Annotated in this window: 63 protein-coding genes, 2 tRNA genes and 2 pseudogenes (1 of these 67 running past the window's edge); 48 read left to right on the top strand and 19 right to left on the bottom strand. The window is 41.7% G+C overall.

Translation table 11 applies throughout. The annotated features are described in order from the left end of the window. Positions 1-171, bottom strand: partial view of a hypothetical protein gene (locus QL898_RS12340; protein WP_021813684.1) — the 5' portion only. 45 nt of this gene lie to the left of the window's left edge; the window shows 171 of its 216 coding nt (coding positions 1-171); its start codon is at positions 169-171; the stop codon falls past the left edge of the window. 124 nt (positions 172-295) lie between these two features. Between QL898_RS12340 and QL898_RS12335 the strand changes: the two genes are divergently transcribed. From QL898_RS12335 to QL898_RS12325, 3 genes are all read left to right on the top strand, one after another. Then, entirely contained in the window at positions 296-517 is a 222-nt protein-coding gene (locus QL898_RS12335; protein ID WP_322868751.1) for a helix-turn-helix transcriptional regulator, read from the top strand. A gap of 225 nt (positions 518-742) precedes the next feature. Further along, a complete protein-coding gene (locus QL898_RS12330) occupies positions 743-1,021 on the top strand; it encodes a hypothetical protein (RefSeq protein WP_057758591.1) in 279 nt (92 codons plus the stop codon). Between the two features lie 490 nt (positions 1,022-1,511). Continuing rightward, positions 1,512-6,191, top strand: coding sequence for a hypothetical protein (locus QL898_RS12325; RefSeq protein ID WP_290177023.1), 4,680 nt, complete (start codon positions 1,512-1,514; stop codon positions 6,189-6,191). Between the two features lie 298 nt (positions 6,192-6,489). On the opposite strand, the gene QL898_RS12320 is transcribed toward QL898_RS12325, so the two are convergent. Further along, positions 6,490-6,566, bottom strand: a tRNA-Arg gene (locus QL898_RS12320). Between the two features lie 352 nt (positions 6,567-6,918). On the opposite strand from QL898_RS12320, the gene QL898_RS12315 reads away from it, so the two are divergent. The 4 genes from QL898_RS12315 to queF all read left to right on the top strand — a co-directional run bounded on the left by QL898_RS12315 (position 6,919) and on the right by queF (position 10,615). Beyond that, a complete protein-coding gene (locus QL898_RS12315) occupies positions 6,919-7,575 on the top strand; it encodes a c-type cytochrome (protein ID WP_057758606.1) in 657 nt (218 codons plus the stop codon). Positions 7,576-7,892: 317 nt separating this feature from the next. After that, positions 7,893-8,855: an ABC transporter ATP-binding protein gene (locus tag QL898_RS12310; protein ID WP_057758608.1), complete on the top strand. Its 963-nt coding sequence runs from the start codon at positions 7,893-7,895 to the stop codon at positions 8,853-8,855. A 29-nt stretch (positions 8,856-8,884) separates the two neighbouring features. Further along, on the top strand, positions 8,885-9,658 hold the full coding sequence (locus QL898_RS12305; RefSeq protein ID WP_057762348.1) for an ABC transporter permease: 774 nt from the start codon (positions 8,885-8,887) through the stop codon (positions 9,656-9,658). Between the two features lie 69 nt (positions 9,659-9,727). Continuing rightward, positions 9,728-10,615, top strand: coding sequence for an NADPH-dependent 7-cyano-7-deazaguanine reductase QueF (gene queF / locus QL898_RS12300; protein WP_201580116.1), 888 nt, complete (start codon positions 9,728-9,730; stop codon positions 10,613-10,615). Positions 10,616-10,739: 124 nt separating this feature from the next. On the opposite strand, the gene QL898_RS12295 is transcribed toward queF, so the two are convergent. Next, positions 10,740-12,458 carry a proline--tRNA ligase gene (locus tag QL898_RS12295; RefSeq protein WP_201548338.1) on the bottom strand — a complete coding sequence of 573 codons (1,719 nt, stop codon included), beginning with the start codon at positions 12,456-12,458 and terminating at the stop codon, positions 10,740-10,742. 593 nt (positions 12,459-13,051) lie between these two features. Here QL898_RS12295 and QL898_RS12290 point away from each other — a divergent pair. Continuing rightward, positions 13,052-13,792, top strand: coding sequence for a DUF4230 domain-containing protein (locus tag QL898_RS12290; protein ID WP_290177021.1), 741 nt, complete (start codon positions 13,052-13,054; stop codon positions 13,790-13,792). Positions 13,793-13,814: 22 nt separating this feature from the next. Here the strand turns inward: QL898_RS12290 and QL898_RS12285 are convergent, their stop codons facing one another. Further along, a complete protein-coding gene (locus tag QL898_RS12285; protein ID WP_290177020.1) occupies positions 13,815-15,473 on the bottom strand; it encodes an FAD-binding domain-containing protein in 1,659 nt (552 codons plus the stop codon). 171 nt (positions 15,474-15,644) lie between these two features. Here QL898_RS12285 and QL898_RS12280 point away from each other — a divergent pair, with 171 nt between their 5' ends. From QL898_RS12280 to QL898_RS12250, 7 genes are all read left to right on the top strand, one after another. Continuing rightward, positions 15,645-16,346: a phosphoribosylanthranilate isomerase gene (locus QL898_RS12280; protein WP_290177025.1), complete on the top strand. Its 702-nt coding sequence runs from the start codon at positions 15,645-15,647 to the stop codon at positions 16,344-16,346. A 160-nt stretch (positions 16,347-16,506) separates the two neighbouring features. Further along, on the top strand, positions 16,507-17,781 hold the full coding sequence (gene trpB, locus QL898_RS12275) for a tryptophan synthase subunit beta (protein WP_290177019.1): 1,275 nt from the start codon (positions 16,507-16,509) through the stop codon (positions 17,779-17,781). Between the two features lie 142 nt (positions 17,782-17,923). Then, on the top strand, positions 17,924-18,748 hold the full coding sequence (trpA, locus tag QL898_RS12270) for a tryptophan synthase subunit alpha (RefSeq protein ID WP_290177017.1): 825 nt from the start codon (positions 17,924-17,926) through the stop codon (positions 18,746-18,748). Positions 18,749-19,146: 398 nt separating this feature from the next. Continuing rightward, on the top strand, positions 19,147-20,094 hold the full coding sequence (accD, locus tag QL898_RS12265; protein WP_180952657.1) for an acetyl-CoA carboxylase, carboxyltransferase subunit beta: 948 nt from the start codon (positions 19,147-19,149) through the stop codon (positions 20,092-20,094). Between the two features lie 195 nt (positions 20,095-20,289). Next, complete coding sequence (folC, locus tag QL898_RS12260) at positions 20,290-21,663, top strand: bifunctional tetrahydrofolate synthase/dihydrofolate synthase (RefSeq protein ID WP_290177016.1); 1,374 nt, start codon at positions 20,290-20,292, stop codon at positions 21,661-21,663. Positions 21,664-21,921: 258 nt separating this feature from the next. Further along, positions 21,922-23,127 carry a LysM peptidoglycan-binding domain-containing protein gene (locus QL898_RS12255; protein ID WP_290177015.1) on the top strand — a complete coding sequence of 402 codons (1,206 nt, stop codon included), beginning with the start codon at positions 21,922-21,924 and terminating at the stop codon, positions 23,125-23,127. Between the two features lie 251 nt (positions 23,128-23,378). Next, positions 23,379-23,909 (top strand): DUF2726 domain-containing protein, encoded by a 531-nt coding sequence (locus QL898_RS12250; protein ID WP_101204933.1) that lies wholly within the window; start codon positions 23,379-23,381, stop codon positions 23,907-23,909. Between the two features lie 81 nt (positions 23,910-23,990). On the opposite strand, the gene QL898_RS12245 is transcribed toward QL898_RS12250, so the two are convergent. The 8 genes from QL898_RS12245 to QL898_RS12210 form a co-directional block, all read right to left on the bottom strand. Beyond that, positions 23,991-24,968 carry a DUF1853 family protein gene (locus QL898_RS12245; RefSeq protein WP_290177013.1) on the bottom strand — a complete coding sequence of 326 codons (978 nt, stop codon included), beginning with the start codon at positions 24,966-24,968 and terminating at the stop codon, positions 23,991-23,993. Positions 24,969-25,070: 102 nt separating this feature from the next. Then, entirely contained in the window at positions 25,071-25,250 is a 180-nt protein-coding gene (locus QL898_RS12240; protein WP_290177012.1) for a hypothetical protein, read from the bottom strand. Between the two features lie 155 nt (positions 25,251-25,405). Then, complete coding sequence (locus QL898_RS12235) at positions 25,406-26,203, bottom strand: hypothetical protein (RefSeq protein ID WP_290177011.1); 798 nt, start codon at positions 26,201-26,203, stop codon at positions 25,406-25,408. 254 nt (positions 26,204-26,457) lie between these two features. Continuing rightward, positions 26,458-26,534 (bottom strand) — tRNA-Pro (locus tag QL898_RS12230). Between the two features lie 114 nt (positions 26,535-26,648). Continuing rightward, positions 26,649-28,175 carry an Asp-tRNA(Asn)/Glu-tRNA(Gln) amidotransferase subunit GatB gene (gene gatB, locus QL898_RS12225; RefSeq protein WP_290177010.1) on the bottom strand — a complete coding sequence of 509 codons (1,527 nt, stop codon included), beginning with the start codon at positions 28,173-28,175 and terminating at the stop codon, positions 26,649-26,651. Further along, on the bottom strand, positions 28,175-29,671 hold the full coding sequence (gene gatA / locus QL898_RS12220) for an Asp-tRNA(Asn)/Glu-tRNA(Gln) amidotransferase subunit GatA (RefSeq protein WP_290177009.1): 1,497 nt from the start codon (positions 29,669-29,671) through the stop codon (positions 28,175-28,177). Before gatA ends, gatB begins: the two co-directional genes overlap by 1 nt. Positions 29,672-29,752: 81 nt before the next feature. After that, complete coding sequence (gene gatC, locus QL898_RS12215) at positions 29,753-30,067, bottom strand: Asp-tRNA(Asn)/Glu-tRNA(Gln) amidotransferase subunit GatC (RefSeq protein ID WP_290177008.1); 315 nt, start codon at positions 30,065-30,067, stop codon at positions 29,753-29,755. A gap of 528 nt (positions 30,068-30,595) precedes the next feature. After that, positions 30,596-30,724 (bottom strand): hypothetical protein, encoded by a 129-nt coding sequence (locus QL898_RS12210; RefSeq protein WP_261863515.1) that lies wholly within the window; start codon positions 30,722-30,724, stop codon positions 30,596-30,598. Between the two features lie 34 nt (positions 30,725-30,758). Between QL898_RS12210 and QL898_RS12205 the strand changes: the two genes are divergently transcribed. The 33 genes from QL898_RS12205 (at position 30,759) to rplQ (ending at position 50,616) form a co-directional block, all read left to right on the top strand. Then, positions 30,759-31,787, top strand: coding sequence for a rod shape-determining protein (locus tag QL898_RS12205; protein WP_082624553.1), 1,029 nt, complete (start codon positions 30,759-30,761; stop codon positions 31,785-31,787). A 313-nt stretch (positions 31,788-32,100) separates the two neighbouring features. Then, entirely contained in the window at positions 32,101-32,961 is an 861-nt protein-coding gene (gene mreC / locus QL898_RS12200) for a rod shape-determining protein MreC (RefSeq protein ID WP_290177007.1), read from the top strand. Between the two features lie 141 nt (positions 32,962-33,102). Continuing rightward, positions 33,103-33,588, top strand: a complete 486-nt coding sequence (mreD, locus tag QL898_RS12195) for a rod shape-determining protein MreD (protein WP_101204871.1) — start codon at positions 33,103-33,105, stop codon at positions 33,586-33,588. Positions 33,589-33,693: 105 nt separating this feature from the next. Beyond that, positions 33,694-34,377 (top strand): Maf family protein, encoded by a 684-nt coding sequence (locus tag QL898_RS12190; protein ID WP_290177005.1) that lies wholly within the window; start codon positions 33,694-33,696, stop codon positions 34,375-34,377. Between the two features lie 120 nt (positions 34,378-34,497). Then, a complete protein-coding gene (locus QL898_RS12185; protein WP_201548324.1) occupies positions 34,498-36,099 on the top strand; it encodes an Rne/Rng family ribonuclease in 1,602 nt (533 codons plus the stop codon). A gap of 410 nt (positions 36,100-36,509) precedes the next feature. Next, positions 36,510-36,821 carry a 30S ribosomal protein S10 gene (rpsJ, locus tag QL898_RS12180; RefSeq protein ID WP_010196670.1) on the top strand — a complete coding sequence of 104 codons (312 nt, stop codon included), beginning with the start codon at positions 36,510-36,512 and terminating at the stop codon, positions 36,819-36,821. 49 nt (positions 36,822-36,870) lie between these two features. Then, complete coding sequence (gene rplC / locus QL898_RS12175; protein ID WP_057758696.1) at positions 36,871-37,509, top strand: 50S ribosomal protein L3; 639 nt, start codon at positions 36,871-36,873, stop codon at positions 37,507-37,509. 14 nt (positions 37,510-37,523) lie between these two features. Continuing rightward, a complete protein-coding gene (gene rplD, locus QL898_RS12170; protein ID WP_057758698.1) occupies positions 37,524-38,126 on the top strand; it encodes a 50S ribosomal protein L4 in 603 nt (200 codons plus the stop codon). Next, positions 38,123-38,473: a 50S ribosomal protein L23 gene (rplW, locus tag QL898_RS12165; protein WP_057758700.1), complete on the top strand. Its 351-nt coding sequence runs from the start codon at positions 38,123-38,125 to the stop codon at positions 38,471-38,473. The genes rplD and rplW overlap by 4 nt, the downstream gene beginning before the upstream one ends. Positions 38,474-38,484: 11 nt before the next feature. Next, complete coding sequence (gene rplB, locus QL898_RS12160; protein ID WP_057758702.1) at positions 38,485-39,312, top strand: 50S ribosomal protein L2; 828 nt, start codon at positions 38,485-38,487, stop codon at positions 39,310-39,312. 12 nt (positions 39,313-39,324) lie between these two features. After that, positions 39,325-39,600 (top strand): 30S ribosomal protein S19, encoded by a 276-nt coding sequence (gene rpsS / locus QL898_RS12155; protein ID WP_010196682.1) that lies wholly within the window; start codon positions 39,325-39,327, stop codon positions 39,598-39,600. 10 nt (positions 39,601-39,610) lie between these two features. Then, positions 39,611-39,940, top strand: coding sequence for a 50S ribosomal protein L22 (gene rplV, locus QL898_RS12150; protein WP_021813373.1), 330 nt, complete (start codon positions 39,611-39,613; stop codon positions 39,938-39,940). A 3-nt stretch (positions 39,941-39,943) separates the two neighbouring features. Next, positions 39,944-40,666 carry a 30S ribosomal protein S3 gene (rpsC, locus tag QL898_RS12145; protein WP_057758704.1) on the top strand — a complete coding sequence of 241 codons (723 nt, stop codon included), beginning with the start codon at positions 39,944-39,946 and terminating at the stop codon, positions 40,664-40,666. A gap of 3 nt (positions 40,667-40,669) precedes the next feature. After that, positions 40,670-41,083 (top strand): 50S ribosomal protein L16, encoded by a 414-nt coding sequence (gene rplP / locus QL898_RS12140; protein WP_025644399.1) that lies wholly within the window; start codon positions 40,670-40,672, stop codon positions 41,081-41,083. Then, on the top strand, positions 41,083-41,280 hold the full coding sequence (gene rpmC, locus QL898_RS12135; protein WP_025644397.1) for a 50S ribosomal protein L29: 198 nt from the start codon (positions 41,083-41,085) through the stop codon (positions 41,278-41,280). The genes rplP and rpmC overlap by 1 nt, the downstream gene beginning before the upstream one ends. Then, complete coding sequence (gene rpsQ / locus QL898_RS12130; protein WP_021813375.1) at positions 41,277-41,552, top strand: 30S ribosomal protein S17; 276 nt, start codon at positions 41,277-41,279, stop codon at positions 41,550-41,552. Before rpmC ends, rpsQ begins: the two co-directional genes overlap by 4 nt. 183 nt (positions 41,553-41,735) lie before the next feature. Then, positions 41,736-42,104 carry a 50S ribosomal protein L14 gene (gene rplN / locus QL898_RS12125; RefSeq protein ID WP_010196702.1) on the top strand — a complete coding sequence of 123 codons (369 nt, stop codon included), beginning with the start codon at positions 41,736-41,738 and terminating at the stop codon, positions 42,102-42,104. An 8-nt stretch (positions 42,105-42,112) separates the two neighbouring features. Continuing rightward, the gene (gene rplX, locus QL898_RS12120) at positions 42,113-42,430 is read left to right on the top strand and encodes a 50S ribosomal protein L24 (RefSeq protein ID WP_011279796.1); all 318 of its coding nucleotides are present in this window, start codon (positions 42,113-42,115) and stop codon (positions 42,428-42,430) included. Between the two features lie 21 nt (positions 42,431-42,451). After that, positions 42,452-42,988 carry a 50S ribosomal protein L5 gene (rplE, locus tag QL898_RS12115; RefSeq protein WP_057758706.1) on the top strand — a complete coding sequence of 179 codons (537 nt, stop codon included), beginning with the start codon at positions 42,452-42,454 and terminating at the stop codon, positions 42,986-42,988. Between the two features lie 12 nt (positions 42,989-43,000). Continuing rightward, on the top strand, positions 43,001-43,306 hold the full coding sequence (gene rpsN, locus QL898_RS12110; protein ID WP_010196705.1) for a 30S ribosomal protein S14: 306 nt from the start codon (positions 43,001-43,003) through the stop codon (positions 43,304-43,306). Positions 43,307-43,317: 11 nt separating this feature from the next. After that, positions 43,318-43,716: a 30S ribosomal protein S8 gene (gene rpsH / locus QL898_RS12105; RefSeq protein WP_057758708.1), complete on the top strand. Its 399-nt coding sequence runs from the start codon at positions 43,318-43,320 to the stop codon at positions 43,714-43,716. A 176-nt stretch (positions 43,717-43,892) separates the two neighbouring features. Further along, on the top strand, positions 43,893-44,426 hold the full coding sequence (rplF, locus tag QL898_RS12100) for a 50S ribosomal protein L6 (RefSeq protein WP_057758710.1): 534 nt from the start codon (positions 43,893-43,895) through the stop codon (positions 44,424-44,426). 11 nt (positions 44,427-44,437) lie between these two features. Next, complete coding sequence (rplR, locus tag QL898_RS12095; protein WP_057758713.1) at positions 44,438-44,788, top strand: 50S ribosomal protein L18; 351 nt, start codon at positions 44,438-44,440, stop codon at positions 44,786-44,788. Positions 44,789-44,790: 2 nt separating this feature from the next. Further along, a complete protein-coding gene (rpsE, locus tag QL898_RS12090) occupies positions 44,791-45,306 on the top strand; it encodes a 30S ribosomal protein S5 (protein ID WP_057758716.1) in 516 nt (171 codons plus the stop codon). A 20-nt stretch (positions 45,307-45,326) separates the two neighbouring features. Next, positions 45,327-45,506, top strand: a complete 180-nt coding sequence (gene rpmD / locus QL898_RS12085) for a 50S ribosomal protein L30 (RefSeq protein WP_057758718.1) — start codon at positions 45,327-45,329, stop codon at positions 45,504-45,506. Then, positions 45,506-45,946 (top strand): 50S ribosomal protein L15, encoded by a 441-nt coding sequence (rplO, locus tag QL898_RS12080; RefSeq protein ID WP_057758719.1) that lies wholly within the window; start codon positions 45,506-45,508, stop codon positions 45,944-45,946. The genes rpmD and rplO overlap by 1 nt, the downstream gene beginning before the upstream one ends. Before the next feature lie 19 nt (positions 45,947-45,965). Further along, the gene (gene secY, locus QL898_RS12075) at positions 45,966-47,297 is read left to right on the top strand and encodes a preprotein translocase subunit SecY (RefSeq protein WP_166739245.1); all 1,332 of its coding nucleotides are present in this window, start codon (positions 45,966-45,968) and stop codon (positions 47,295-47,297) included. Positions 47,298-47,328: 31 nt separating this feature from the next. After that, entirely contained in the window at positions 47,329-47,445 is a 117-nt protein-coding gene (gene rpmJ / locus QL898_RS12070) for a 50S ribosomal protein L36 (protein ID WP_010196721.1), read from the top strand. A gap of 247 nt (positions 47,446-47,692) precedes the next feature. Next, positions 47,693-48,049: a 30S ribosomal protein S13 gene (gene rpsM, locus QL898_RS12065; protein ID WP_021813384.1), complete on the top strand. Its 357-nt coding sequence runs from the start codon at positions 47,693-47,695 to the stop codon at positions 48,047-48,049. Positions 48,050-48,069: 20 nt separating this feature from the next. Further along, positions 48,070-48,459 carry a 30S ribosomal protein S11 gene (rpsK, locus tag QL898_RS12060; RefSeq protein ID WP_045454458.1) on the top strand — a complete coding sequence of 130 codons (390 nt, stop codon included), beginning with the start codon at positions 48,070-48,072 and terminating at the stop codon, positions 48,457-48,459. 48 nt (positions 48,460-48,507) lie between these two features. After that, positions 48,508-49,149, top strand: a complete 642-nt coding sequence (rpsD, locus tag QL898_RS12055) for a 30S ribosomal protein S4 (protein WP_201548323.1) — start codon at positions 48,508-48,510, stop codon at positions 49,147-49,149. An 80-nt stretch (positions 49,150-49,229) separates the two neighbouring features. Further along, positions 49,230-50,237 (top strand): DNA-directed RNA polymerase subunit alpha, encoded by a 1,008-nt coding sequence (gene rpoA, locus QL898_RS12050; RefSeq protein ID WP_021813386.1) that lies wholly within the window; start codon positions 49,230-49,232, stop codon positions 50,235-50,237. Positions 50,238-50,256: 19 nt separating this feature from the next. Then, positions 50,257-50,616, top strand: coding sequence for a 50S ribosomal protein L17 (rplQ, locus tag QL898_RS12045; RefSeq protein ID WP_021813387.1), 360 nt, complete (start codon positions 50,257-50,259; stop codon positions 50,614-50,616). 110 nt (positions 50,617-50,726) lie between these two features. On the opposite strand, the gene QL898_RS12040 is transcribed toward rplQ, so the two are convergent. The 7 genes and pseudogenes from QL898_RS12040 to QL898_RS12010 all read right to left on the bottom strand — a co-directional run. Then, entirely contained in the window at positions 50,727-51,347 is a 621-nt protein-coding gene (locus QL898_RS12040; protein ID WP_102077934.1) for an L-threonylcarbamoyladenylate synthase, read from the bottom strand. Between the two features lie 232 nt (positions 51,348-51,579). Continuing rightward, positions 51,580-51,939: pseudogene (locus QL898_RS12035) on the bottom strand (elongation factor P hydroxylase); the annotation flags it as partial. Positions 51,940-52,345: 406 nt separating this feature from the next. After that, positions 52,346-52,843 (bottom strand): elongation factor P hydroxylase, encoded by a 498-nt coding sequence (locus tag QL898_RS12030; RefSeq protein ID WP_057758727.1) that lies wholly within the window; start codon positions 52,841-52,843, stop codon positions 52,346-52,348. A 103-nt stretch (positions 52,844-52,946) separates the two neighbouring features. Then, positions 52,947-53,366 (bottom strand): hypothetical protein, encoded by a 420-nt coding sequence (locus tag QL898_RS12025; protein ID WP_057758729.1) that lies wholly within the window; start codon positions 53,364-53,366, stop codon positions 52,947-52,949. Position 53,367: 1 nt separating this feature from the next. Then, on the bottom strand, positions 53,368-55,407 hold the full coding sequence (locus tag QL898_RS12020) for a hypothetical protein (protein ID WP_057758731.1): 2,040 nt from the start codon (positions 55,405-55,407) through the stop codon (positions 53,368-53,370). After that, on the bottom strand, positions 55,404-56,540 hold the full coding sequence (locus tag QL898_RS12015; protein WP_290177000.1) for a hypothetical protein: 1,137 nt from the start codon (positions 56,538-56,540) through the stop codon (positions 55,404-55,406). The genes QL898_RS12020 and QL898_RS12015 overlap by 4 nt, the downstream gene beginning before the upstream one ends. Beyond that, a pseudogene (locus QL898_RS12010) lies at positions 56,537-56,651 on the bottom strand (IS5/IS1182 family transposase); the annotation flags it as partial. The gene QL898_RS12015 and the pseudogene QL898_RS12010, both read right to left, overlap by 4 nt.

Genomic DNA, 56,651 nt, shown 5'->3' with positions numbered 1-56,651 from the left:
CATTAACTCTTCAATCTTTTGCCATATGAAAAGAATTTTTCTACCTCCAAATGGTTTGATGTAATGAACGCCCTCAATGAATACCGCATCCTTAAGTTGATTGCGTATTGTCTTGCTGTCATATTTAATACGTTGTGACAGCTCTTCGGTTGTTAAATAGGTATAACTCATAGTAAAATCCTTACTAAAGATTAAAGTGTTATTATCTAATAGCTTTATGACCTGCTATAGAACATAATTTACACTAAAAATCATCTTTTGCAAGACATTTTTATCTACAGTAGGTTATTTTATTATGGGGGAGGTTATGGTGAAATGTAATTTATCTAGAATTATGGGCGAAAAAAGACTTAAGATTGCCGATGTGTCTAGAGATACAGATGTCAACAGAGGCACAATCACACGTATGTATAACGAAGAAGCGACCAGAGTGGATCTAGAGGTAGTAGAAAAGCTATGCTTATATTTGGATATTGAAGTGGGCGACCTTTATGAGCTAGTTAAGGAAGAAGAATAAACTTTCCTCCTTTTAAAATTCAAGATAGTGCTGCGCTTATCAGTTATTACACCAAATAATACGCAGCAATATAGTTTCTCAAATGAGTTAAATGTTCTATTAAGTAATAAAAAGCTCTATAGAAGGTTATTTTAAGTTGCATCAGCTCAAAATGTATGTATAATTCAATCTGTAGGAAGTCATTACGACTAACAGAAAGAAATATTAATCTACAGGAGGTTATACGTGAACACATTTATTAAATCGCCGCATGCTTCAATCTGGTTAAGCGCCGAAGCGATATCGCTATCTACCAAGCTTATGGTAAACCTGCAAATACAACAGGGCTCGCAGTTAGCAAGAATGCTAGGCGTTAACCCCCTTTTCTACAATGATGAAGCGGTTAGGATATGGGTTCAACGTGAGCTCAATGAGGGGTTAGCGCTAAATCATTATGCATTAACGAATCTTGAGACCAAATTTTTGGACATTATGAATCACTACGATATTCCTTATTCGTTGTGATCAACGTTAACTATTTGGTTTGGAGATAACCATGAGCTTAAAACTTATTTTTAGCGCCAATGCAGATCAGTCCGACATACAACTATGTGAAGACTATTGGGCATACGGGCATGATGGACGGTATGTAGAGCATATAGAAACGCTCTGTAGACAGTATAGTGTTGATTATCATATTTTGTTTGGTGTATTAGCGGAGTGCCAAGCTTACTTAGATGATGTGCACTGTGAGTACTGTGGACGGCCTTATCAACTTGATGTACCAGCGGATATACCTTATATCAGAAAACAATCATCTTGGTTCTGCGAATCATGTATTAGTTTTTCTGGCGGGCAGCTTACAATGGGCAGGTAACAATTTGAAATGTACTTGATAACCAGATTGCTAATGCTCTCTGGTTTTTTCGATTAAGGATTTCTATATTTATCTTCTCTAAACATTCTTTCATGCTACTATTTTCAGTATACTGATATTAGTGAAGGTAGTTCAGCTATGGCATTAGAAGGTGGTGGGTTTGCAGATAAATTCGGTAATAGCTACGAAGAGTTTTGGGTTGCTGAGCAATTATTAAGACTAGTTGAGGAAGAGATAACCTCCGTAACTGTAGAGCCATTAGGTGAAGATGAAACAGGCGTAGATTTGATTGTTGAAAAATCAAACGGATCTAGAGAGTTTCATCAATGTAAATCTAGTCACAATAATTCGGATGTATGGACCTTATCATCACTAGAGATTTCGGGTGTATTGATAAAAGCCTTTAATCAAATACAGAGAACAGATTGTACCTTTAAAGTCGTATCTCCATTATCATTCACTCAGCTATCCCAACTAAGTTTGAGCGCTAAAAATACAACATCTAATCCTCAAGATTTTATTGAACATCAGGTTGACCAGAGCGGTAAACGTCGAAAGTTATTTGAAGATTTGTGTCATAAGTTAGGTTTAAACATTAATGTAGAGATTGATATTGCAAAAGCTATTCAGTTTTTGAAAAATTTTGAGGTTATTGCTTTTCCTGCTAACTCTGAATCTCAACGTAATATTATTGGAAAAATCGATAAGAATTTTAGTAGTAACTCTAATAACATAGTTGACTACTTAAAAAATTATCCCACTGATAACAATTTACGCTCATCAATTACATCGTTTCAGCTCCTCGAAAGTATGAAAGGCCAAGGTTTTAACCAAAGAATTTATGAAAACGACACAAGATTATTCCCTATTATAGAGCGTGTTAATCAGGCTTTTCGAGATTCAATTACACCCTTTTTAATTGAAGGTAGTTTAATTGAGCGTTCTGAAATGGCAAATTGTATTGACTCAATAGATAACTATCCAATTACCTTGATTAAAGCAGAAGCGGGTATGGGTAAAAGTGCTTTTCTATTGCAGTTGTGCGATGAGATGCAAAAGAAGGGTCATATATGTCTACCAATACGATTAGATCGAAACCGTCCTAAAAAAAATGCAGATGCTTTTGGAGATGATTTAGGTTTTAGCCATTCACCTGTATTTAGCTTAAATAAGTTTGCAGGCGCTAAAAAAGCTATTATTATTTTGGATCAATTAGACGCCATACGTTGGACAGCTAGTCACTCAAGCAGTGCTTTACAAGTCTGTCAACAAATTGCGTATCAAGTGATTCAACTAAGGAAAGATAACTATGATATTAGTCTAGTTTTAGCTTGTAGAGACTTTGATTTAAACGAAGATATTCAATTACAAAGTTGGATTTCAAGTCTAAATAATAAAGTAGCGCATATAACAATAAAAGAGCTATCTGTTGTAGAAGTTAAAAAATTACTTTCACCATACGAAAATTATGACTCGTTATCACCTGTCAAGCAGACTATTTTGAAAATTCCAATATGGTTAAGTTTTTACATACAGCTTATAAAGAATGATCAGGGCAGCCTCAATTTTAACAGCAAAAGCGACCTTATAAGTTTGTATTGGGTTGATAGATTGAAGCAACTAAACAATGCTATAAATGATTTAAGTTCGGCTAACACCATTATTGATGACTTTATAGAAAAAGCAAGCCGAGAGATGCAGTTTTCTATATCAATTAACGCTTTATGCAGTCACAATCCCAATGTTCTTGAGGCAATAATATCTGTCGGTATTTTTAATAAGACAGGTAATCAGGTTAGCTTTCAGCATCAAGCACTATTCGATTACCACTTGGGAAAACGCCTTTTTGATATTGCTCGACAGTCAAGCGACGACTTTCTTAAAGAAATTGGCTCTAAGTCTGAACAAACACTAATACGAAGAGAGCATATCAAATATGCCTTAAAACTATTATCACAATCCAGACAATCAGTGTTTTGCGAAAATATTTCAGCATTGTTTGATAGCTCCGAAATTCGTTTCCATGTCAAGTACTTAGCTATAAATATGGTTGGCGAGATCAAAGTTATTAAAACGCCTATGCGTAATTTGATTACAAGTCTTATAAATAATGAAGAGTTAAGTCAGCCTTTTATTGACCATGCTTGTTTTGGACATTCACAACTAGTTACGGTGCTTTCAGAAAAAAATATAATTTCCAGATGGCTGAATGGATCTGACTCGGAAATTGGTTTGGCTATTCGATTGTTAAGCTCTATAGCTGACAAAGCACCTGATATTGTTTTAAAAGAAATTGAGCCATTTATCGGTATATCTGAGGAGTGGAATAATAGATGCTATTCTGCTTTGAGCTGGAACATTCAAAATGATTCAGAAAAGATGTTTGAAGTACGCAAAAAGCTTTTACAACTAGGTTGTGCAGTCAATTACATTGATTGGAATGAGTTAGCAAAAAGCTATCCGAGAAAGGCGATTGATTTAATACAGTTAATTTTAGAAGGTTATAAAGAAGAATTAACAGACTCGAGTCTGGATATAAAGGAGTCTGAAGAGTCGGTTAAGCATCTACACCGAAAGGTATGGAGAGAAGGTCAAATCGAAGACTTAGAAAGTATCTCAGAAGCTCTGCCTTACGATGTTCTTAAAGAGTTAATGCTTCAGGTCTTCGAAATAATTAATAGCTCAATTAATGAAAGCTCTTATACAAGAATATGGCTCTACAGCGCAAGACATTCATTTAATGAACATAGAGATTCTTTAGTAAGAGGTGTATTAGGTATTTTTTTCGAAGCAGGTAAACAGTATACAGATAAACCAGATGAGCTATTCAATTTACTGACGTTATATTTAACGAATAAGCATCCAGTTGTAGAGCACATTATTGCAAATCTGTTGCTCAATCTACCCATTGGGTATTCTGATCAAATTATTAAATGGCTCCTAGATAATCCGACTACTAGGTTAGCTTGTGGGAATGATTATGAAGAGCCGAGATGGGTACTGGCTGGAAAATTGATTGATAAATTTTCACCATATTGTGAGGACGAGATTTTTAATTGCCTTGAAATTGTAATATCAGGTATCGGGCTTAGTAAAGATCTTGAGAGTATAGAGTATGCGTTGGAGATGAGAAGAAAATTTGGAAACTTTTGGACAAGTTATTGGGGAGAAGCTCAATATTTCTTACTTAATAAACTTGATGATAATCGTATCAGCAAAAAATCCATAGACTTATATAATGTTTTACAAAGAAGATTTAAAGGTTGTAGCGATACTTATTTTTATTCATATGATTCTTCATATGGTGGTGCAGTTGTTTCACCTATACCACAAGCGAATAAATTATCTGATAGAGCATGGACAAAGCTTATACTCACAAACGAAGAACGTTTCAGTACTTGGAAGATGAAACCTTTAGATAGGGGGAATATTACAGAATCCAGTATACGCGCATTTTCTAATAGTCTAAGTACAGCTGTAAAAAATGAGCCTGAGAGGTTCGCAAAACTATCATTAACACTGCCAAAAAATATCAATGAGAAGTTTATTGAGAATATTTACTATGGACTGGCAGATAACAATTCATCTAATTTAGCGGAAGATTTTAAAGAAAGCTGGCAACCTTGCCTATTAGACCTTCGTTACAAAGTTATTAGACATTTTGAAGGTTTTGATGAGAGTCAAGCACTGACAAGATTATTAACAGATACTCCAAAGATTATAGACCATCCTGATATGCTAGATAAGCTTATTGATATTGCTCTTCACTCATCCAATCCGAACAATAACAAGCTCAATGTATATGACCCTCAAGAGGGAGAAGGTGCTGAGCACACTACTGCTGAGAGTCTAATGCAAAATTCTATAAACTGTTATAGAGGGATTGCATACGGTGGTATTGCCAAAATATTTTGGGATAATGAAGAGTATGCACGGGATAATCTGAGTTTGATTGACTCTGCTATAAATGATCCTCATCCAGCTGTAAAAATAGTAGCAGTCAGATTATTGACTCCTTTCTTAAATTACGACATAAATTATGCATTGCAAAGGTTTCTAGATTTATGTAAATCTGACTTAAGAATGAGCTGTGCTTATGAATCTTATAATTTTTTTAATTCAGCTTTCATAGATAAATTTAAAGATCAGTATATAGATTTAGTTAGACTTATGCTTACTTCTGAGTACGAAGAGGTTCGTAGGCAGGCTGGCACACAAATTTTCGCCCGTTACTTCTTTAACGATTTATTTGCAAAAGAAATATTCTCTGTTTTAATGGCTGATGAGTCAGTTAAGCTAGGTGTTGCTCAAGTTTTAGTTCAACTTCTGACCACGGATGATTATGCAGAACAAGAACATAAACTAGTTGAAGTATATAGGTCCTTACTTAACGATGATTCACAGAAAGTAAGAGGAAATTTGCTATCTTGTATTCGAGAAAAGAATTTTTGGAATAAAGGTATTACTGAAGAACTAGTTGATATATATATGAACTCTCAAGTAGTGAACAAAAAGCTATACCATTTATTTTACGCTTTAGAAAACCATGTTTTATGTTTAAGTGATTTTAAAAGTATGTTATTACAGTTATTTATTGAAATAGCTACAGCCAGTCTATCTGATGAAACTAAACAAATTGTTTACAGTGAAATGGATAAATTAACCAAAATATTGCAGAGAATATATGATGAAGCGGTCGATGATGAGGATGATGTTACTCTGAGTCTATGCTTAGATGTTTGGGATAATTTATTAAAGTCAGATAGCTATGAGGTGAAGCGAGCAACTAGGTATATTGAAAATGGGTTGCTAAGTTAGCGATTAACTACCTCGACAATGGAGTCGATAACCATCACCGACCTTCAACAACCTTGGTCACAAAATGGTCACCGTTTGGTCACCGAGCAGGTGGTCACCAATTTTTAAAGGGTAGAGTGCATGCCCACAAACTTATCGCGATTATGTTATTAAAGAGTAGACTGCTTCTTAAGGGTTGATGAAGACACAATAGCTAGGCTTTATAGATAAAGGTTTTAAAGGAAATTATAGACACAAAAAAACCTCAAACAATATAATGTTTGAGGCGAAACTTGAATAAAACTTAAGCTATAAATAGTGGTGCGCTCGGCGGGAATCGAACCCACGACCCTCGGCTTCGGAGACCGATACTCTATCCAACTGAGCTACGAGCGCATATGATAACGATATGTCTGACTGTCACGCTTAGATGCGTATGATAATTAGCATAAGGTGTCTAGAAATAAAGACCGCTTAGTCTAACAAATAAAAAGCATAAAGCCAATAAATGACAGTCGCGATTGAGGTTTTTTAAGAAAAAACAGCCAAGTCATTAAACAAGCATGGCAATTTACCTGCCTTTTCCCTTATAATGTTGGGGAGAATTCATATTTATAATCATCGATTGCAAGTGCGCTGGCACGCGGGATGGCTGTCTGCTATTGAAGACTTAGAAGTCGTCAAAGGAGGACAGACAGAATGTCCGAGCCGTGCTAGTCCTTGTATACGTAATAAGAGAACGTGACGAATGAGAAAAGTAGTTATGTTATCGGCAGCTGCCATTCTAGGAATCGCTAGTATCGCGGTGAGCCAAGCTGAAGATGTTGTAGACACTCCTGTAACTGCGTCAGACGTAGCAGAAGGCCAAGAGGTCGTAGAAGCTGCTCCTGAAACGCTAGGTGACGATACCCAAGCTGCTGCAGATACGACAGATGGTGCTGCGTCCACTGACGAAGCCGCTCCAGCAGAAGGTGAAGAAACTGCCGCTGCAGCGCCTGCCGCTGATGAAGAGCCAATTCCACAAGATACGCCGCAAGTACAGAAGCTAATTGCTTTGTATCCTAATCTGATTGCGCGTATCCAGCCTGTTGCCAATATCTGTTTTGAAGATGGTGAAGCTTGTGATGTAACGGCACGCTCATCTGGCCCAGCTGCTGGCGACGGTCCTCGTGACGGTAAAGCGGTATATAATGCTGTATGTCATACTTGTCATACTGCAGGCTTGCTAGGCTCTCCTATCTTTGGTGATGCTGGCGCTTGGGGCCCACGTATCGCAAAAGGTAAAGATACGCTATATACCCATGCTATCAACGGTTTCAACGCGATGCCTGCTAAAGGTGGCGCGGATATTCCTGATGAAGAAGTTCAAAATGCCGTAGATTATATGGTCGCAGAAGCAAGCTAATCTTTAATGATTACCTTCCAAGCTTTTACGATAGTTATCTATAAAGCGCCTATTTCAGTGATGAGATAGGCGCTTTTTCATGATGAGTATTATTAATATGGTACTTCGAATATAAGGCAGTTGAAATTCGCCATGAGTAGCCTCATTTTATGAGATTAGTTCGTTTATTACCGTACATTGTCACCTTTAGATAGTAGAGTGTGTTGAACATTCTTATATGGCTTCTGCCTATATGATAATGATAGTCGAATGTTCAACACGGCCTATTATTCTAAAATCGCATTTTGTATAAATTGATAACAAATAAAGAGGTCTTCATGTCTGATGCACCAGCACTCTCCATAAAAAACTTATCCAAAACCTACGACAATGGGTTTTCGGCATTGAAAGGGGTTGATTTAACGGTACCACAAGGTGGTTTCTTTGCGTTACTTGGGCCAAACGGCGCAGGCAAATCTACCATGATTGGTATTATCAGCTCATTGTTTAAGCCAACCACCGGTAGCGTCCATATTTTCGGCACAGACCTATTAGAGAACCCTTCGATTGCCAAGCAATACCTTGGTGTTGTACCGCAAGAGTTTAACTTTAATATGTTCGAAAAAGTCGAAGATATCCTCATTACACAAGCGGGTTATTTCGGTATTCCGGCAAAAGAAGCCAAACCACGTGCCAAGAGACTATTAACAGCGTTGGGATTATGGGATAAACGCGACAGTAAATCACGTGAGCTATCTGGTGGTATGAAACGCCGCTTGATGATTGCCCGTGCATTAATTCATAAGCCAAAGCTATTGATTCTAGATGAGCCAACGGCGGGTGTCGATATCGAGCTTCGCCGCTCGATGTGGGAATTTATGCAGCAGATTAATATCGAAGAAAACACCACTATTATTCTGACGACTCATTATCTCGAAGAAGCTGAGCAATTATGTAAACGCATTGCGATCTTGGATCATGGTGAAATTCGAATCAATACGGAAATGAAAGAGCTACTGGCGCAGTTGTCGGTAGAGACGTTTGTATTTGATTTGGATACGCCGCTCACTGAGCAGTTGGCTCTAACAGGAGTCACAGGGGTCTCGCAACCAGATGAGCAAACGCTAGAAGTTACCTTGACAGAAGGTGAGTCACTAAACGGTGTCTTTGATCAGTTGTCTGAAAAAGGTATCAGTGTGGCAAGTATGCGCAATAAAGCCAACCGACTAGAAGAGTTATTTATGCGCTTGGTAGACAAAAACATTCAGAGTGCAGATAGCATGAAGGAGGCGGGATTATGAGTCAGGAACTAGTCGATCATAATAAAACAATGTCATTGAGTAAGAAGTGGATTGCGTTTCGTACTATTTGGTTCAAAGAAGTGCGCCGTATTTTACGTATCTGGCCGCAGACGTTGTTACCGCCAGTTATCACGATGAGTTTGTATTTTGTCATCTTTGGTAAGATGATTGGCTCGCGCGTGGGTGAGATGGGCGGCGTGCCATACATGCAGTTTATCGTGCCTGGTTTGATCATGATGTCGATCATTACCAACAGTTACTCTAACGTGGTCTCAAGCTTTTTTAGTGCTAAGTTCACGTCTAGTATCGAAGAGCTTTTGGTCTCGCCAGTATCAAAGCATGCTATTTTGATGGGTTATATCAGTGGTGGTATTTTCCGTGGACTGGCTATTGGTGTGATTGTCTCGATAGTGGCGCTCTTCTTTACCGATCTGGGTATCGAGCATTTATTTGTGACCGTATTTACGGTACTTGGTACGTCTATCTTGTTTTCATTGGGCGGTTTTATCAATGCGGTATTTGCACGCTCGTTTGATGATATCTCTATTATCCCAAGCTTTGTACTGACTCCGCTAACCTATCTTGGTGGTGTGTTTTATTCAATGGAGAATTTATCGCCATTTTGGCAAAATATCTCGCTACTGAACCCTATCGTCTATATGGTCAACTCATTCCGTTACGGTATTCTTGGATATTCTGATGTCAATGTTTGGTATTCAATGGCGGCTATTTTTGTGTTTTGTGCGATATTTTATACCATCGCTTATCGCTTGCTAAGTAACGGTTCACGTGTACGTTTGTAGTGTGTATTATTCGCTAAGCATATTATTATTTTAGAGTAAATTTTAAACGGTTTAATATTAGGAAGACAGATGAGTATTCACGGTATCTTGGGTGAGCAAACCACAGACTATCCAACTGAGTATAGCCCAGAGACGCTATATCCGATTGCGCGCAGCATGGGACGTGATGCGATTGGTTGGCAAGATGACAAGCTAGCCGTTGGTGTCGATTGGTGGCAGGCCTTTGAGATATCTTGGTTAAATCCGCAAGGTATCTCGCAAGTAGCGATTGCACGCTTTAGTATTCCTGCCAGCTCACCGTTTATCGTAGAGTCAAAATCGCTTAAGTTGTATTTGAATAGCATTAACTTTACCGAGTTTGCCAGTTGGAATGACGTACAAGCGTTGATTGCGAAAGACTTGTCAGCTTGTTTGCAAACAGATGTACAGGTAGCGTTATTTCGCTTAAATGATGATCTAGATGGTAACGGAACAGCGTTATTGATCGCTCAGCCTGAGGGTGTTTGTATTGATGAGGCACTAGCAGGAAACACGGACAAAGTTGCGTTGACTGAACATCCTGATACGTCATTGCTAAGTGCTAGCGAAGCAATAGAGGCGAGTAGTGAAAGCATGGTAAATGATGGTACGCAGCCGTATACCTTTTATTCCAATCTACTGCGCAGTAACTGCCCAGTGACCAATCAACCAGATTGGGGTACGTTGGCCGTATCGATTACGACTGATAAGCTTTTTAATAATGCAAATATGCTGCGTTATATATTGAGCTTCCGTCAGCACAATGGTTTTCATGAGCAGTGTGTTGAGCAGATATTTGCTGATTTGAGCCAATACTATCAGCCAAGTGAGCTAATGGTACGGGCGTGGTACACGCGCCGCGGTGGTATCGATATCAATCCATGCCGTGTTAGTGATATCAGTCTATTGCCTAAGCCAAGCCGTTTAATCCGCCAGTAAGTTCTTGCTAAAAATACGATGTTAATAAAAATACAATGTTAAATAGTTTTTAAGCCAATAAAAAAAGCGCCTATCTCACGTGATGAGATAGGCGCTTTTTGTTATATAGTCTTTAATTACAAGACTATTTACCGCTTACTTTTGCCATGACTTCTTCACGGCTCAGCATCTGCTTTTCGGCTTCACGGCGATTGACGTACTCGTACTTGTCTTCCGCCAAGTTGCGATCAGAGACGACGATACGATGCGGAATACCAATCAACTCAAGATCAGCAAACTTAACGCCTGGGCGCTCATTACGATCGTCCAGTAGTACGTTGATGCCATGAGCTTTCAACTCTTCATACAGTGCGGTTGCCGTCTGCATGACCGTCTCTTCTTTAGACTTCATCGGGATGATAGCGACTTCAAAAGGAGCGATTGAATCATCAACCGTTGGCGTTTTTGGCCACATGATGCCGTTTTCATCATTGTTCTGCTCAATAGCAGCGGCAATGATACGGCTAACACCAATACCATAACAGCCCATCATCAAGGTAACAGGTTTGCCATCTTCACCAGAAACCGTACAGTTCATCGCTTGTGAGTATTTATCACCCAACTGGAAGATATGACCGACTTCGATACCACGTTTGATTTTTAGGCTGCCTTTACCATCAGGAGACGGGTCGCCTTCTTGTACATTGCGCACATCAACGATGCGAGTAATGCGAGTATCACGTGCCCAGTTCATACCGATAGTATGTTTGTTCACTTCGTTGGCACCGCAAACGAAATCTGAAAGTGCAGCTGCCGAACGATCAACGAATACAGGCATATCTAAATTAACACCGATATAACCTTTGTGTAGGCCTGCCGCTTTTAGCTCTTCGTCAGATGCTAACGTCAATGGTACGTTGGCTTCTTCAATTTTCTCAGCTTTGATAGTATTGAGCTGATGATCGCCGCGCAATACGATAGCAATCAGCTGCGGCTCATCATTCTCAGTATGACCATGAACGATCAAGGTTTTAACCGTCGTTTCTAACGGGATGTCCAAGTGTTCAGCAACCATTTTACAGCTGGTCATGCCTTCAGTTAGAACGTCTTCACGCTCCATTTTTGGTGGTTGACGCTCAGCGGTGCTGACAGATTCTGCTAGCTCAACGTTGGCTGCATAGTCAGATGAGTCCGAAAACGCAATATCGTCTTCGCCGCTATCTGCCAATACATGGAACTCATGTGAGGCAAAACCACCGATAGAGCCGGTATCTGCTTGTACCGCACGGAAATCTAAGCCCAAGCGGGTAAAGATGCGTGTATAAGCATCATACATGTCATGGTAAGTTTTGGCCAATGAGGCTTGATCCACATGGAAAGAGTAAGCATCTTTCATGGTGAATTCACGAGCACGCATCACACCGAAGCGTGGACGAATCTCATCACGGAATTTACCTTGAATCTGAAAGAAAGTAATCGGTAGTTGTTTATAACTACGCAGCTCACCTTGTGCTAGATTGGTGATGACTTCTTCGTGTGTTGGACCAAGTACAAAGTCGCGATCATGACGGTCTTTGAAGCGCAATAGCTCAGGACCATAATCATCAAAACGTCCGGTCGTCTGCCAAAGCTCAGCAGGCTGAGTCATCGGCATAAGCACTTCTTGTGCGCCGACGTTTTGCATCTCTTCACGAACAATGCGTTCGACCTTTTGCAAAACGCGCAGACCCATAGGCAACCAAATATACAATCCAGAAGCAATCTTTCGGATAAGACCAGCACGCACCATCAATTGGCTTGAGGCGATGTCGGCGTCACTTGGGGTTTCTTTTAGTGTGGCAAATAAAAATTGACTGGCTTTCATAAATAAAGCGTAACCTTATCAACGATAAAAAAATAAGAAATAGTAGGATGTTGAGCGTATGGCTAATCGTTTCATTGCCGCCGCAAGCTTACCTTTATCACTTAGCAATAATCTAGGGTATTTCCTAGTTACCAATCTGCTTATATACAAAGCACATCAGTAAAAACCACTCTCAGAAAAGAGAGGCAAATTTGATTTGATGTATCAATATGCCAAAAATGCAATATATTCAGGTCAAAACCCTGATAAATGCTTTAAGACTGACATTTTATTCATACAATCTGACTATGTTAGGTAAAGTTCGCCTAAGACGCAATGACTTTTTGTCTTTTCAGACCGAACGTGACGCAAAGGCTTCAATAAGGGATAAATAATTGAACTATTCATATGATTTTATAGCGAAAGTACTGCTTATTTTGGCAACAGTTTATTGAGGTGGTTGCGTAGAGGTTTATAGATAAAGTTATGTAGAGGAATGGTAGCCATTACTTGAAGTTACTGCACAATAGTCGCATTTATAGCTCAGGTATTACAGAGTTTTGATAATACAGTTAGCCTTGTAAAAACGATGCAACATTATAAAGGTAGCTTCTATGGATAATCCTGATATGAATAACGCTAATGCCACTCAAAAGCCTGCGAAACGTCCTATTGCGACAATGTCGTGGGTGATATTACTCATCGGTCTAGCAGCGATTGTTTTTGCTATTTATAGTGCGCAAAACAAACCAGAAGAAGCGCCGATAGAAACTATTACTCGCGAAGGGGTGGTCACGCAAATTCAGCAGTTAAATCGCTTACATACCGTCGCATTCAGCGTCGATACAGTGATTACGAGCGAGCGACCTGGGAGCTGGATGAAACTGTGGCAGGATGAGCAAAAGGCCTTGTTTATCGCTCATGGTCGCGTAGAGGCAGGGGTCGATTTGAGTGCACTGACGCCTGAGATGGTACAGGTGGTGCAGCCTGCTCAAGCTAATGCAGACGAAGAGCAAGTAGCTGAGCCCAACTCACCAGCTGCCACTATACCGCAAATCAATATCACTTTGCCGCCCACAGAGATATTTTCAGTATATCTGGATGATATTGAGATTTACGACTGGCAGACAGGGGCTTTTGGTATGATGCAAGTTGACCCTAAGATATTGGCACAGGCACAGACTATGGCAAAGAAAGAAGTGCTTGAGCGTGCTTGCCGAGGTGATGTCATGAATATGGCATTGCAAAATGCGCAAACCCAGTTGCAGCAGCTGTTTGCACTCACGGGAGCGGTAGTGACGGTTACTACTCAGGGTGCAGGCGCGTGCCAGTTGCCAGTCACTACCAATAGCTAGTCTGCTGGTTGTTTTTTTAGACTTAAGCCTCTTTTTTAAACTCAGCAATAGCTAGCTTGCGTGCTGATTTATGCTCGACCATTGGCGCAGGATAGTCGACATCAGAAAACTTACCACCTTTTGCCAATTCTTTACGCATCTTATCTTCGTTGTGCAAGATACTGTTAGGAATATCTTTTAACTCTGGTAGCCAAGTTTTAATAAACAGAGCTTTAGGATCATGCGTATTGGCTTGGCTAAAGGGATTCATAATACGGAAGTAGGGCGCTGAGTCCGTACCTGTCGACGCGCTCCATTGCCAACCGCCGTTATTGGACGCAAAATCGCCATCTATCAGCTGCTGCATAAAGTAACGCTCACCCATGCGCCAATCAATCAGCAAGTCTTTGGTCAAAAACATCGCTGTTACCATGCGCAGACGATTATGCATAAACCCTGTCGCATTTAAACAACGCATTGCTGCATCGACCAGTGGCACGCCTGTTTTGCCAGTGCACCATGTCTCAAAATCATCATTGTCATATGACCAATTAACTTTAGTGTCAGTATCTTCTTTATAAGCCTTATGACGAATCAGATTTGGTTTTTCGACCAGTACATGGCGATAAAAGTCTCGCCACGCAAGCTCACTTATCCAACGATTGATGTCTTCATTATCACCGTCATTGCCGTGTAGCTTCTCTTGTGCTTTGCTCGCCTGTAGATAGCAGAACCTAGGGCTAATAGAGCCTATAGTGAGATAAGCCGATAGCTTACTGGTTGCGTGCAGATGGGGAACGTCACGGTTCACATCATAATTATTGATATCATCATCGACGAATGCCTCTAGACGCTGGCAAGCGGCAGACTCACCTGCAGGATAGGCGTCTCTTGCGTGGTCAAGCTGAGCTGTCATATCGATATGCTGTAATGACTCTTTCTTTTCTAATGTCTGCTGATAGTCACTGAGCATCTTCTCACTTAGTGCTTCGATATCGTCGATTGTATTGGCAAACGTTTGCGATGATGGTAGTTTGATTTTATAATCGCTATCCACTGCTGGTGCATCATGCATTTGGATGGTGCTGACGTCCAATGTATGTCGCCATTTTTTATAAAACGGGGTGAAGACCTTATACATACTATCGCCATCATTGGTCGTGATAGTTTGCGGTGGCAAAATGCATTGGTCATGCCAGCGGACAAACTCGATATCGTTTTTTGCAAGTTGTTTGCTTAACTGCTCATCACGATCAATCTCATTGCCTTCGTACTCGTGATTGGCCATGATGCAGCTGATTTCATTGTCATTGCATAAGGTTGTAAGCGCCTCTATACAGTCAGTAAAGCTTGGGCAGAGCTGTACTGTTAAAGTGATATTCAGTTTTGATTGTAACTCCTTTGCTAGAATAGGTAGCGTGCGAGCAATATGATCAACTTGTACAAGGGACGTATCATGCGCTTGCCACTGCTCAGGGGTTAAAAAGAATACGGCAGACACTGAAGCGTTGTCTTCTTTTGCACGTTCACAAAGCGCTGCTAAAGCGGTATTGTCACGGATACGTAGGTCACGACGAAACCACATCAAGTAATGCGGTGGATTTTTGCTAGTAGCATTGTCGTCAGTATCAGTATCAGTATCAGTATCAGTATCAGTATCAGTATCAGTATCAGTAGCGGCTGTCTGCGCAGTCTTAGACATCAAAGTATCCCTATATTAATCAATAGCAATCATAAACAAAACTAAGGATAAAAGTATGCTAGGATAAGTTTTTGGATGCAATGGCTTTGCCGTTTGGTTAACAAAACCTCATCACATCTAACGATTTATCTTTAGCTTGAAACTATCTGATGCCGCTATAATCGGTGTCATATTCAGTACCATGAAACGCAAGGTCACAAAATGCACGTTAAGTTTTGCGGGTTTACTCAGCTTAGTGATATACAGACTGCGGCACAGCTAGGTGCAGATGCAGTGGGTTTGGTGTTTTATCCACCAAGCCCACGTGCGGTCACGATAGCGCAGGCGCAAACCCTGAGCGCTGCCGTACCTGCTTTTGTCAGCGTGGTGGCACTGGTAGTCAATATGCCCAAAGATGAGCTGCTCAAATTAGTAAACAACGTCTCTTTTGATATTATCCAGTTCCATGGTGATGAAACGCCTGAGCAGTGCCAACAGCTGGCAGGCATGGTCAATAAACGCTGGATTAAAGCATTGCGTATCAATACAGAGCAAGACACCCTCGATAGCGTTCGCGCCCAAATTAACCAGTTTGCGACCGCAGGTGCCAGTAGTATTTTACTGGATGCTTATCATCAGCATAAGTATGGCGGTACTGGCGCACGTTTTGACTGGAGTCTCATTCCACATGACAGCGCACTGCCGATCGTTTTGGCCGGTGGACTTGATGCCGACAATGTTACTGCGACATTAGATTTGCCTATTTATGGCATCGATGTGAGCGGTGGTATTGAGGTTGATAAAGGTAAAAAAGACGCTGCCAAAATGCGTGCCTTTATGAAAGCGGTCAAGCGCGATCGATGGCAAAACGCTACGGTCACTGGCGCCATCTAAATGGGTTTGTATCAAGCTATTTGCTATACGTAATCTGCTTAGTTGATCGTTATTCCGATTTTTCTGCTTAAATCTTATTAGATTGTTATCCTTTTTATTATTCTCTCTCTATTTATCTAAAGTTATCTAAAAAATACCACTTATTACAGTAGGAATTATCATGAGTCATGTCGAGAACAAAGATTTATCTGCTACCGCACAATCGGTTAATACTTTTACCAATCCTGAAAACGTACAGGACTTCAACCAGTATCCTGATGCGCGCGGTCATTTTGGTGTACATGGGGGGCGTTTTGTCTCTGAGACGCTAATGGCTGCTCTAGAAGAGCTAGAAACGCTTTATACCAAAGTAAAAGCAGACCCAGCATTCTGGGACGAGTATCACAATGATTTGGTCAATTATGTCGGTCGTCCAACGCCTCTGTATCATGCTAAGCGTTTGAGTGATGAGATTGGCGGTGCGCAAATTTACTTCAAACGTGAAGATCTAAACCATACAGGCGCGCATAAAGTAAATAACACCATTGGTCAGGCACTGCTTGCCAAAATGTGTGGCAAAAAACGTATCATCGCTGAGACTGGTGCAGGACAGCATGGCGTAGCGACGGCGACAATTGCGGCACGCTTAGGGCTAGAATGTATCGTCTATATGGGTGCTGACGATGTCGAGCGTCAAAAAATGAACGTCTATCGTATGCGCTTACTTGGCGCGACAGTTGTGCCCGTCACTTCTGGCTCACGCACGCTAAAAGACGCGATGAACGAAGCCATGCGTGACTGGGTGACCAATGTCGATAGCACCTATTACATTATCGGTACTGTGGCAGGCCCGCACCCTTATCCGCTATTGGTTCGTGATTTCCAAGCGATTATTGGCAAAGAAGCACGCATTCAGCATCTAGAAAAAACAGGCAAAATGCCTGATGCATTGGTTGCCTGTGTTGGCGGTGGCTCAAACGCTATTGGTTTGTTCTTTGACTTCCTAAACGATACTGACGTTAAGATGTATGGTGTCGAAGCAACAGGCGATGGTATCGAGTCAGGTCGTCATTCAGCACCATTGGCTGCTGGTCGTATCGGCGTGCTACATGGTAATCGTACTTACCTCATGGCAGATGATGATGGCCAGATTCAAGAGACGCATTCTATCTCAGCGGGTCTTGATTATCCTGGTGTTGGCCCAGAGCATAGCTTCCTAAAAGATATGAAGCGTGTTGAGTATGTCGGCTGTACGGACAAAGAAGCGTTAGAAGGATTCCATGAGGCCACGCGCAAAGAAGGTATCATCCCTGCACTTGAAACTGCTCATGCTGTCGCTTATGCATTGAAACTGGCTAAAACCATGACCCCTGATCAGACGATTATCGTTAATATGTCAGGTCGCGGTGACAAGGATCTGCATTCAGTGATGAAGGCAGAAGGGATTGAATTGTAGTAACGAATATCTTTATAAGTTATCAAATTTATAAGTTACTAGATTCTTCTTTATAAGAAAAATTGTTTGACCTTTTATTGTTCAATATAGATTATTAAATGAAAGGTCAAACAAGCCAGTTTATAACAATTAAGAGACCACTATGACCAGAATTGAAAGTACCTTTGAAACTCTAAAATCACAAAATAAAAAAGCCTTGATTCCTTATGTGATGGCAGGCGATCCTAATCCGACCACTACGGTAGGTCTGTTGCACGACTTAGTGAAACACGGCGCCGATATGATCGAAGTCGGTCTGCCATTCTCTGATCCAATGGCCGATGGCCCAACTGTAGCGTTGGCTGGTGAGCGTGCATTAGCCGCAGGTACGAGTACTCGTGATGCATTGAAGATGGTTGCAGAGTTCCGTCAAACAGATACGCAAACGCCAATCATCCTAATGGGCTATCTTAATCCTGTTGAAATCATCGGCTATGACAATTTTGTCGCGCTATGCGAGCAGTCAGGCGTTGATGGTTTGTTGATGGTAGATTTGCCGCCAGCAGAGGCGGGTAGCTTCACTCAGCATTTGACTGATCATTCGATGAATGAGATTTTCTTGTTATCGCCAACCACCTTACCTGAGCGCCGTGAGCAAGTATTGACTCATTGTGGGGGCTATATTTATTATGTATCACTAAAAGGTGTGACTGGTTCAGCCACGCTAAATACTGACGATGTAGCAACTCAAGTTCAAGCGATCAAAGCGGAAACAGACTTGCCAGTATGTGTTGGCTTTGGTATCCGTGATGGTGCTTCTGCAAAAGCGATCGGTACTCATGCAGATGGCGTTATCGTCGGTAGTGCCTTGGTACAGAATTTTGCTGATATTGATGCTAACGATACTGCGGCGGTTGCAAATGCACAGCAGAACATCATGGCGAAAATGGATGAGCTACGCGAAGCGTTAGACAGCTTAAGCGCTTAATAGCTATTGCTTTCATATTGTTGTTACTTGAAGAGATAGTCATTTGAAGAAGTAGTTATTTGAAACGGCAAAGTCAAATCGCAGCTATTGTTTACCTTAAGACTTTACTTAAATGCTTTACGTGAAGACAATACTAAATGACTTTGCTAAAATTAGTTTACGAGTGTAAACTAACATCACTATTATATGGTGTCTGATAGCAGTGATTTATTTGTCATTTTGATTAGCAAATATATTATCTATCAACAAGCGCATAATCAAATTACCGATATACGAGATTTATTTATCAATATGTCGCATGACTGCTCATGTTATGACTGTATTAGACGCTTTGTTTAGACAACCATTAAACTCTCAATGACAAGCGAATGAGCAAACTTGTCAATAAGCCTTTTATGATGGCAAATAATATGACTGATACAATAACAAAACCCGATAACAATACTGCTAAAGCCGCGCCAAACAGCAATACGGATAGGCAGTCATGGTTCAATCGTCCTATCCCAGGTATCAAGCAGCACCTGACTGCGCCACTGTCTGCGGTAGAGACTGAACCGTCAACTAAGTGTAGTAATTGTCATTCGATGATTACCAACACGGCGCTGATTTTTAACTGTTATGTGTGCCCGCATTGTGATCATCATTTACCGATGAGTGCTCGTGAGCGTTTGAACTGGTTACTTGATCAAGTAGACGGCGAGACAGGACAAGAATTTACGGCAAAAGATCCATTGAGCTTTGTGGATAGTAAGCCATATCCTGCGCGTATGAGTGAAGCACAAGAAAAAACAGGTGAGTCTGAGGCGTTGGTTGCGATGTATGGCAAACTGCGTAACCTTGATATCGTCGCCTGTGCTTTTGACTTCCGTTTTATGGGTGGATCAATGGGTTCAGTCGTTGGCGATCGTTTCGTCCAAGCAGCTGAAAAAGCGCTAGAGCAAAAAGTGCCTTTGGTTTGCTTTGCTGCTTCTGGCGGTGCACGTATGCAAGAAGGCCTATTGTCATTGATGCAAATGGCACGCACGGCAGCAGCGATTGAGCGTCTAAGAATCGCTGGAATTCCTTACATCGTGGTATTGACCAATCCGGTATACGGCGGCGTAACTGCATCACTGGCGATGTTGGGTGATATCCATCTAGCAGAACCAAAAGCGATGATCGGTTTCGCTGGTAAGCGCGTGATCGAGCAGACTGTGCGCGAGACGTTAGAAGAGCCGTTCCAACGCGCTGAGTTCTTATTAGAGCATGGTGTGGTGGATGAAGTGGTACATCGTCATCAGCTAATTGATACAATCTATCGTCTGCTTGCAAAACTATGCCGCGTACCAAATGTAGATGCTCAGTAAAATGAGATGCTCGATAAGGTGACTCAGTATAATGAATCATTTATTGAGTGCATAATGACTTAGCTGCGTGCTAACATCTACTGCATATGCAAGACCCCTAATAGCATTTATCGTCATTGCACGGTAAGTGCTATTTTTGGTTTTAGCCAACACATATATTTTTATCTCTTATTAAATTTTATATAGGTTTTATCCATGTCTGACCTTTTAACATCTGACCTTCGCAGCCCCAACACCCATAGTCCTAATGAAAGTGCTAGCCTAACTGAGTGGCTCGATTATATGCAGCAGATTCATGTGTCTGCAATCGATATGGGATTGTCACGTGTATTGCCTGTTGCAGAAGCGTTAGGCGTGGTGCAGTCAGCTAAAGATGACGCTTATGTATTTACTGTGGCAGGTACCAATGGCAAAGGCTCTACAACTGCTGTCATTGCCGAAATGTGTAAAGCCGCAGGGTATAAGACGGCACTATATCAGTCGCCACATCTTAGCGCCTTCAATGAGCGCGTACGTATCAATGGCGAGATGGTCAGCGATCAGACACTGATTGAGGCCTTTAGCAAAGTAGAGGCAGCGCGTTTACAGTGCGATTTGACATTGTCTTTCTTTGAGATGACCACACTAGCAGCGTTATTGATATTCGCTGAGGCAGACTGTGACGTGTGGGTATTAGAAGTAGGGTTGGGTGGACGCCTAGATGTGGTCAATATTATTGATCCTGACATGGCAGTTATTACCAATATCGGTATCGATCACGTTGACTGGTTGGGTGACAATGTCGAGGATATTGGTCGCGAAAAAGCAGGTATCTTGCGCAAAGGCATTCCTCTGGTTTATGGTGCTACTGAGATGCCAGCCAGCGTGCAACAATCCATCGATACTCAGCAGGCAACTTGTTATCAGATTGGACAAGATTTTAGCTATCGCGATATTGATGCAACGACTTGGCAATACAGTAATGCAGCGGTTACCTTGCAATTACCACGTCCTGCGCTATCGTTGACTAACACCGCCAATGCACTATCAGCAGTATTAGCAAGTCCATTAGATGTCGATATCGATGCGATTGAGCAAGCGTTACGAACTGTCAAACTGGCAGGTCGCTTCGATTATCGTGAGAGCCATAGCCGTCATTGGTTGTTTGATGTGGCGCATAATGAGCAAGGTGTTGAGTTCTTACTAGCGCAGCTATTACCGTTTTGGCAGCAGCATGTAGCCAAGCAAAGTAATCAAGATAGCTCAACAGATATCCCTACACCAAAGATAAAAATGCTATTTTCTATGTTAGGTGACAAAGATATCGATAAGGTTGTGCAGCGCTTAACCCAAGCAGGTTTACCGGTTAGTGATTGGTTTGTCGCTGAGATTGATTACCCTCGTGCCGCGACTACTGAGCAGCTGCAAGATGTCTTGGTTAAATATGTCGATAGCACCAATATATATGAGTTCGATGGTTTGCATACAGCGACCCATGCAGTGATAGAGGCGAGCCAACCGCAAGACCTTATCGTCGTATGTGGCTCGTTTCATACGATTGGGGAAGCGTTAAGTGCCCTTAGCGTATGATAATTTAAGTTAAAGTAGCGCCAGTTTAATGTTAATCTTAGTCGTAGCCTGATAGCAGACAGCATGAAAAATATGCTTTATAATCAAAATGATTTGCCAGACTAGTAGAAGATGGTCGGCACAAATTTTGAACCTTGATGGCATTAACTGACAGTAACTGGCGGTAAGAGATTATGATTAAAGCAATTTGATATACTGCTTTGAGATAGTCGCTGCGCCGCTCAATCAACCTTATTACCAACTAAGAGACGTAAACGGATGAACTTTTCGAGACAAGCCTTATTGGGCATTGGGATGATTATCGGCGGTAGCGTGATGCTATACGCCATGGTGCAACAGATTGGCGATAGTGACCAACCAGAGCCGATGTCAGCGATGGTCGACAAACTAAGCTCGGAGCAAGAATCTCCGCAGCCGCTCACAACTGATATCGAAACAGAAAAACGTATCCTTGCGCAAAAGCAAAAAGAGCGTGCAGCCCGCGTTGCAGAGCAAGAAAAACGTGCAAAAGAGTTTCTGACAGAGCAAGAAGTTGCTGAGGCAGAAGCGTTGGCTAAGGCACGTGCTGAGAGCCAGCAATATGTCGATAATAGTGCGCCAGCTACTGACGAAACTACCAATACAGAGTCTACAAAAGACGTTACTACAGATCTAACGGTTCAGCCTCGTACGGAGAGTCAGTCTACTACTGATACTACAAAGTCTAGCGAAGCCGAGAAGCAAAAAGCGGCTCAAGAGCAACAAGAAGCTCAAAGGCAAGCGGCTATCAAAGAGCAAGCGGCCGCCAAAAAACTTGCCGAGAGTAAAAAACAAGCGGAGGCAGAGAAACTAGCCGAAGCAAAAAAGCAGGCTGAAGCCCAAGCTGCGGCTGAGAGAAAAAGAGAAGCAGCTGAAGCGGCTAAAAACGAGCCACCAAAATCGCCTTCTGAATACCAAATCAAGAAAGGCGATGGACTTATCAAGCTAGCAAGACAATATAATATGCCTGTAGAAGTATTGGCTCAAGCTAACAATCTATCGCCATCGGCAGCGCTACAACTGGGTCAAAGTATTACTATCCCATCGAGCAAACAGGTACAGCGTTTAGAGCGTGAAGCGGCAGCCGCTGAACAAGCACGTGAGAAGAAGCGTCAGCAAGAAGAAGCGCTGGCGAAGAAATCTGCCGATGCAAAACGTGAAGCGCAGCAAAAGCTGAGCGAAGCGCGTAAAGAAGTCAAAGAAACAGACGCTAAGGGTAGCTTCGGAGTGCAAGTGGCTCTAGCAAATGACCAAGCCAAAGCCGATGAGTTAGCGAAAAAATTCCGAGCAGCAGGTTATCAAGTCAAGACCAGTGCGACCAGTCGTGGAGTGCGTGTCGTGGTTGGGCCTGAACGTGGTAAAGTCGCAGCATTGGCACTAAAAGATAAAATCAATAGTGACCCTAAAGTTAATACGACCAGTGCTTGGGTGCTTTATTGGCGTTAAGCTAGAGCGTTTCTAACGGTCTCGATTCGATTTTTATCTACTTTATATGAAAACACGACAAATACTGTCGTGTTTTTTGTTTTATAGATTGCTGATTAGCGACGCCTTAGTTAAGATGAGCGCCATTTTTATAATCCGTTGTTGTATAACCTGTCAGCCTATATAGGTTGCTTTGTCGTGGTCGGCGTATTATTAATTGCTATCAATAATGACAATTAGCCCATCACTCTCATACTGTATAAGGTAGAACCATGTCGTTTGGTGTTATATTTTTAATATTGGCCGTTGGGTTTTTGGGGCTGATTACGTTACCGAAGCTATTAGCAAAACGCCCCGTCGTTGAGCCAGATCCAAAACCTGTACGCGGTGATGAGTTGGCTATTTGGCCATTTGCGCCGATGCCAATCATGACCGATACGGAAGTGATATTTTTTAATAAGTTAAAAAATGCGCTACCGGAGTATCACATATTTGTCCAAGTACAGCTGTCACGGATCATTGAGGCCAATAGTAGCGAGACATCAGAGCGTAGCTTTTGGTTCAATCGTATTTGTCGTCAGAGCGTTGACTATGTGATTGTGGATGTCGATGCTCAGACTACCTTGGTCGCTATCGAGCTTGATGACTGGACGCATAGTAGCAAAGCCCGTCAAAAAGCGGATGATAAAAAAGATAAGGCGCTTGCCAGTGCAGGTATTGCGATGGTGCGCTTCCACGCTGAGCGTATGCCGAGTGCCGATATGCTTAGATATGAGCTAATGCAAGTGATTGAGAGTTATTAAGCATTCTGTGAAAGCTGTCCAATTGTTAAGACCAGAATATTATCGAAGGGACTCTATTTTAAGAGTTGAGGTTAGCCGAATTTACTCATTGTGCTGGTTTGACTGTCTTGGATAGATAACGATTGGTCGATTGCCTTCAAAATATAAACCTGTTTTAGGTAGCTCGTTATCTGACCAAACTATCGGCTGCTGATGACCATCATAAGCAGTTCGCTCATCATAAAAGTCGCGCTTGGTGAACCATTCAATATAATGCGCGGCTCGCAAATCTGTAGTGTCAATCGTTGCAAGACCTGCCATGTCTCTTTTATCACACCATTCATGCATCGGAAAGCTCGGCGTTAGCCAATATGGCCAGTCATAATCACCGCAACCAGCTGTGTTAATCGGTAAAAAGAATCGCCCTTTGATCACACCATAACGCTTATCAATTTTTACCTGTCCATGATTTTCTGTATCTACCCACACCGATCGAAACTGTTTGGTCTGCATGTGTGTCATTTTGCGCTGTAGATTATCATTGGAGTTAATCCCAACCCAGTTCACAGGCTCAAAAGGTGCTGACCCCATAAAAAACTTAATGGCTAGCTCCCAATGTTCAACCAGCTGTTCTGCATGGTTATACAAGATCAAATCAAGCTCGCCAGTCGTCTGCTTACCATTATAGAGCTGCACATTGCTAGCCAATGTCTCATACGAATGCAGCTTGCGCGCAAATCCATCCTCTAACCAAAATGACAGTAAGCCTTCAAAATGGAAACCCAGTCGATTGGGACTTGGGCGTTTGAGTAAATAGCGAGTCAGCTCTTGATAGGCGACGGTGGTATCTAGCTCTACTAATCGTTGCTCATACGCCTCAAACTGCGTCTGCCAAAATTGCGCACTATGCACGGCAACCGTATGTGTGTTCTGATGCGGTGCAAAGTCTAGCCACTGCGTCAAAACATTGGGGCACGCCAGTACATAAGCCAAATCGCGCACATAAGGTCGGCGGTAACGTTCCCAAGGTGCTTTATATATGAGGCAGTTAGATGTGGGCTGATTGATAGGCTCGGACATAGGATAAACCAGTGTAAAGGTGTAGCATTTACCCTAACGGCTCGCTCTATAAAAGTCTATAGATGACAAGTATCCGCTAGGGTAGTGCTCGGTTTTTTGGCTTTAAAACATGATACTAATGTGATGGATGTGAATGCTGATATCAGGAGGTGATAGCAGGTAAGGTAATAGGATGCTGAATACTGTTTTGAATATTGGGAGTAGCCATTTTGATAAGTTGTTAGGCGCATTATGCTGTGGCTGCTGTTCTAAATGAGGTGGGGTATGATCTTGCTGGGTCATTATTTAGCTCCATGTTATACCGTTACACTACGGTGTGTGACGTTTCATGGATTTATATTATAGGTTGTGTGGTTATAGCTAAATACTTTTGCATGTATAGAGCATGGTATGCCTGCATATCGTGTTGTATGCCTGCATACCACAGTTATGATAGGTTACGAAAAATCGCCCTTTCTTGCTTGGCTTAACCATCGCTTAATAGTGTCATAAGATGGGGTCTTGTCTGTTTCTATATTTTGTTTTATATATTCGGCTGTTTCAGAAAAAGTAGTAAAGTTCTGTTGATCCATAACTTCTAGGTATTGTTTCTTTTTTTTAGGTCTAGTTTGATTGTGCTTTGACCAACGATTATCAGCTTTTTCTTTATTCTTTGTAGATATTTTAGACTCTATAAGCCAATCAAAATCTGCATCTCCAATATAAAGTAACTTGTTATAATTTTTTGAGAATATATGAAGTGCTGCAGAGCCAACAGGAATTAATATATTGTTCTTAAAACATAAAAGACCTAATAGTAAAGTAATCATATCTGAAACCATGTATTTGAAAGCGTTAGGTTCAGGTATGTTTTTCTCTAATTCTTCAAAAGCATATATTACTGAATTAGAAGTAATGTCATGAAGTATAAAAGCTATCTCTTGACCGTTAGGTGTGCCATATTTCATGAGACCTATAAGAGCATTATTAATCTCAGTATCTAAACCACCATCTAGCCCATCATAAAAATCATTAATTAACATATTTAGAGATTTATCAAAAATAACCTCGACATTTTTTTTATGCTCTTTTTCTAATCTGTCTATAATTCCTAAAAAAAGCTTATGGTACTGAAACGAGTCTGAAACATGGGTTATGATAAGTGACCAAGTACTAAAGCCAATACTCATCTCAGGAATATTATCTTTAATTATTGTGTAATACCCATCTATATTTACCTTACGACTAGATTTCATAATCATGCCTTACTTGTTATTTATATCTCAATTAAATAGGTGCAAGCCATTCCATCCTAAAGCATGAAATGGCTGGCGTTCGGGTAACTAACCCTAGCTTTACGAAGTATTCTGTTTTCAATATTATTCTTAAAAACTGACTAAAGTTTAACTTGTTTTTTACCCATTGCACCATATATTAGCCAGCCAAATTTAACACAAAAAAAAGCCAACCATTGAAAACAATGATTGGCTTTTCTCTTTACTGCTATGTTTGGTCGGAACGGCAGGATTTGAACCTGCGACCACTACACCCCCAGTGTAGTGCGCTACCAGACTGCGCTACGCCCCGAGTGACTGACTATTTTACGCAAAATTATGTATATTGCAAGGGCTATTTATAGCAGCCAAACTCTACAATATTATTCTGCCTAGCATAGTCAGTATAATTGCTTAGCAGCCAATGTTAACCCAATAATTCTTTTAGAATTTGGTTCACTTGCTGTGGGTTAGCACTACCGCGACTGGCTTTCATGACCTGACCGACTAGACCGTTAAAGGCTTTTTCTTTACCACCGCGATACTCTTCGACCATCACTTCATTTTTTGCGATGACTTCTTCGACCATCGCTTTGATAGCACCAGTATCGGTTTCTTGCTTGAGGCCTTTGTCTTTGATGATTTTATCTGCTGCATCATCACCATCGCCGCCTTCGCGCTCATATAGAGCACTAAAGACTTTTTTAGCCAGTTTGCCAGATAGCGTGTCATCTTTGATACGCTTGAGCATGCCAGCCAATTGCTTAGCGCTGATAGGGGAGTCGATGATGTCGGTGTCATCTTTGTTCAGCGCGCCGAGCAAGTCGCCCATGACCCAGTTGCCAGCCATTTTGGCATCTTTCTGACCGATTTCAGCCACCACATCTTCGAAGTAGTCAGCAATTTGACGACTACCAGTCAAGATACGAGCGTCATATTCTGACAAACCAAGCGCTTCTTCAAAGCGTGCGCGACGAGCAACTGGTAGTTCTGGCATCGCTGCTTTGATCGCATCAACCGTATGCTGCTCGATACGGACAGGTAGCAGGTCAGGATCAGGGAAGTAGCGATAGTCGTTAGCGTCTTCTTTGGTACGCATGGTACGCGTTTCATCACGCTCTGGATCATATAGCATCGTCGCTTGTACGACTTTGCCGCCATCTTCTAGGATATCGATTTGACGCTCGATTTCACGATTGATAGCACGCTCGATAAAGCGGAACGAGTTTAGGTTCTTTAGCTCAGTACGTGTACCGAGATCAGCGCCTGGCTTGCGCACAGAGACGTTACAGTCACAGCGGAATGAGCCTTCGGCCATTACTGCGTCTGAAATACCTAGCCACGTGACTAGCTGATGGATGGCTTTGATGTAGGCAAGTGCTTCGTGAGCTGAGCGCATGTCTGGCTCAGAGACGATTTCGATTAGCGGCGTACCAGCACGGTTCAAATCCACACCTGTCATACCATCGACTGCGTCATGGACAGATTTACCTGCATCTTCTTCTAGATGCGCGCGAGTGATACCCATACGTTTAGGGTATTCGTTCTTTTCGCCTTCGTTGACGACGACATCGATATAGCCTTCACCCACGATAGGATTGGCCATCTGGGTGATTTGATAGCCTTTAGGTAAATCAGGATAAAAGTAGTTTTTACGGTCAAACGTATTAAACAGACCCAGCTCAGCATTGACACCGATACCGAATTTTAATGCGCGATCGACCACACCAGCATTTAGCACTGGTAATACGCCAGGCAAACCCAAATCGACGATGCTAGCTTGGCTGTTTGGCTCATGTCCAAAATCAGTCGGCGCACTTGAGAAGATCTTACTTTCCGTATTTAGCTGGCAGTGAATCTCGATACCGATGACCACTTCATAGCCATCGACAAATAGCTCTTTACGCACGGCGTGTTCACGGACGGCATTATTATCAGTAGTAGCTGTACTCATTATACCGTCTCCTTTGCGATGGTAGAGTGTTGTAGGTGATGATCAGTATGCTGCTGGAATAGATGCGCAGTCGTGAGCAGTTGACTCTCTTGCCAATGCTTACCGATTAATTGCAAGCCAATAGGTAGGCCTTCTGTCGTCAAACCAACTGGCTGACTGAGTGCAGGTAGACCCGCTAGGTTGACCGCGATGGTATAGACGTCGCCTAAGTACATCGTTGCAGGATCTAGGTCTTCACTAAGCTTATAAGCCGCAGTCGGTGCAGTCGGGCTAGCAATCACATCACAGCTAGCAAAGGCTTCGTCGAAGTCTTTTACAATTAAGCGGCGAATCTTCTGTGCTTTAGTATAGTAAGCATCGAAGTAGCCAGCCGATAGCGCATACGTCCCTGTCAAGATACGGCGCTGTACTTCAGGGCCAAAACCTTCAGAGCGTGAGCGCGTGTATAGATCTATAAGGTCCGTTGGGTTCTCACAGCGATAGCCAAAACGTACGCCATCGAAGCGTGATAGGTTCGATGATGCTTCAGCAGGTGCTAGCATGTAGTAAGTGGCAAGCGTGATTTCAGGATCAGTGATGTTCACTTCTACAATCGTTGCGCCCAGCTCTTCGTACTTCTTTAAAGCGGCACGTGCTGCTTGCTCAACTTCGCTATCAAGCCCTGCACCGAAGTATTCTTTTGCCACACCAATACGAAGACCGTCAAATGGCTTATCACCAGCAGCAGCTTGGGCATCATTGATGTCTTGTACGTAGTCAGGCATCTCATATTTGATAGAAGTGGCATCGCGCGGATCATGACCAATCATTGGCTGAAGCAGATAGGCGCAATCTTTAGCGCTGCGTCCCATGCTACCCGCTTGATCTAGACTTGAGGCGTAGGCAATCATACCAAAGCGTGACACACGGCCATAAGTAGGCTTGATACCTGTTAGACCACAGAATGAAGCGGGCTGACGAATGGAGCCACCCGTATCACTACCGGTAGCAACAGGGACAAAACCAGCGGCAACGGCAGCAGCACTACCACCTGACGAGCCACCAGGAACGCGCTCTAGGTTCCAAGGGTTTTGTACCGTACCGTAGTATGAGCTACTGTTGTCTGAGCCCATCGCAAACTCATCCATATTGAGTTTACCTAAGCTAATCATGCCAGCCTTGTCGATATTAGAGACGATAGTCGCGTCATATGGTGAGACAAAGTTATGTAGCATCTTTGAGCCACAAGTGGTCAGTACGCCCTGGGTGCAAAAGATGTCTTTATGCGCCATCGGGACACCAAGTAGCGGACGCTGATCGCCCTGAGCACGCATCTCGTCTGCCGCTTTCGCTTGTGCGCGTGCTGTCTCAGAAGTATGAGTGATAAAGCTGTTAATCTTGCTGTCTAGCGCATCGATACGCTTAATGTAATGCTCGGTTAATTCTGCGCTGCTAAATTGTTTGTTTTGCAAGCCAGTAATGAGCTGCTCGGTACTTAATAAATGAAGTTCAGACATAAGGTGTCGTCCGTCAAAATGTTAATAGCATAAAATAAAATGAGATAATGGCAAATGCGTGATTGTATTACTCAGCCACTGTTATTCAATCACCTGAGGCACTAGATATAAGCCTTCTTCTACGGCAGGCGCGACTGATTGATTACGCTCACGATTGATATCGTGTTTTGCTACATCAGCACGCAACTCTTGGCAAGCTTCATGGATATTGGCTAGTGGCTTGATGTCTGTGGTATCAACGTTAGATAGCGTATTCATCAGTTTTAATACTTTACTGATATCATCAGCATAGCTATCGGCTGTACTTTCATCGATACCTAAGCGGGCAAGGTTGGCAACTTCTAGGATTTCTTCACGGCTGACGTTGCTGTCAGACGTTGCTGGCTGCTGAGACATAGTTTCTCCAGTTAAGGACAGTTTTTGTTAGAGTAGTTGATTACGAAAACGAAAATACGTAAGCGCTAAAATAGAAACAATTAAAATAGATATAAATAGTAAGTGGGCTTATTATAAAGCATCTGGCTCAAGTTTACAGAGCATGACGCTTGATTGATGCACAATCTCAACCAAGAAACTGAATTGATAAAGACGTAATATTAAATAAGATATGGTACTAGCCGAGCCATAATGCCAATTAAGACACAATGATTTACAGAGAATTGCAAAACTGACCCCCTAATTCATCATTGTTCCTTAATTGCTCTCCAATTAGCTTCTAAAATACGTTACAGTATGCATCTGCTATTAAGCAAAACATTCATCTGCCTGTAGAGCCTTGTTAGTTATCAGATTAAATGATGTTTCATTGAGTTGAATGATATTCACTACTATTTCAAACTTTGTAACAACTTTTGGCGTCTAAGACAAAAATCCTTACTGACTGATGCAAATATCTATGTTTTTTTTGAGCTAAATCGGTATAATTTAGCTCAGTTTTTTCATTTCATCATTATTGTTTGGATTTTGACTTGTTGGGATGATTAACTGTTGCCACAAGTAATGTTTAACGACGACCTGCTCAATACTGACGAGTAACACCTCAGTCAATCTCATTCGCCTCATTCGTAAGACGCTGGATATATTAGTCATGAACCTGTTTGGATTTTTATCAAATAATATCGCTATCGACCTCGGTACTGCGAACACCCTAATTTTTATTCCTAATAAAGGCGTCGTGCTTGACGAGCCTACGGTGGTCGCGTTACGAAGCAATCGTACTCAGAACCCGACCGTCGCCGCTGTTGGTATCGATGCCAAGCAGATGTTAGGTCGTACGCCTGCGAACATCACAGCAATTCGCCCGTTAAAAGACGGTGTGATTGCTGATTTTGAAGTGACGCAAAAAATGCTTAAGCATTTTATCGCTAAAGTAAAAGCCAAGCGTTTTATGGCACAGCCTAACGTTGTGGTTTGTGTACCATGCAAGTCTACTCTAGTTGAGCGTAAGGCGATTCGTGAGGCAGTATCATCAGCAGGCGCGAGCAAAGTACTATTGCTAGAAGAGCCGATGGCTGCGGCTATCGGTGCTGGTATGCCAGTTCATGAAGCCAGTGGTTCTATGGTTGTAGACATCGGTGGTGGTACAACTGAGATTGCTGTTATCGCACTGTCTGGTTGCGTATATGCTGAGTCAATTCGTATCGGTGGCGATATGTTTGATGAAGCGATCATCACCCATGTACGCCGTACGCATGGTTGTGTCATCGGTGAGACGACCGCTGAGCGTATCAAAAAAGAAGTCGGTTCTGCATTGAATGAAGACAGCCAACTAGAAGTAGAAGTTCGTGGTCGTAGCATGGCAGAAGGTGTGCCAAAGACCTTTACTGTCAATTCAGAAGAAGTGCAAAAAGCATTGACTGACCCATTGAGCGGTATTGTTAGCGCTGTAAAAGTAGCACTTGAGCAGACTCCTCCAGAGTTATCATCAGATATCGCTGAGCGTGGCATTGTATTGACAGGTGGCGGCGCGCTATTACGTGACTTAGACAAACTTATCTCGCAAGAGACTGGTTTGCCAGTAACGGTAGCAGAAGACCCATTAACCTGCGTTAGCCGTGGTGGTGGTATCGCGCTTGATTTCATCAATAACAAAAGTTTAAACATGATTTTTGTTTAAATCATCTTTATCTTCAATTGCCATATAGTCTTGGCAATATATGATGATTTGTGTGAATGATGAAACTATAAATATAGTCGGTTTAATATAATTTGGATATAAGGAAGTTGAGCGAAAGTACTACACATAGGAGGCTGAGCGAGACTGACACCGTACCCAATTTATAGAAAATTGACTATATATAAAATTAAAGGTAGCCGATTGTGCTACCTTTAATTGCATTCATTTGTGCTAGAACCCAATATCCTCGATAAACACTCATGCTGTAAATAAGTGCTATTGTTCATTTTAGAATCCTTAAATCAGACGACTTATGACTCCAAGTATTTTTGCGCGCCAGCCGTTATCACTTCGTAAGACTGTTATTGTATTGATAGCAGCCTTAATCTTGATGTGGTTTGATAGCAAAAACTCTGATTGGTTTAAGCCTGTACGTAGCACCAGTCATGCCGCCATGCAGCCAATCTATGAGCTGTCTCTATTACCAAGCTATGCCAAGCATTGGGCAGGTGGTAGTCTACAATCAAAAGAAGCACTGCGTCGCGAAAACATGCAGCTAAAGTCGCAATTGATACACGCGCATGCCAAGCTACAACAGCAAGATTATATCTTGGCGCAGAATGCACGTCTGCAAGGTATCTTATCTACCACCAAGCCTGAGCAGTTCGATCTTAATTTGGCGCAAGTCATCGGTACAGATACCAACTTGCTCAGACAAATTGTCGTGCTTAACAAAGGTGAGCAAGACGGCGTACAAGTTGGGCAAACGGTCATCGATGAAGACGGCGTATTAGGGCAGATTATCAATGTCTATCCGAATACTAGCCGTCTGTTGTTGATTACAGATGAGCAGCAGTCAGTTGCGATTACTGTTAAGCGTACTGGTCAGCGTGCTATCGTCACAGGTCAAGGTATCCCATCTTCATTAAGTCTCAATTACGTCTTCAAAACATCGGATGTGCGAGTAGGTGATGAGCTAGTGTCGTCAGGATTGGGCGGTCGTATTCCGGCAGGTTATCGAGTAGGGCGTATCGCGCATGTCAAAGACGAGCAAACTGATAACTTTAGAACGATCGAAGTTACTCCAGCAGCCAACTTTATCGATAATGCCTATGTCTTAATACTTCAAGACAAGCTGTTAAATGAGAACAATGCTGCTGCTATGGCTCCGTAGATAACGACGTAAGCCATGGTATTGACGGCTAATGAGCTGGTTTATTAACGTTTTAAAGCTTTCCATTTATGGTATTCACCTTGCCAATATCCAATCAACAATATCACAGCAACCATCAAACACTCGCTAAGGTAAGTACCCATGTCGTATCCTGATTCTGAGAATGCCACGGTACTATTGATAGTTGTGATTGTTCTAAGTTTCATCGCTGCATCATCACTCAATGTCTATCCATTAAGCCCAAGTATGGCCACATTGCGTCCCATGGTCATGATCATGGTGCTGATTTATTGGTTGCTGTTTCAGCCGCGCTATGTCGGCATTTTTACCGCATTTACGGTTGGACTGATTGCTGATTTATTGATGGATACGCATTTAGGGCAGCAAGCGTTCGCCGCTGTTGTTGTTGCACTAGTTATCAAAATTACCAGTATCTACGTCAGACAGTTGAATACCGTTAGCGCTTGGTTAATTGCTAGTCTAGGGCTGATTGTCTTTCAGTTAAATCTATGGATACTACAGATGTTTATTCAAAACGTCTTTGTCGCCCAGTCTGCTTTGTCACTGTTTATGAGTATTCTCAGCTGGCCACTCGTGCTGTTTGCTTTACGCAAGTTTTCGCGTTAATAAATTATCAGTTATCAAGATTACTTTGTTTAACAGCTTGGATTACTCAGCCCACAATACTGTATAACCACACACATCATAAATTTACAAATGAAGAGAAAATCGATGGATATCGTTTTGGCATCTGGCTCTCCGCGTCGTCGTGAGCTACTAGAAAGAGCGCAATTAGATTTTACTATCTTAAGTGTAGATATCGACGAGACGCCGTTAGATAATGAGTCGCCAACAGACTATATCGAACGCATGGTCGCAACCAAAGCTGATGCCGCGATACAACAATCAAGCGACACCTCTCAAGCAAATCACGATAGCCTTACATCACCGTTTATTATTTTGACTTCTGATACCATTGGCGTGCTGTCAGATGGCAAGACAGTATTGGTCAAGCCCGTCGGTCGTGAGCACGCATATAGTATGTGGCAGCGTATGTCTGATAACGTCCACGAAGTATGGACTGCCGTTCAAGCGACTCAAGTACAGCCATTGCCTATAGCAGAACCAAGCCCATCAGAACCTACACAGTGCTTGCAAATTATTAACCAGCAGCGAATCACTGAACGTACGGAAGTGACTTTTATACCACTGACGACACAGATGATGAGCGACTACTGGAATAGTGGCGAACCTGCTGATAAAGCAGGTGGATATGGCATTCAAGGACTGGGTGCTACATGGGTCAGTCGTATTAATGGCAGCTATACCAATGTCGTTGGTCTGCCACTGGCACAAACACTGGCACTAATCAAAGAAATGACAGAAGGCAGTATGGACACAGTCAACCCGTTATAATGGGATATGCACATAATGACACGGTAGGGTAATGGGCAAGAGCAAGTCGCATTTGTTACACTGTCAATCTAATAGGCGATGACCGTCTAATAAGAAAGCTGAGAGATAAGAGAAAAAACTATGTCCGAAGAGCTGCTGATTAATATTAGTCCAATGGAATCCCGTGTTGCGGTTTTAGACAATGGTATTTTGGGCGAGATTTATATTGAACGACATCACAAACTGGGGTTGGTCGGCAATATCTATCTGGGGACGGTCGTACGTGTCCTTCCTGGTATGCAGGCAGCCTTCGTAGATATTGGTCAATCACGGACCGCATTTCTACATGTCAACGATATGCAGCGTGAACCACGCCCCGTTGCAGAAAAAAACAAAGCGGCTAAGGCCACTAAGCACGAGATAAATGAGGACGATGCGACTACCAATGCTGCTGCTGATAGCTTGGCTGTGACACCGCCTATTGTCAGTGCGCAAAGCACAGAAATAGTACCAGCGTCTAAAACATTGATTCAGCATCGCCTACATGAAAGTCAGCGTATTTTGGTACAGGTAACCAAAGATCAGTTAGGGAGCAAAGGTGCTCGTCTAACGACCAACATCTCACTACCATCACGTTATCTAGTATATTTGCCATCGAGTGATCATATTGGTATATCGCAGCGTATTGATGGCGAAGAAGAGCGTAGCCGATTAAAGAATGAGCTTAGTAGCCTAATGCAAACGGTCAATCTAAAAGGTGGACTGATTGCCCGTACCGCTGCTGAGCGTGTGCCTGTCGATAAGCTAGAAGAGGACATCTATTACCTATTGCAGCTGTGGCGTACTATCTGTGCTCGTCGCCAAGAGATTAATCATCATCAGAGCTCAGAGCTGATCTATCAAGAACTGTCATTACCATTACGTTCTATCCGTGACTTGGTTCACGCTGATACTGAAAAAGTCATCATTGATAATACGCAGATTTATGAGCAAGTCAGATACTTTGCCAAAGAGTTTGTTCCATTCGTCTATGATCGAATTGTGCATTACACTGCAGAGCAGTCGCTATTTGATGTACACCGTGTCGAGGACGACTTGCGTGATGCATTAAAACGCCGTGTCGATCTAAAATCTGGCGGTTATCTGATTATTGATCAGACGGAAGCAATGACCACGATTGATGTTAACACAGGCTCTTTTGTGGGCGGTCGCTCATTAGAGGATACGGTCTATAAGACTAATCTAGAAGCCACACATGCTATCGCCCGTCAGCTACGACTACGTAATCTAGGCGGCATTATTATTCTAGATTTTATCGATATGCTTGAGCAGCAGCATAAAGATGACGTGCTTGAGAGCTTACAGGCGCAGCTTACTCAAGATTATGCAAAAACAAAGATTACGCAGGTTAGTGAGCTTGGACTGGTAGAGATGACACGTAAGCGCACGCGTGAATCATTAGGCCAACAGCTTTGTGAGCCGTGCTCGACTTGCCAAGGACGAGGGTTTGTTAAAACCGCAGAAACCGTTTGCTTTGAGATTTTCCGTGAGATTATGCGCTGCGCACGCACTTATAATTCTCCCAAAAAGTTCACAGTGGTGGCTCATGCGGCAGTCATTGACTTACTGCTTACGACAGAGTCAGACACAGTGGCCGATTTAGAGTATTTACTGGGTAGGGTGATTACTTTTGATGTAGAGAACCTATATACCCAAGAGCAGTATGATATTGTTTTAGATTAATTTTATTCAAAACAAATGATAGTTCTAGATGAAAATGTTTGTATGGTTAGTAACCAGTCTAAGAAGGAGCATCTCTAATGATACTAGAGATTGCTCTTGCAATACCTAAAATACTATGTATAATATACACCACTGAATTATATATGCGCAGCTGAATAAAAAAAGCTGGCGCTATGACAGCTAGAGCATCGTTTCTAGCACTATTTCATTATGCCTTTGCTACTTTCCAATTAATAGGAGGGTTGGCGGGGCTTTAAACTATTTTGCTTTTGGCACGCTATAAGTTCGGATAAAGAACTCATTCTGGTTAAGAACAGAAGGCCGCTTTAAGTGAATATTTAACCAAACTGCTTTTGATCATGGTCTTGCGACGCAAGAATGACAAAGGCACATATTAGGAGCTTGCTGGCATGGCTAACCAGAGAATCCGTATCCGTCTTAAGTCTTTTGATCATCGTCTGATTGATCAATCTGCACAAGAGATTGTTGATACTGCAAAGCGCACCGGTGCGCAAGTTTGTGGTCCTGTACCGTTGCCGACTCGCATTGAGCGCTTCAACGTTCTAACCTCACCACACGTTAACAAAGACGCTCGTGACCAGTACGAAATCCGTACTCATAAGCGTATGGTTGATATCGTTCAGCCAACTGACAAAACTGTGGATGCGCTAATGAAATTAGATTTAGCGGCGGGTGTTGACGTTCAAATTGCTTTGGGTTAATGCACATTAAACACCCAACCCATTAATATAAGATATAAAGAGGTCTAAAATGGCGATCGGTTTAGTCGGTAAAAAGTGCGGCATGACCCGTGTCTTCACTGAAACAGGCGCATCTATCCCTGTAACAGTTGTTGAGGTCGATGCAAACCGCATTACTCAAGTAAAAAATACTGATGTAGATGGTTATCAAGCCATCCAAATTACCACAGGTACTCGTCGTGACAGCCGCGTAACAGCTGCACAAAAGGGTCACTTCGCTAAAGCTGGTGTTAAAGCTGGCCGTGGTGTTTGGGAATTCCGTGCCAACGAAAGCGATCTTGAAGGTCGTGAGATTGGTGGCGAGATTCTAGCTGACTTGTTCGAACAAGGTCAGATGGTTGATGTGACAGGACAGAGCAAAGGTAAAGGTTTCCAAGGCCCTGTTAAGCGTCACAACTTTAGTATGCAAGATGCTACTCATGGTAACTCAGTGTCTCATCGTGCGCATGGTTCAACTGGTCAAAACCAGTCACCAGGTAAAGTATTCAAAGGCAAGAAGATGGCGGGTCAGATGGGTAACAAACGTGTTACCGTTCAAGGCCTAGAAGTGATTTCGGTTGATGCCGAAAAAGGGTTACTTGTCATCAAGGGTGCTATCCCAGGTGCCACCGGTGGCGATGTTATCGTACGTCCGTCAGTCAAAGCCTAAGCAAGGGGATTAACGTGGATTTAAAAACAGTTACAGGTGCGGCGGTTGAGCTTTCTGATACGGCATTTGGTCGTGAATTCAACGAAGCACTAGTGCATCAAGTCGTCACCGCTTATTTAGCTGGTGCTCGCCAAGGTACACGCGCACAAAAAACACGTGCCGAAGTTTCTGGCGGTGGTATTAAGCCATGGCGCCAAAAAGGTACTGGTCGCGCTCGTGCGGGTTCTATTCGTAGCCCAATCTGGCGTTCAGGTGGTCGTGCATTCGCTGCAAAACCACAAGATTGGTCACAGAAAGTAAACCGTAAAATGTATCGCGGTGCGATGCAGTGCATCCTAGCAGAATTGATTCGTCAAGAGCGTCTGATTTTGGTAGAAGAGTTGAGCGTTTCTGGGCCGAAAACCAAAGAACTGATTGCTAAGTTGAACGATTTGAATGCACCTCGTGCACTAATCGTTACTAAAGAAGTTGATGAAAACTTATACTTAGCTGCTCGCAACATTCCACACGTCAATGTACTTGGTACAAATGAAGTGGACCCAGTGAGCTTGATCGCATTTGATAAAGTGATCATGTCAGTTGAAGCTGCGAAACAATTTGAGGAAGCACTAGCATGAATAACGCAAGACTTTATCAGGTCTTAAGAGGGCCTGTATTCTCAGAAAAATCTCAAATGCTTGGCGACTCACTTGGTGTGCAGGTATTTAAAATTGATTCTAATGCTACTAAGCTTGAAGTCAAGAAAGCAGTTGAGTTGATGTTTGAAGGTGTTGAAGTTACTAAAGTAAACACTTTGAATGTTAAAGGTAAGACAAAGCGTTTTGGTAAAAGCATCGGCCGTCGTAACGACTACAAAAAAGCCTATGTTACCTTAAAAGCTGGTCAAGATGTACAAATGGCTGATGCTGGTGAAGAAGTAGCGAATACTACTGATTCTACTAGTGAAACAGCGAATAACGAATAAGGATTACACTCATGCCTATCGTAAGAGCAAAGCCAACATCACCAGGCCGTCGTTTTGTTGAAAAAGTAGTGCATCCACACCTGTACAAAGGTCGTCCGTTTGCAGCACTTCTAGAATCAAAAAGCAAGTCAGGTGGTCGTAACAATAATGGCCGCATTACTACTCGTCACATTGGCGGTGGTCATAAGCAACATTATCGCATTATCGATTTCAAACGTACTAAAGACAATATCCCAGCAACGGTAGAGCGTATCGAATACGATCCTAACCGTACTGCTCATATTGCTCTACTTAAGTATGCTGATGGCGAACGTCGTTACATTATCGCTGCTAAAAAACAAGTAGTTGGTGATACAGTAATGTCAGGCGAGACTTCTCCAATTCGTCCAGGTAACTGCTTACCGCTAAAAAACATCCCATTGGGTACTGTGATTCACAATATCGAGCTTAAAATCGGTAAAGGTGCACAGATGGCTCGTTCTGCGGGTGCTAGCGTTCAGTTACTAGGTCGTGACGGTGTTTATGCTATTCTACGTATGCGTTCTGGCGAAACTCGCCGTGTACACGTAAATTGCCGCGCTGTTATTGGTGAAGTTTCTAACACTGAAAACAACTTGAAATCACTTGGTAAAGCCGGTGCTTCACGTTGGCGTGGTGTTCGTCCTTCTGTTCGTGGTGTCGCTATGAACCCGGTTGATCACCCACACGGTGGTGGTGAAGGTCGTAACAAAGGTCGCCATCCAACCAGCCCTTGGGGTCAGAAGTCTAAAGGACTTAAAACGCGTCACAATAAGCGTACTGACAACATGATCATCCGCCGTCGCGCCAAGAAGAAATAAAGGAAGAATTTCATGCCTCGTTCATTGAAAAAAGGTCCATTCATAGACGCGCACTTGTTTGCTAAAGTTGAGAATGCATTAGACACCAACTCACGCAAGCCAATTAAGACTTGGTCGCGCCGCTCGATGATTCTGCCACAAATGGTTGGCCTAACTTTATCTGTTCACAACGGCCGTACTCATGTACCGGTTATCGTGAGCGAGCAGATGGTTGGTCATAAACTAGGTGAATTTGCCCCGACTCGTACGTATCGTGGTCACGGCATTGACAAAAAAGCTAAGAGATAAGGTGCTTACCATGGAAGTAACTGCAAAATTACGCGGTGCCGCCATATCGGCACAAAAAGTTAGACTCGTTGCTGATGAAGTTCGTGGCAAATCTATTGAGCGTGCTTTGGATATCCTAACGTATAGCAATAAAAAAGGCGCTGTGTTTGTTAAGAAATGCCTTAACTCAGCCATCGCCAATGCCGAACATAATCACGGCTTAGATATTGACGACCTAAAAGTCGCTACTATCTATGTTGATGAAGGCATTACGCTAAAACGTATCCTACCACGTGCCAAAGGCCGTGCTGATCGTATCAGCAAGCGTACTTGTCACATCACTATAAAGGTAGGAGAATAAGTTATGGGTCAAAAAGTACATCCAATCGGAATTCGTCTTGGTGTTGTAAAAAAGCATAACGCAAACTGGTATGCTAACCCTAAACAATACTCAGAATACCTAATCAACGACATTCAAGTTCGTGAATATCTACGCAAAAAGCTAGACAACGCTATGATCAGCAACATCATGATCGAGCGTCCTACTGGCGCTGCTAAGATTACCATCGCCACTGCGCGTCCTGGTATTGTTATCGGTAAGAAAGGCGAAGATATCGAAAGACTTCAAAAAGAATTGACCAAAATTATGGGCGTACCTGCTCAGGTCAACATTGAAGAAATCACGTCACCTGACCTTGATGCACGTTTGGTAGCAGACGGCATTGGTAGCCAGCTTGAGCGTCGTGTTATGTTCCGTCGTGCGATGAAACGCGCGGTACAGAACAGCATGCGTTCTGGTGCTAAAGGTATCAAGGTTGAGCTGTCTGGCCGTCTAGGCGGTGCTGAGATTGCTCGTAGTGAATGGTACCGTGAAGGTCGTGTGCCATTGCATACACTCCGTGCTGATATTGACTACTCGTCAATTCGTGCAGAGACAACTTACGGCACCATCGGTGTTAAAGTTTGGATTTTCCGTGGCGAAATCCTTGACGGTATGAACAGTGTATATAATCCCGTCAAAGAAGAGCAGACTCGTGCGCCAAAACGCCGTGGTCGTGGAAACCGTCGAAACTCAGACAGAGGTTAAACTATGTTACAGCCAAAACGTACCAAGTTTCGTAAAATGCACAAAGGTCGTAACACTGGGCTAGCTCATCGTGGAAGCACCGTTGCATTCGGACAAATTGGTCTAAAATCATTGACGCGTGGTCGTATGACAGCTCGTCAAATCGAAGCAGCACGTCGTACCATCACTCGTAAAATTAAGCGTGGCGGTAAGATTTGGATTCGTGTATTCCCTGACAAACCAATTACCAACAAACCATTAGAAGTACGTATGGGTAAAGGTAAAGGTCCAGTAGAATATTGGGTATGCGAAATCAAACCTGGTAAAGTGCTATATGAAATTGAAGGGGTATCTGAAGAGCTTGCTCGTGATGCATTAACGCTCGCTGCAGCAAAATTGCCCTTTAAAACTACCATTGTTAAGCGGACGATAATGTAATGAAGATCAGTGAATTACGTGATAAATCATTAGAAGAACTGACCCAGTTACTTGATGAAAAGCAACTTGATGCTTTCCGTATTCGTATGGCTAAAGCAACTGGTCAGTTGGGTAATACCCATGAAGTTAGAGCCAATCGTCGCACGATTGCCCAGCTTCAGACTTTGATTAACGAGAAACAACGAGGCGACTCATGAGCGATAACAATCAAACAGCTACCAATGCTAGCGTATTGACAGGACGAGTTGTCAGCGACAAGATGGACAAGTCCATCACAGTTTTGATTGAGCGTCTGGTTCGTCATCCTTTGTATGGCAAGCAGCTTCGTCGTTCTACGAAAATCAAAGCTCATGATGAGAATAACGTTTGCCAACAAGGCGACCTTGTCCGCATCAAAGAAACGCGTCCAATCTCAAAAACTAAGTCTTGGACTTTAGTTGATGTGGTTGAAAAAGTAGAAAAAATCTAAGTAAATTGCATTAAAAGCCAGAAGCTGTTAAAATAGCCGCCTTTTTAAGGATGCTGATTGCGCCGAGCGTATATCACTCACATTAAGAGTAAGTCGCGGTTATTTATATTAAAATGCCGTCCTACTCATTCTGTGCTAGCGGCAGCAACTGGTTTTTATTGCTCATACGTGTGGAGTAACGCTATGATTCAGGTTGAGTCAATGCTGGAAGTTGCAGACAATAGCGGTGCAAGGCGAGTTCAGTGCATTAAAGTACTGGGTGGTTCTCATCGTCGTTATGCATCAGTTGGCGACATTATTAAAGTAACGGTTAAAGAAGCCATTCCTCGTGGTCGTGTTAAAAAAGGCGACGTGATGAATGCAGTAGTTGTACGTACCAAAAAAGGCGTTCGTCGTCCAGATGGTTCTGTGTTACGTTTTGACGACAATGCTGCGGTATTGTTGAACCAAAACAAAGCGCCGATTGCAACTCGTATTTTTGGACCGGTAACTCGTGAACTACGTGGTGATCAGTTTATGAAAATTGTATCACTAGCACCAGAAGTATTGTGAGGTAATCCATGTCAAAATTACGTAAAGGCGATACAGTTATCGTGATTGCTGGGAAAGACAAAGGCAAGCAAGGTACTGTACAAGCTGTAAAAAACGATCGTATTAAAGTTGAAGGCATTAATATTGTTACTAAACACCAGAAGCCAAATCAGGCAACTGGCGTTGAAGGTGGCATTCTTAAGCAAGAAGCTTTTCTGCATATCTCAAATGTCGCAATCTTAAATGCGCAAACCCAAAAAGCAGACCGTATTACTTATCAGTTTGGCGAAGACGGCAAGAAACAACGCGTCTATCGTTCAAACGGTGAAGTAGTGGCGACTGCGTAAGACACTAAGGGTGTAATGGTAATGGCAAGATTAAAATCTTTATATAACGATAAATTAAAGCAGCAAATCAAAGAAGATCTTGGTTTGGACAATGTGATGCAAGTGCCTAAAATCACTAAAATCACACTTAACATGGGTGTAGGCGGCGCGTCTCAAGACAAGAAATTGTTGGAAGGTGCTGTAGCTGATATGACTGCGATTGCTGGTCAAAAACCTGTTGTCACCAAAGCGCGTAAATCAGTTGCTGGCTTTAAGATTCGTGAAGAATGGCCAATTGGCTGTAAAGTAACGCTACGCGGTGAGCAAATGTACGAATTTTTAGATCGTCTCGTTGCCATTGCAATTCCTCGTATTCGTGATTTCCGCGGTTTTTCACCTAAAGCCTTTGACGGACGTGGTAACTACTCATTGGGTATCAAAGAACAAATCGTATTCCCAGAAGTAGATTTTGACAAGATTGATCGTATCCGTGGTATGGATGTGACAATCACCACGTCAGCTCAATCTGATGAAGAAGGTCGTGCGTTGCTTAAAGCATTCGGCTTCCCATTTAAATAAGGTAAAGACGTTATGGCAAAGAAGAGCATGATTAACCGCGAATTAAAGCGCGAAAAAATGGTTGCTAAATATGCTGAAAAGCGTATCAAGCTAAAAGAAACTATCAGTGATATGACTGCAAGTGACGAAACTCGTATGGAAGCGATGTTAGAGCTACAAGCTCTTCCACGCAACTCATCACCAGTACGTCTGCGTAATCGTTGTGCTATCACCGGTCGTCCTCACGGTTACTTCCGCAAGTTTGGCTTGTCACGCAATATGCTGCGTGAGCGTGTCATGCAAGGCGATGTGCCTGGTGTTCGTAAAGCAAGCTGGTAAGGAGTAACTATATGAGTATGCAAGATACCGTTGGGGATATGCTAACCCGTATCCGTAACGCACAAATGGCTAACAAAGTATCGGTAGCAATGCCGAGCTCTAAATTACGTAAATCAATTGCTGATTTGCTAGTTAGCGAAGGTTATGTGGCAAGCGCCGTTGTTACTGAGCAAGAAAACAACAAAGCAACCCTTACTATTGAATTGAAATACTTCGAAGGCCGTGCTGTCATCGAAACTATTCAACGTTATAGCCGTCCTGGTTTACGCCAGTTCCGCGGTAAAGACGAAATCCCTACTGTTAAGCAAGGTATGGGTGTTGCTATCGTATCTACTAGCCAAGGTATCATGAGCGATCGTGCTGCACGCGCTGCTGGTATCGGTGGTGAAATCGTCGCATTTGTAGCGTAAGCTATACGACGATGAAGTCTATTTGATGGTTGTTAGGCTTCTATTGATTGAGTAATATTAAATTATTTTGAATTGATAGATGTCTAACACAGTCAACTATGCTAAACTAACACGCTTTTTAGCCTGTTAGTTTTTTCGCTAATATAAAGAAGTTAAATTTTTTAAGGAATATTCCTATGTCTCGTGTGGCTAAAGCCCCAGTGACGCTGCCAAACGGCGTAAGCGTTACTTTGAACGATCGGCAGGTCGAAGTTAAAGGCAAGAACGGTTCTATGTCTTTACGCCTGCATGAATTGGTCGAGCTGAAACAGGAAGATGATGCTATCATTTTCTCACCTACAGTCGATTCAAAAGAAGCTATGATGCACACTGGCACCATGCGCGCTCTTGTTAACAACTATGTTACTGGCGTAAATGAAGGCTTTGAAAGACGTCTTCAGTTGATTGGTGTTGGTTATCGCGCGCAAGTTACTGGTAACAAGGTAACCTTGAACGTTGGTTATTCTCATCCAGTAGAGTATACGTTACCTGAAGGTGTATCAGCTGAAACACCAACGCAAACTGAAATTGTTTTGAAATCAAACAATAAACAGCAGCTTGGTCAAGCAGCCGCCAACATCCGTGGTTTCCGCCCACCTGAGCCTTATAAAGGTAAAGGTATTCGTTATAGTGACGAGCATGTGATTCGCAAAGAAGCTAAGAAAAAATAAGGTGAGTTGAAATGTTTGATAAAAAAGCAGCTCGTCTGCGTCGAGCTAAGAAAACACGCGCGCATATCCGTTTCTTAGGCGTTCATCGCTTAACGGTTAACCGCACGTCAAAACATATTTATGCCCAGATTATCTCTCCAAATGGTGGTGAAGTGATTGCTCAGGCATCTACCTTAGACAGCAGCTTGCGTTCAGGCGCGACTGGTAATGCTGATTCAGCAACGTCTGTAGGCCAAATGATCGCAGAACGCGCAAAAGCAGCTGGCATTACTAAAGTTGCCTTTGACCGTAGTGGTTTCAAATATCATGGTCGAGTTAAAGCTTTAGCAGAAGCTGCTCGCGAAAACGGATTGGAGTTTTAATCATGGCTAGAAATGATAAAAATGATAAAAATGAACAGACTGACGGTCTAGTAGAACGCTTAGTTACCGTTGATCGCGTAGCGAAAGTTGTTAAAGGTGGTCGTATTTTCTCTTTCACTGCATTGACTGTAGTGGGCGATGGCAATGGTCGTGTAGGTTTTGGTCGCGGTAAAGCACGTGAAGTGCCAGCTGCTATCCAAAAAGCACTAGAAGCTGCCAAACGTAATATGATTACTGTTGAGCTAAATGATGCAACTTTGCATCATCCAATCAAAGCACGTCATGGTGCTAGTAAAGTCTACATGCAACCTGCATCTGAAGGTACTGGCGTAATCGCTGGTGGCGCAATGCGTGCTGTATTAGAAGTTGCTGGTGTCAAAGATGTTTTGACTAAATGTTATGGTTCTACCAATACTGCTAACGTTGTTCGCGCAACGTTTAACGGTTTACGTGATATGTCAACTCCAGAGAAGATGGCAGCTAAACGTGGTAAATCTGTAGACGAAATCTTGGGTTAACTTAGACTAGGTGAGTTACGATGAAAAAAATGAAAGTCACTCAATTTAAATCGGGTGCCCATCGCCTAAAGAGCCACAAAGCGAGCTTGAAAGGATTGGGTTTACGCCGTATTAATCATACTGTAGTAGTAGAAGATACTCCTTCGACTCGTGGTATGGTCAATCGCGTTAACTACATGGTAAAAGTGGAGGAAGCGTAATGGGTCTTAGATTAAATGAATTATCACCAGGTGTTGGCGCAAAGAAAACTGCCCAACGTCGTGGTCGTGGTATCGGTTCAGGTCTTGGTAAGACTGGTGGTCGTGGTGTAAAAGGTCAGAAATCTCGTTCAGGTTCTAGCATTCGCTCAGGATTTGAAGGTGGTCAGATGCCTTTATATCGCCGTCTACCAAAATTTGGTTTTACCAGTAAACTGGCTATGAAGACTGCTGAAGTACGTCTTTCTGAACTGAATAAAATTGAAGGCGATGTAGTTAGCCTTGAAACACTTAAAGCTGCTAACCTTATCCGTCACGATATGAAACGTGCTCGTGTAATGCTATCAGGCGAAGTCACTAAAGCTTATACTTTCAAAGGTATTAAAGTGACTAAAGGTGCTAAGCAAGCTATCGAAGCTGCTGGTGGTAGCATCGAGGAGTAGTAACGTGTCAAAACAATCAATGTCATCGGCTGGTATACCGCTTAATCCATTCGCATTTATACGTAAGTATGATGAGTTATGGACGCGTTTATTATTTTTAATCGGCGCATTGATTGTTTATCGTTTAGGGTCACATATTCCAGTTCCGGGTATCAACCCAGTTAACTTGGCTGATCTGTTTTCGCGCAACGAAAACACCATTTTGAGCATGTTTAATATGTTCTCAGGTGGTGCGCTAGAGCGTATGTCTATCATGGCACTTGGCATTATGCCATATATCTCAGCATCGATTATCGTACAGATGATGTCTGCAGTATTGCCATCGCTTGAAGCCCTCAAAAAAGAAGGTGAAGCGGGACGACGCAAGCTAAACAAGTATACCCGTCAGGGAACACTTGCTTTAGCACTAGTACAGTCATTAGGAATGTGTGCCGGCTTAATCAGCCAAAACCTTACTTTATCTACTGGTCTTACCTTTTATATTCCAGCTGTTACTTCTTTAGTAGCAGGCGCAATGTTCTTAATGTGGCTTGGTGAGCAGATTACAGAGCGCGGCGTAGGTAATGGTATTTCAATGCTCATTTTTGCGAGTATTGTGGCTGGTACGCCAGGTATGATTTCGCAGTCTATTGAACAGGTCAATCAAGGTCAGATGAACTTGATTGTGCTATTTATTTTTGTACTGCTAGGTATCGCGGTTACTGCGGGTATCGTTTATATTGAACGTGCTCAACGCCGTGTTCCTGTGAACTATGCACAAAAACAGCAACAAGGCCGCAAAATTTATGCTCAGCAGCAATCACATTTGCCGCTTAAGCTAAATATGGCAGGGGTTATCCCCGCTATTTTTGCCAGTTCTTTGTTATTGTTTCCTGCAAGTTTAGGGCAGTGGGTTGGTCAATCGACTGATCCTACCTTTGTACAGAAAATACTTCAAAATATGGCATTGGTACTGTCTCCAGGACAGCCGCTATATTTAGTACTGTTTGGCGCAATGATTATCTTCTTCTGTTATTTTTATACGGCATTGGTATTTAGTCCGCGTGAAGTAGCAGAGAACCTTAAACGTAGTGGTGCGTATATCCCAGGTATTCGCCCAGGACAACAAACTCAGCGTTACCTCGATCATGTATTAAACCGACTGACCTTTATTGGCGCGATGTATATGACGGTTATTTGTTTAATGCCAATGGTCGTCCAGTCATCGTTTGGTGTGCCGTTTCAACTCGGTGGTACGTCTTTACTGATTATGGTGGTTGTGGTAATGGACTTCATCTCGCAGATTCAAGCGCATTTGATGACCCATCAATATCATGATCAGACGTTAATTCAATCGCCCACTCAACCTTAAATGAGCGGTACGATATTTCAAGGAGCATGCTATGAAAGTTCAAGCATCAGTTAAAAAGATTTGTGGTAGCTGTAAAGTTGTGCGCCGTAAAGGCCGTGTACATATTATTTGTACAGCAGAACCTCGCCACAAGCAACGTCAAGGTTAATCTTTAGTATTAGAAAACGTTTAGTTTTCACTGCTAATTAAATTAATACTTGAAAAATAACGGCGGATGCGATATCATCCGCCACTTGCCGTGTTTATACAAAATCTTTTATAATAGAATCGATGAGTAGACTTATAGTCAAAACATCGATAATGACTATAGAAGCTCTAGTATTAACAGCAACAAATCTGAAGAGTAAAGCCTTATCGCTAGATAACGCTTATTTTTCTTTAATGGAGAGAAATCAATGGCTCGTATTGCCGGCGTAAACATTCCGGATAATAAGCATGCTGTTATTTCACTAACTTACATCTTTGGTGTAGGTCGTACCACTGCTCAGAAAATCTTAGAAGCAGTTGGCATCGCCCCTACTACTAAAGTCAGTCAGTTAGATGATACACAGTTAGATGCTATCCGTGCACAAGTTGCAAACTACATGACTGAAGGTGACCTTCGTCGTGAAGTTTCAATGAATATTAAGCGTTTAGTTGATCTTGGTTGTTACCGTGGCATCCGCCATCGTCGTAACCTACCAGTTAGAGGTCAGAACACCAAGAACAACGCTCGTACTCGCAAGGGTCCGACACGTCCTCTCAAAAGATAATTAACTTAGGAAGCTAAAAGATGGCAAAAGACACTCGTAGTCGCAAAAAGGTGACTCGTCGTTCAGTATCGGAGGGCATCGCCCATATCCATGCGTCTTTTAATAACACCATTGTTACGATTACCGATCGTCAAGGTAATGCATTGGCTTGGGCCACTTCAGGTGGACAAGGCTTCCGTGGTTCACGTAAATCTACACCATTTGCAGCTCAGGTTGCAGCTGAAGTCGCTGGTAAAGCGGCTCAAGAATATGGTGTTAAGAATATCGACGTTTTGGTCAAAGGACCAGGACCGGGTCGTGAGTCTGCGGTAAGAGCACTAGGTGCATTGGGTTATAAAGTTAACAGCATCTCTGATGTAACCCCAATCCCACACAATGGTTGCCGTGCGCCGAAAAAGCGCCGCGTCTAATATTAAAGACGAAGCTTTTTATCCCAAAAGCTTATAGGAGACATAACAATGGCCCGTTATATTGGACCAAAACTTAAATTATCACGTCGTGAAGGCACTGACTTAAGTCTTAAGTCTGGCGTTAAACCGTATGACGTAAAAACGAAGAAAGCTGGTCGTCCACCAGGTCAACACGGTGTAAGCCGTAACAAGACCTCAGAATATGCTCTACAGTTGCGTGAAAAGCAAAAAGTTAAGCGTATCTACGGTGTATTAGAGCGTCAGTTTGCTAATTACTATAAAGAAGCTGCTCGTAAGCGCGGTGCTACTGGTGAAAACTTGTTAGCTATGCTTGAGAGTCGTCTAGATAACGTTGTATATCGCATGGGCTTTGGCTCAACTCGCGCAGAAGCACGTCAGCTAGTCAGTCATCGTACTGTTATGGTAAAAAAAGCTGGCCGTGATGAGTTTGTTCGTGTGAATATTCCTTCAATTCAGCTTCAAGATGGTGATGTCATCGCTATCCAAGAGAAATCTCGCGAACAGCTACGTATTAAAAACGCTATCGAATTAGCGACACAACGTGGTATTCCAGAATGGCTTGATGTTGACCACAGCAAACTACAAGGCACGTTTAAACATGCGCCTGATCGTATTGATCTACCTGCTGAAATCAACGAAAGCTTGATCGTTGAGCTATACTCTAAGTAATGACGTAATGCTCAATGTTATGAAAATGGCATTGAGCAATTAACGTTAATTAAACCAGTTTAATAAATCGAGGTGACATCATGATGCTAAATGCAACTGAGTTTCTAACGCCGAATGCCATTAATGTGGATACGGTTAACGAAACGATTGCGAAAGTCACGCTCGAACCGTTAGAACGCGGCTTTGGGCATACCCTAGGTAATGCTCTACGTCGCATCTTGTTATCTTCATTACCTGGTGCTGCAGTCATTGAAGCTGAGATTGATGGTGTTGACCATGAATACTCAACGCTTGAAGGCCTGCAAGAAGACGTACTTGATTTGCTTTTGAACCTAAAAGGCTTAGCAATTACGCTTCATGACCAAAATGAAGTATTTTTGACCTTGGATAAACAAGGTCCAGGCACTATTACTGCTGCAGACATCGCGTTGCCGCACAATGTTGACATCATCAATCCAGAATTGGTCTTGGGTACATTGAGCGATCGTGGTCATCTTAAGATGCGTTTGCGTGTAGTGATGGGTCGTGGATATGAGCCAGCAAACCAGCGCCGTGAAGATGGTGATACTAAAGCAATTGGACGCTTAAAGCTTGATGCAAGTTTTAGTCCTGTGCTTCGTGTTGCTTATCAGGTTGAGAACGCTCGTGTAGAGCAGCGTACTGATCTTGATCGTCTTATCATTGAGCTTGAAACTAATGGCACTATAGATCCAGAAGAAGCAATTCGTAAAGCAGCCACTATTTTACAACAACAGATTTCTATCTTTGTTGACCTAGAAGCTGAAGAAGCGCCTGAGCCTGTGAAAGAGAAAGAAGAGGTTGATCCGGTGCTATTACGCCCTGTGGACGATCTTGAACTAACGGTTCGCTCAGCCAACTGCTTGAAAGCTGAAAACATTTACTATATCGGTGATTTGGTACAGCGTTCAGAGACTGAACTTCTAAAAACCCCAAATCTTGGTAAGAAATCATTGACAGAAATCAAGGACGTATTAGCGTCTAAAGATTTAGAGCTCGGTATGCGCCTAGATAACTGGCCACCAGCTGATTTACGTGTTGATGATCGCTTTTCTTATCGTAGCCGTTAAACTTTAAGGATTTTTGACTATGCGCCATCGTAAGAGTGGAGTCAAGCTGGGTCGTACCGGCAGTCATCGTAAGGCAATGTTTCAGAACATGACTAACTCATTATTTGAGCATGAACTGATCAAAACAACTTTACCAAAAGCTAAAGAACTACGTCGCGTTGCCGAGCCATTGATCACTATGGCTAAAGAAGACAGCGTTGCTAACCGTCGTTTAGCATTCAGCCGTATGCGTAGCAAAGCTATGGTAGGCAAATTATTTGGCACGTTAGGTCCTCGTTACCAGACGCGTCCAGGTGGTTATTTGCGTATCGTAAAATGCGGTTACCGTGATGGTGACAATGCGCCAATGGCTTATGTAGAATTGGTTGATCGTGACTAGTTTTACACCTAAGACATATTCCATAAAAAAGCTCCAATTCAATTGGAGCTTTTTTTTGTCTTAAATTTGACTAAATATACTAGTAGCTGTTTAAAGCAATAATTAGCTGTTTAAAGTAATAACGAATCGACATTGGCCGCACCTTGCCTGATAACTTCAGGAACGCTGCTAGTCATATCCACGATAGTAGTAAGCTTGGTTGTCTTTATACCTGCATTGATGAGACCGTCGATTTGATTGCCTAGCAAATCTTCAATCTCAAATGGGTCATCCAAAATATCGTCTCGATTAGGCAAAATCAGTGAGCTGGTTAAGATAGGTTCATCCATCGCTTCTAATAATGCTTGAGCAATGGGGTTACTAGGTACACGAATACCAATGGTTTTTTTCTTTGCATGCGCCAGTTTTTTCGGTACGTCTTTGGTGGCAGTAAGAATAAAAGTAATTGGGGCAGGGGTGTGGGCTTTCAGCTGTTTAAATTGCACATTATCAACTGTTGCATAATTGGCAATTTCGCTTAGGTCGCGGCACAGCAAGGTAAATTGATGCTTATCATCGAGTTCACGGATTTGCTTAAGCTTAGCTAGGGCATCCTTTGCACCCAAACGGCAACCAAAAGCGTAACTGGTATCAGTTGGGTAAATGATTAATTGATCTCTGCGCAATAGGTCAGCGGCTTGCTCAATGAGACGTGGCTGCGGATTATCGGGATGAATATAGAAGACTTCCATATTGGTTCCTTATTTTATAATTATTGGTTTTTAATTGAGACAAATTTTTCATTAATTAGATTTAGTTCAATTACTAGATATATTAGAAAAACTATTCTAGAACTAAAGCAGATCGATATCTTCAAAATACCACTTCAGTTATCAGTATAGCTCAAAGTAGATATAAGTTTAGTGGCAAGGCGTTACCAACCGTAGAAAATCGTTAATAAGTAGGAATACTTAGTAATTTAAACTAAGCGCTGATCTCAGATGAAGAAGTGCAAGCGCTAAGTAACGCAATCAGCAAAGTCTTAGCGTCACGCGGCAGAGTATTAGGTTTGGCTATATAGCTTTGGACTTGCTGATAGACATCACTAGCAAATGTGCTACTACTGGTGTCGAAGTCGGCAAACAAATTATCTTGTGAGACTTGGAAGTTTCGTCCACACGCCAAGGTAAATAGACACTCTAATGCTTGAGGTTTGATTTCTACACGCTCAAATGCCTGCTGCTGCGCCGCTGATCGTCCATCTGGAGCATACCAGTAGCCAAAGTCAGATAGTTGTCTACGAGTGTCACCAGCTACACACCAATGACTGATTTCTAGTAAACTCTTAACTATAAATGTACATTACTAAGTTATTGATTGATAAAGAAGTAATTGTAATGATGTAAAATCAGCTTCTTGATAAAAAAATGTACAATATTCCTCATAAAAGGAGATATTGTACATTAAGTGAGTCATTGGAATTATCACTTTTCAAAGCACTAAGAAGCTTATATTAGCCGTGTATATACAATCGAGACATATCAATATTTTATTTTTGATGAATAGATCGGGACTTTTTGTTGGTTCTTCTCTTAGTAGATATTCTTTGTTTTTTCAATAAAATTGGGAAGGCTAGAATATTTACTATAGTTATCATCGGCTGAATAGTAGCCTGATGAATATACTTCACATGACTGCTTTGAAATTTTAAAATTAAGTAAGTATGAATTTGCAATATGTAGTTAATAAACTAATTATCCCTTAACGTAGAAAAATCTGTATGCATTAATGTTTCTAAAGCTATTCTAGCCGTAGGAGGAGGATTCGTAATCATCTCTTGATAATTAACTTCTAAGTTTTTTAGAAACACCTCTGATATCGGTCGACCTGAAAAATCATCAAAGCTAGGTGAAAAATGTATACCTATAGCTTCACACATAGCCTTTTCTAAGCCTTGAGGTCTTGCTTCAACCAATTGAAATAGCTCTTGCTCTTCACTTGTTCTACCACATTCAGTATACCAGTAACCATAGTCATCTAATTTGCGTCGTTTTTGCCCTGCCAAACAGTAATGAGCAATTTCATGTAATAGGCTTCTTGGGTAGTTTTCTTTAAAAAAGATCTTCGCATTTGTATCTGCTTTTGGCGCTTCATAGTAGGGTTCATCTACTCCACCAATTATGGTTAGAGTAGGAAAAAGATGTTCAAATAAAATTTTTAGTTTGTTACACAAATGATCGTCATTCATAGGAATACTTTTAAGGCATCTTAATAGCCGTAATATGAGAAATAAAGCTTTAGAGAGGCTTTATTCATAGATTGTATTTGAGCTAAACAGGAACAAGATTAAGCTATTTATTAGATCTTTTCACTAATCTTATATGTGGAGAATCTGCTAACTCTCTTTGAAGTTCAAAATTCTGTCTTAGAATGTTAAGATAATCTTGCATTATAATGTCATATTCTTCTTTTATCATGTCGTATTTCAAATTAGCTTTGATTTTGAGCTCTTTTTCATGTTTTAACTTAGTAGAAGTATTAGGTTTTTCTTGAGCACGATTTTTGCGTTCTTCTTCCGCTTTTGTTATTGCTTCGCAAAGTTCTGGATATCTCTCATTACGGACATACCCTTTTCCTTTACCTGCCTCTCTACCTACAGCGTCTCTAGTAAACTTAAACCGTGATGACTTTGTATTGACAATTTTGGCTGTACCATCTTGTAGACGATTCAAAGCATCCCAATAAGCCTGTTCTGCCTGGCTAGTTTTCATGTTATTTCTCTTGATTTACTTCTAATACTGAAAGAAGACTGTCTATTTTTTTAATACTCACTTCGTATTCATGATGAACACGCTTTGGAATATCTAAAGTGAGTTGAGACTTATAAAAATCTTTAGTTTGTAGCAAAATACTTTTGGATTCTGGTGAAAACACCGCATTTTCACAGCTAATACAAGCAGATGCCAATACACCAGCACCTTTATCACAAGGTTTAATAGACATACATCCGCCAACTAAAGTAGATCGATAACGAATTTTGCCATTTTTGACTGCTTTCTTAGTACTATTTCTATTATCTAAGAACTTAGGAAGCTTATTCTCTACTTTTCTTTTTTGTAGATTTTTACCAGCTGCACCAGTTAGTGTCACCCTGCTATCTAACAATTCATGCAAATTATCTGACTCTACTCTTGCTTGGGCCTCCTGCCATTCCTTTTGCATAGCTTTGACTTCAGGGCCGTTGCCTAAAATATTTATCGCTCTAGAGTTTGAGTCCGTGTAATAGACTGTCATCATCATGCTTATATGTTTTAGCTGGGATTTAAGAGTAGGATATGAAACATAACCACTAGAAGCAGCATACACGGCTAAGGAGCGTCTAAACTGATGAAAGCCTAAAGGCCAAGGCTTACCTAATTTAATATTATTAGATATTTCATCGCCGTATAAAAATTGACTGACTTCCTTTAAGTCTTGTTCTGAAATTAATAAGTGCTCTGATGACATTATTTTTTGAATGAGGTTGCTATTTAAGGCAGTTGTTGCATAATCAAAATGCGGATGAGGCTTTCCAGATTTCCCATTTTCAATTGAAAAAAACAACGGTAACTTACTCTCATCTTCTGCCACCTGACTCTTATTAGCAGACCAGTTCAAAGCTCCTTGAGTGATAAATTTAGCTGCTTCAAAAGCTTCTTCAACAATTGAACCTGTTACCCATTTTGTAAATCTTGGTACTCCATTACTTTCCAATTTTGTTGTAGTTGACCATACTACAGGTATATTCCCAGTATCGGAATGAATATGTCTTAGCCCGTTGAAAGGGATAGATAGTAATTCATTTTTACGCATACCTGTAAACGCAGCTATAACAAAAGCGCTTTTCATCTGTATTTGACCTAAGCTGATTGTTAAACTTAACCAATTAGCATTCTTGATGATGTTTAAATCTGTTAATTCTGCTAAAATCTTAGTTAGCTTTGTATCTGTCTTCAAAGCAGTTTGCCAATAAAATCTGATTAAGCTTTTTTGTGATTTAGTAAGCTTACTCATAGGTACACTCTGATCTAATCTTAATGCTTCATCTCTTACTTTAGTACGTGCAGAAAAAACATATGAGATCTGCTCAGCGTGCTTATTAAAAACCTGCAAACTTTCAATGGTATCTTTTAGCAGGTTCTGATAAATACGTGAAGGAATGATCATGGTTTGAAGACTTTGAGAAGTCTCAGGGAAAGATTTTCTAGTCTTTCTTAGTTTGCTTGAAAATTCTTTTGAAGGTTGCATGTTACACCAAAAATTACTTTGATTTAAAACAGATGCTGTATCAATAAATCTTTGTATCTTGCCTAAATGCAAACCTATTTGTTTCTCCGTCGAACTATTAGTTACTAGGAAGTCGATTGCACTACTGTCAGTAAATATATTATTAAAGTCAATATTATTGTTTACACAGTAACTAATTAGGAAGGATATAGCGACTATATCACTATTCAATTTTGACATAGAACATCCATTCATCTCACAATTCCAATTGAGAGTAAATACCTTCAAAAACTTAACTGCTGATTTGAATTTTTTGCCGTCGGTATTAATAGATGAGGATAGGTTCCGAATTTTAGTTCTAAAATTAATAGTTCTATGTGAATTGCTAGTAGCACTATAGTCCCAAATATCATCAGAGAATAATGATAAAGCATCTCCACTCTTGGAAAGCGTTACAATCAAACCAGATGATGGGTTTTCGATTAGGTCTTTAGATATTGGTTGTATCTCTTTAACGAGGGGTTCACGCATCATTGTCTTGGTCATAAACTTAAGCTTTTTCTGTTAGATTCTGAGGCTACAGTGAGAAAATTTATATGCTCATCCCAATACTCATTATAAATTTGCATTTTTATTTTTTGTTCAGCATCATCAACGAGTTCAATTACTCTATTATCTTTTCCTTTAAGAATATTGATAATCTCGTCAATTCTAAATAGTGATGGTTCTATAGAGAGAAGATGATATTCAGGATCATCACGAATCATAGAAGACTTTAGTAGAGCCTCCTTCAAACTTAATAGTTTATGTATATCTTCAAAATCTATATGAATTGCAAAAAATTCACAGAACAAACAACTTTCAAATGTAGCACAGGAAGGGTTGGGGGCTTCATTATTAAAGCCCAATGCCTTAACAGGATCATTATCTGATAGGTTAGAACAAGATCCTGCTGGTATTTTCTCCGTATCATAGTTAGTTGAAGTCTTGATAGATATAGTTTGTTCATTAGTTCGATTAGACCTAAGAACTGCGGTAATCATTTTTTCGTGATAATGATTCATCTCTATTGCTTGAGACTCAATATCGATCGAAGTGTAAGATTTAGCTACTGTAGTTAAAGAGTTATTCAACTTCCTAGCTACTAATGACAAATTTCCTTTAGAATGTTTTATGTAGTATTCCGCACATAGGTTTCTAATGTCTCTAGCAGTAACCCTTTTAACCCCTTTAAAAAGTGGAGTATTGTCGTCAATAGAACTGACAGAGCTACGTGCAAAACGCTTTAATTGACGATGTTCTCCAATACGCATAAACAAGTATTCTTGACAGTCTCCAGGAAGATGAAGGTTATCAACCCACTCTCTAAGTTTCAAATACTGTATGAGATAACGTTTTAAGTGAGAAGGAGCGGAAAATTCAATCTGTCTACCTGCTCGATATTTATGTTTTTTAGCAAAAGTTGATAAGCCAAGGTTTTCCAAATTTAAATCAGATATTTTCAAATCAAGTGTGGGTTGTATATTAGCAGCAGTGAAAGAAAGGTAAATGTAATAAAAGCAATATGTACATAGGTTATAAGCATAAATTTTTCTAGAGTCTAAATTCTCATTGATCCATGTATTTCTGTTGTTTATTAATGTGTTTTTATAGAAATCTTTCTTAGGGCGTGTCTTCAATTCATCTTACAATGAACGATAGTACACGCCAGATAAAGCATTGACTTAAAATTACGCGCTAACTTCTCATAGCGAGTGGCGATACTACGAAAGTGTTTAAGCCTTGCAAAC

This window comes from Psychrobacter sp. APC 3279 (assembly GCF_030407795.1).
In the GTDB taxonomy this organism is placed as follows: Bacteria; Pseudomonadota; Gammaproteobacteria; order Pseudomonadales; family Moraxellaceae; genus Psychrobacter.
This window is presented reverse-complemented; position numbering and strand designations above follow the sequence as displayed.

Excerpts from the sequence above, each read along its gene's own strand:
- QL898_RS12025 (WP_057758729.1), bottom strand. The coding sequence starts at position 53,366 with ATGAAAACTAGCCAGGCAGAACAGGCTTATTGGGATGCTTTGAATCGT.
- trpB (WP_290177019.1), top strand. The coding sequence starts at position 16,507 with ATGAGTCATGTCGAGAACAAAGATTTATCTGCTACCGCACAATCGGTT.
- QL898_RS12290 (WP_290177021.1), top strand. The coding sequence starts at position 13,052 with ATGGATAATCCTGATATGAATAACGCTAATGCCACTCAAAAGCCTGCG.
- folC (WP_290177016.1), top strand. The coding sequence starts at position 20,290 with ATGTCTGACCTTTTAACATCTGACCTTCGCAGCCCCAACACCCATAGT.
- QL898_RS12205 (WP_082624553.1), top strand. The coding sequence starts at position 30,759 with ATGAACCTGTTTGGATTTTTATCAAATAATATCGCTATCGACCTCGGT.
- rplX (WP_011279796.1), top strand. The coding sequence starts at position 42,113 with ATGTCAAAATTACGTAAAGGCGATACAGTTATCGTGATTGCTGGGAAA.
- rplR (WP_057758713.1), top strand. The coding sequence starts at position 44,438 with ATGTTTGATAAAAAAGCAGCTCGTCTGCGTCGAGCTAAGAAAACACGC.
- rpsJ (WP_010196670.1), top strand. The coding sequence starts at position 36,510 with ATGGCTAACCAGAGAATCCGTATCCGTCTTAAGTCTTTTGATCATCGT.
- QL898_RS12295 (WP_201548338.1), bottom strand. The coding sequence starts at position 12,458 with ATGAAAGCCAGTCAATTTTTATTTGCCACACTAAAAGAAACCCCAAGT.
- rpsQ (WP_021813375.1), top strand. The coding sequence starts at position 41,277 with ATGAGCGATAACAATCAAACAGCTACCAATGCTAGCGTATTGACAGGA.
- rpsE (WP_057758716.1), top strand. The coding sequence starts at position 44,791 with ATGGCTAGAAATGATAAAAATGATAAAAATGAACAGACTGACGGTCTA.
- QL898_RS12305 (WP_057762348.1), top strand. The coding sequence starts at position 8,885 with ATGTCATTGAGTAAGAAGTGGATTGCGTTTCGTACTATTTGGTTCAAA.
- gatB (WP_290177010.1), bottom strand. The coding sequence starts at position 28,175 with ATGAGTACAGCTACTACTGATAATAATGCCGTCCGTGAACACGCCGTG.
- mreD (WP_101204871.1), top strand. The coding sequence starts at position 33,103 with ATGTCGTATCCTGATTCTGAGAATGCCACGGTACTATTGATAGTTGTG.
- mreC (WP_290177007.1), top strand. The coding sequence starts at position 32,101 with ATGACTCCAAGTATTTTTGCGCGCCAGCCGTTATCACTTCGTAAGACT.
- gatC (WP_290177008.1), bottom strand. The coding sequence starts at position 30,067 with ATGTCTCAGCAGCCAGCAACGTCTGACAGCAACGTCAGCCGTGAAGAA.
- QL898_RS12325 (WP_290177023.1), top strand. The coding sequence starts at position 1,512 with ATGGCATTAGAAGGTGGTGGGTTTGCAGATAAATTCGGTAATAGCTAC.
- rpsD (WP_201548323.1), top strand. The coding sequence starts at position 48,508 with ATGGCCCGTTATATTGGACCAAAACTTAAATTATCACGTCGTGAAGGC.
- rpoA (WP_021813386.1), top strand. The coding sequence starts at position 49,230 with ATGATGCTAAATGCAACTGAGTTTCTAACGCCGAATGCCATTAATGTG.
- rplV (WP_021813373.1), top strand. The coding sequence starts at position 39,611 with ATGGAAGTAACTGCAAAATTACGCGGTGCCGCCATATCGGCACAAAAA.
- rpmC (WP_025644397.1), top strand. The coding sequence starts at position 41,083 with ATGAAGATCAGTGAATTACGTGATAAATCATTAGAAGAACTGACCCAG.
- QL898_RS12210 (WP_261863515.1), bottom strand. The coding sequence starts at position 30,724 with ATGAGATTGACTGAGGTGTTACTCGTCAGTATTGAGCAGGTCGTCGTT.
- rplC (WP_057758696.1), top strand. The coding sequence starts at position 36,871 with ATGGCGATCGGTTTAGTCGGTAAAAAGTGCGGCATGACCCGTGTCTTC.
- rplB (WP_057758702.1), top strand. The coding sequence starts at position 38,485 with ATGCCTATCGTAAGAGCAAAGCCAACATCACCAGGCCGTCGTTTTGTT.
- QL898_RS12030 (WP_057758727.1), bottom strand. The coding sequence starts at position 52,843 with ATGAATGACGATCATTTGTGTAACAAACTAAAAATTTTATTTGAACAT.
- rpmJ (WP_010196721.1), top strand. The coding sequence starts at position 47,329 with ATGAAAGTTCAAGCATCAGTTAAAAAGATTTGTGGTAGCTGTAAAGTT.
- rpsK (WP_045454458.1), top strand. The coding sequence starts at position 48,070 with ATGGCAAAAGACACTCGTAGTCGCAAAAAGGTGACTCGTCGTTCAGTA.
- QL898_RS12335 (WP_322868751.1), top strand. The coding sequence starts at position 296 with ATGGGGGAGGTTATGGTGAAATGTAATTTATCTAGAATTATGGGCGAA.
- rplN (WP_010196702.1), top strand. The coding sequence starts at position 41,736 with ATGATTCAGGTTGAGTCAATGCTGGAAGTTGCAGACAATAGCGGTGCA.
- rplP (WP_025644399.1), top strand. The coding sequence starts at position 40,670 with ATGTTACAGCCAAAACGTACCAAGTTTCGTAAAATGCACAAAGGTCGT.
- rplW (WP_057758700.1), top strand. The coding sequence starts at position 38,123 with ATGAATAACGCAAGACTTTATCAGGTCTTAAGAGGGCCTGTATTCTCA.
- QL898_RS12040 (WP_102077934.1), bottom strand. The coding sequence starts at position 51,347 with ATGGAAGTCTTCTATATTCATCCCGATAATCCGCAGCCACGTCTCATT.
- rpsS (WP_010196682.1), top strand. The coding sequence starts at position 39,325 with ATGCCTCGTTCATTGAAAAAAGGTCCATTCATAGACGCGCACTTGTTT.
- QL898_RS12190 (WP_290177005.1), top strand. The coding sequence starts at position 33,694 with ATGGATATCGTTTTGGCATCTGGCTCTCCGCGTCGTCGTGAGCTACTA.
- rpsH (WP_057758708.1), top strand. The coding sequence starts at position 43,318 with ATGAGTATGCAAGATACCGTTGGGGATATGCTAACCCGTATCCGTAAC.
- rplE (WP_057758706.1), top strand. The coding sequence starts at position 42,452 with ATGGCAAGATTAAAATCTTTATATAACGATAAATTAAAGCAGCAAATC.
- rpsM (WP_021813384.1), top strand. The coding sequence starts at position 47,693 with ATGGCTCGTATTGCCGGCGTAAACATTCCGGATAATAAGCATGCTGTT.
- accD (WP_180952657.1), top strand. The coding sequence starts at position 19,147 with ATGGCAAATAATATGACTGATACAATAACAAAACCCGATAACAATACT.
- QL898_RS12245 (WP_290177013.1), bottom strand. The coding sequence starts at position 24,968 with ATGTCCGAGCCTATCAATCAGCCCACATCTAACTGCCTCATATATAAA.
- rpsC (WP_057758704.1), top strand. The coding sequence starts at position 39,944 with ATGGGTCAAAAAGTACATCCAATCGGAATTCGTCTTGGTGTTGTAAAA.
- QL898_RS12240 (WP_290177012.1), bottom strand. The coding sequence starts at position 25,250 with ATGACCCAGCAAGATCATACCCCACCTCATTTAGAACAGCAGCCACAG.
- rplQ (WP_021813387.1), top strand. The coding sequence starts at position 50,257 with ATGCGCCATCGTAAGAGTGGAGTCAAGCTGGGTCGTACCGGCAGTCAT.
- QL898_RS12250 (WP_101204933.1), top strand. The coding sequence starts at position 23,379 with ATGTCGTTTGGTGTTATATTTTTAATATTGGCCGTTGGGTTTTTGGGG.
- rpmD (WP_057758718.1), top strand. The coding sequence starts at position 45,327 with ATGAAAAAAATGAAAGTCACTCAATTTAAATCGGGTGCCCATCGCCTA.
- rplO (WP_057758719.1), top strand. The coding sequence starts at position 45,506 with ATGGGTCTTAGATTAAATGAATTATCACCAGGTGTTGGCGCAAAGAAA.
- queF (WP_201580116.1), top strand. The coding sequence starts at position 9,728 with ATGAGTATTCACGGTATCTTGGGTGAGCAAACCACAGACTATCCAACT.
- rpsN (WP_010196705.1), top strand. The coding sequence starts at position 43,001 with ATGGCAAAGAAGAGCATGATTAACCGCGAATTAAAGCGCGAAAAAATG.
- QL898_RS12020 (WP_057758731.1), bottom strand. The coding sequence starts at position 55,407 with ATGACCAAGACAATGATGCGTGAACCCCTCGTTAAAGAGATACAACCA.
- QL898_RS12315 (WP_057758606.1), top strand. The coding sequence starts at position 6,919 with ATGAGAAAAGTAGTTATGTTATCGGCAGCTGCCATTCTAGGAATCGCT.
- QL898_RS12185 (WP_201548324.1), top strand. The coding sequence starts at position 34,498 with ATGTCCGAAGAGCTGCTGATTAATATTAGTCCAATGGAATCCCGTGTT.
- QL898_RS12285 (WP_290177020.1), bottom strand. The coding sequence starts at position 15,473 with ATGTCTAAGACTGCGCAGACAGCCGCTACTGATACTGATACTGATACT.
- QL898_RS12255 (WP_290177015.1), top strand. The coding sequence starts at position 21,922 with ATGAACTTTTCGAGACAAGCCTTATTGGGCATTGGGATGATTATCGGC.
- rplF (WP_057758710.1), top strand. The coding sequence starts at position 43,893 with ATGTCTCGTGTGGCTAAAGCCCCAGTGACGCTGCCAAACGGCGTAAGC.
- QL898_RS12235 (WP_290177011.1), bottom strand. The coding sequence starts at position 26,203 with ATGAAATCTAGTCGTAAGGTAAATATAGATGGGTATTACACAATAATT.
- secY (WP_166739245.1), top strand. The coding sequence starts at position 45,966 with ATGTCATCGGCTGGTATACCGCTTAATCCATTCGCATTTATACGTAAG.
- gatA (WP_290177009.1), bottom strand. The coding sequence starts at position 29,671 with ATGTCTGAACTTCATTTATTAAGTACCGAGCAGCTCATTACTGGCTTG.
- QL898_RS12310 (WP_057758608.1), top strand. The coding sequence starts at position 7,893 with ATGTCTGATGCACCAGCACTCTCCATAAAAAACTTATCCAAAACCTAC.
- trpA (WP_290177017.1), top strand. The coding sequence starts at position 17,924 with ATGACCAGAATTGAAAGTACCTTTGAAACTCTAAAATCACAAAATAAA.